This is a genomic window from Dellaglioa sp. BT-FLS60, from assembly GCF_054941065.1.
The window spans coordinates 1-57,671 of sequence record NZ_JBSOLI010000027.1; the positions used below are offsets into that span (position 1 = coordinate 1).

Genomic DNA, 57,671 nt, shown 5'->3' on the forward strand with positions numbered 1-57,671 from the left:
TATCAATCAGCTTTATTAATATACCATCTGGTATATCTCATGTCAATACTTTATTTATAATATTCATTGTCGCCTTAACAGCACTTATTTAATATATCAGCTTTCTTTTTCCTGGTCAAGCTTATTTCTTTTAATATCATCTAATTGCTGATCAATCCATAAGTCTATTTTGTCATCAATTGCTTTAAATCCAGTATCTACAGACCTATTTGTCCAATAATATTTATGTGCTATCTTAACCCCAAAGCTTTTAAAATCATTATTTATTCTGTCTAAGTCTCTAATTGAAAAACTCATTTTACCGTTATATTCATCAATATCAATAATTTTAACCGTAATTTGTTCATTGATTTTTAAATAATTTAATATGTTATCCACATAACCATTATGACATTCCGAAATATGAATCAATCCTTGGACACCTTCCGAAATAGTTACAAAAGCCCCATATGGTTGAATACCTGTTACAATTCCTGATATTTCTTGCCCAATTCTATATTTCATTAAAACTCCTTTCAATAAATCGTGACAAAATAAAAAAGGATTTTCATCCTCTTTATTTTGTTACTATCATATCTTTAATTACAATTGGTTCAATTGGTTTATCTTGCATAGCTGTTTTTGCATTTGCAATCTTGTCAACAACTTCCATTCCATTGATTACTTGTCCAAATACCGTATGATGAAAATCTAACCAAGGTGTTCCACCATTTCTATATTCTTCAATTGCTTCTTCGGGATACTTTGCATCCTTCAATTGAGTAATCATTTGTTCAGGAACATTTGAATTTTGAACAATGAAAAACTGACTACCATTTGTTGCTGGGCCCGAATTAGCCATTGATAAAGCTCCTCGTAAATTAAATAATTCTGGTGAGAACTCATCCTCAAACGAATTACCCCAAATACTTTCGCCACCCATTCCAGATCCAGTTGGATCTCCAGATTGAATCATAAAATCAGAAATCACTCGGTGAAAAATAACATCTTTATAGTAACCTTGTTCTGAAAGTCCCATAAAATTTTCTACCGTCTTAGGTGCTTGTTCAGGAAATAATTGAATTGTAATATCCCCATAATTTGTAACCATTTTAACTTTTGGTCCAACTACATGTTCTAAGTCTAATTGTGGATATGCCATAATTGTTGTTCCTCCTCTTCAAACTTTAATAATTTCATTGTACCCAACTTCACTCCATTTTACTATTACTTTATATTTTTTATGCGTTATACTACTATAATGTTATTAAGAAAGATTGTTAGGAGACAATTATGACAACAAATGAAATATTTGATATTACTATTATTGGTGCTGGTCCAATTGGGCTGTTCGCCTCAACCTATGCTCATATGCGGCAAGCTAAAACACAAATTATCGAAAGCCTCCCTACTGTTGGTGGACAAGTCGATACATTATATCCCGCAAAAAAAATCTATGATATTGCCGGATTTCCCAGTATATCTGGTGAACATTTAATTAAACAGCTCTCGGATCAAACAGCCGAATTCAATCCTGATATTAAATTAAATGAAACAGTCTTACATTTTGAAAAAGAAAACGATCTTTTCAAAATTAAAACTTCCAAACGAATTACATATAGTAGAACAATTATTATAACTGCTGGAATTGGGTCCTTTCAGCCCCGTAAATTAAAAGTTCCTACTGCATCCGCTTTGGAAAATGAATTTTTATTTTACAATATTAGTGACCTTTCAAAATTTGCTCATAAAACAATTGCAATTGCCGGTGGTGGTGACTCTGCTATCGACTGGGCAAATGAATTAGTTCCAATTACAAATCAGATTCATATGATTCATCGTCGGCCTAATTTTAGGGCATTGGAATATAGCGTCACAAAATTACAAAAAACTGATACTATTTTTGAAACGCCCTTTGTTATTGAATCACTTACTAAAAAAGATGGACGTCTTGCAATTTCATTGAAACATTCTAAAGATAATATTAATAAAACAATAACTGTTGATAATTTACTTGTGAATTATGGCTATTTATCCGATAATAAACTTATTCAAACATGGGGATTAGACATGGCTAAAAAACTAATTTCAGTAAATTCTGAAATGGCTACTTCAATTCCCGGTGTTTTTGCTGCAGGAGATATTGTCTCATATCCAGGCAAAGTAGCCCTGATTGCCGCGGGCTTTGGTGAAGCACCAACCGCTGTAACTAGTGCCTTAAGCTTCATTAATCCGAAGACCCATAGAACTATTCACAGTACTCAGCTAATAAAATAAAGAATTAAAGGGGTATTTATAATTATGTCTGTCATAAACTTCTTCATAGATTTTGTTTTACATATCGATACACACCTAATCAGCATTGTTCACAACTTTGGTAACTGGACCTATCTCATTTTATTCCTTATTATTTTTATTGAGACCGGTGCCGTCATTCTACCTTTCTTGCCAGGTGACTCACTTTTGTTTGCTGCCAGTGCCTTAGCCGCCAATCCAATTTATCATTTAAATATTTGGATATTCGTAGGACTTTTTATCATGGCTGCCTACACGGGCGACTCATTAAACTTTTTTATCGGTAAAAAAGTAGGAAGTTCCATTTCAGACCATCCCATGTTCAGTAAGTTAATTAGCCAGGATAGCCTTGATAGAACAGAACAATTCTTTAACAAACACGGTGGCCCAGCTATTATTTTAGCCAGATTTATGCCAATTATCCGTACGTTTGCCCCATTCATTGTTGGTGGTAGTGGGTTTAAATATTCTCGCTTCCTACATTTCAGTCTAATTGGTGGTTTCGCATGGGTATCCGTCTGTTGTGCTGCTGGATTTTTCTTTGGTAATATTGCAGTCGTTCAAGAACATTTTTCTTTTGTCGTACTAGGTATTATATTGATTTCATTAATTCCAGCTGTATTCAGTGGCCTAAAGGCAAAATTTAGTAAATAAAAATACGAGAATTGTGGGCTAACTCACAGTTCTCGTATTTTTATTTACTCTTCTTTATTTCTTTTTTTCCAATAAACATGCCTAAAAAGAAGCATAACTCAATTAGACAAAAAACTAATAAGAAACAAATCATAAAAAAATTTTCGGGTAATGCCAAAATAATAGGATCCAGTTGCGGATTAAATATCCAATCATTATTTCTAAACATCAGTTCATGAAACAATATAAAATAATATTCAAAATTAAAAAACAATAAAAAAACACTTAGAAAAGGAATAGTCGCCGCCATCTGAAATGGTCTAATCAATTTCCATAGTTCCTTTTGCTTGATCATTTGGCGAATAAACAGGATTGCGATAAATCCAAAGATTAAAAAGCAGGCATAATTAAACTGAAATAATTGTTTAACATCATGGTAATGCTCCATGCCATTGTATGATGATGGTAGCGTCATTTGTAATTTATTGACCCACGGATAATTAAAATAACTTAATAAACTTTTATAATCAGCTATTAATCCCGTCTGAGATAACCCAACCAATTTTTCTAGATGTGATGCTTTCACAAAAATTTTATAAATAAATGTGCTGTTAATCACAATTATAATAGAAAAAGAGACAATCGCCAGGTATAAACTTAGCCACTGTCCCGTTTTTTTAATGCGCTCTATCATTATCAAAGTCCCAATCATCAAGTGAATCTATTTGAATGGTTGGTTTAATTGGTTTTGATGCCACTAATGCTTTCGTTGAAACACCTGTATAAACTAACATTGTATCAACACCAAAATTAATTCCAGCCATAATATCTGTCATATAGTTATCACCAACCATCACAACTTCATTTTTCTCTAAGCCCAATCTTAATAATGCTTCTTTCATAATAATTGTTTCTGGTTTACCAATATACGTCGCCTTTTGTTGCGTTGTGCACTCAACCATCCGCACCAATGATCCAGCTCCAGGAAGAAGCCCACGTTCATTCGGAATATTAGTATCAGCATTCGTTCCGATAAATTTAGCACCACGCTTAATAGCCAATGTAGCCATTTCAAATTTGTGGTATGTGACATCAGAATCCAATCCCACGACCACGTAATCAGGTGTTGCTTCTTCAACCGTGAAATTTTTATCCATAATTGCTTGTTTTAAGCCATGTTCCCCAATAATATAGACACTTCTTTTATCGTGATCTAATGCTTCTAAATAGTCTGCAGTTGCAAGCGCCGCCGTATAAACTTCTTTTTCTGTCACGTGTATATCAAAATTATTGGCCAAATTAGCAACAACATCCACTGGCATTTTAGTCGTATTATTAGTCACGAACAAAAATGGTATTTTCCGAGCTTGCAAAGAATCAATGAATCTTTTTGCAGCTGCAATTTTTTCTTTGCCCCGATAGATTGTGCCATCTAAATCAATCATATAACCTTTATATGCCATTATTATTACCTTCTTTATTAAATTTAAGATTTATCTTTTTGTCTGATTACAAATTCATGTTTTTTTGTACGCTTTGGTACTGGTTTTACTACCGGTTTTGAAACAGATTTTTTTGATTTAACTGGTTTAGGTTTGTTTAATTGTACTTTTGGTTTCTTGTTTTTAATTTGATATTTTTTTTCAGCTGTATGTGCTTGTGCCGCTGGTTTTCTTCTTTTCTTAATTGGTTTAACTGTTTTTTTACGCTCTTTAGGATTAGAAATTGGTTCGGGCTTTTGAATTTCCAAATTATGTAAAACAAAATAAGAACATCCAAAATTACAGTATTCATACAAATAGTCTTCAAGTGTATCAATACATTGTGATCGATAGGCCTTTTTATTTTCAGTCTTATAAAACCCTCTTAATCGAAGTTGATCATATCCCCAATCCCCAACGATATAATCATATTTTGTTAAAATTTGACTGAATCTTTCAGTTAATTTCTCTATTTCAAAACCATCTCTATAATTGGTAACAAGATCATATGGACGGTTATCGATTAATACTCTAGTCTCGCTCTGACGAACAACGTCGCTTGCATAAGCTTTAATTTTTTCTGCTTTTATAGCAAGCTGTTGTTCTCTTTTTTCTTTTTGTGCTTGATTCAACTCTCAAACCTCCTTTTACTACTTTAGTCATACTTCATTATACAGAAAATTCCGCTTTTAAATAGTCCCCAACGTAATCTCTTAAAAATTTCTTGCCATTTATTGAGATTTCTCCCGTTATTTCTATAGTCGGAAAGAACGGAATATACATAAAATGATCAACCGTTACGATGGTATAATGCGCGTCAGGATTAATCTTTTGACCATGATAAATTAATTCACCGTCTACTTCTACTAGTCCATCAATGATAACAGCACCAAATAATTGCCCTCTAAAACCCATCCCTTTGATTGGAAATTTTTTGAGAAAGGGTCTATTTTTTTTAATTTCCTGAACCAACCGCCATAAATTATAGCCCGTTAATTTAACAGTAATAACCCGCATTGGATGTGGTAATGCCTGATGTAAATCATTTCTAGTCACAACACCTTTTTGTAAATCTTTCAAAAGTAGCCCACCGTTTAGCATTGCAATATCTGTTTTTGTAGCTGCTTCAATGGCTTTTAACGTTGTTTGCATCAGTGTTGAATTTTCAGTCCATGATGCCTTTAAATCTTCAGGTAATTTTGCGATAACTTCTGAACTTAAAATTTTCTCGCCGCGTGCTCTATAATCTATAATCTCAGATTGATCGCTAATAATTTCGGGCAGGCTTTCGGTTTTAATCACTTTAGCAGATTTTTTTACAATCTTATGATTCTCAAGTTCAATTGAAACTTCACCAGTGTACATCCCCCATTTACCTGCGGCGGCCAATAATGATTGGTTTACATTTTCGCCAAATTCTAATAAATGATGAGTATGGCTACCTAATATAATAGCTATCTGTGGGTATTTTTGAGCCACTTTTCTATCTACACCCAGTCCTAAATGTGACAATAAGACAATAACGTCCACATTGTTCGTCAATTTTTTTAAAAGTGCTGGCAGAACAGTATCTATCCGATTGGCTTCCCAACCATTCATTTCATATGACATTGGAAATGGTGCAGTTAGTGCAATGACGCCAATTTTAGTACCAGCCATCGTTTCAATAATCTTATATTCATTCGCCCATGAAGGTCGGCTGCTAATTTCTTCGTCCACCACATTATCAATAATGACATCAAATTTTGCATCATCATATAAATGTTGTAACTGTTCTCGAGAATTACCAATGCCTTCGTTGTTACCAATTGTGACCGCATCATAATCTACTGCGTTCATTAATTCAATATTTGCTTTACCATTTGTTGCTTCAGATAACGGATGAACACGATCAATGGCATCTCCAATATCAAAAGTTAAGACAGTTTGATTTTGTTTTTCAAGTTTTATTTTTTCTGCTTGTAAAAACCGTCTCATTTTAGGCCAATTTTCTAAATGTGAATGCATGTCATTTGTATGCAAAATCGTTATTTTTTCCATTAATTAATCCGCCTCATTCTGCTTTTTTAATGCATCTTTTTTACCATTAATCATAACTTCAATTTCATTCATCGTGAATGGTGCACCAAACTTTTTCTTATTTTTTAAATAACTACTTTCCGGCGAATCAATGCCAACATTAATGTTAGTCTCAGAATTCACACTATAATGATGGATATGACCGTGTAAATTAATACTGTTGTTTGTAATTCCCAACATCATAGGATAATGCGTCAAAAATAGTTGGTGATGATTCATTTTCAATAAAATACCAACATCATGAAATACAAATTTAGGCTCATCGTTGATTAAAATATTTTGTTTTTTTATATAATTAATAACTGAACGATTATCATGATTCCCTTTTATAAAGGTAATTCGACCATTCAATTGCATTAAAAGTTGAAAAATGGCATCATTTCCACCAGAATTAGCCATCAACACTGCAATATCTCCAAGATGATAAACTAAATCATTGTCGGTAACCACTTCATTCCAATTATTAATAATTGCTTGATCCATCTCATCAATATTTTTGAACGGTCTTGGTGCAAAATCACTGTTCCCAAGCAATTTTTCATGCATAAAATGTGTATCCGCTGTAAAAAATACCATAACCTTTCACCCTCTTCTTAACCATTTTATAATTTATATCCCAAATATACAAAAAAAGACCTTAACAAGTACTCGGTCTTCCAGTCAAACTTTAATTTGAAAATTTCATTTGAACACTTTTAATAACATATAACACGAATAACCAACCAATTGAAGCGATTAGTGCGATTAATGTGTCTGCTTTTAAACATAATACAATACCTACAAAAGCAAGAAATGCCAAAATCAAGTAATTTGTAATGGGAAAAAGAGGCATTTTAAATGTTAATGTTGCTTCCGCTTTTTCTAATTTAATTTTTCGTCGATATTTCAAATGTGCGATTACAATTGCGCCCCAAATGAACAAGAAACATGTCGTTGCAATACTTGAGATAAATGTAAACACAGATGCTGACATAAACATATTCAGCACAACTGAAATTGCAATCACAATTGTCGAAAATTTCAGTGCAAATGCCGGAACTTGATTATGTGATAATGTGCTAATTTTTTTAGAGAATTTATTTTTCTTATTGTAATTCAAGGAGAATAACATTCTACCCGTACTGAATAAAGAGCCATTACAAGCGGATGCAGCAGCCGTAATAACAACGACATTAATAATACTAGCAGCCGATTTTATACCAATATTTTCAAATACTTGAACAAATGGACTTTGAGATTCTGAAATCATATTCCAAGGATAAATGGCAATGATTGCCAGCAATGAACCCATATAAAATAAAATAATTCTTAATGGTATTTCATTAATTGCCTCAGGAATAACCTTCATTGGATTTTCAGTTTCTGCAGCTGTTAATCCCACCATCTCAATACCCACAAAACTAAATAACACCATCTGGAATGATAGAATAAAGCCTTTAATTCCTTGGGGGAAAAAGCCACCATGACTGACTAAATTCGTCAAACTAGCATGTCCAGCTGTCGTTTTAAAATTCACGGCAACCATATAAATACCCACACAAATCAATGCAATTATAGCAACAATTTTAATAAGGGCGAACCAAAATTCTGTTTCGCCGAACAATCCTACCGTAACTAAATTGATTCCCAAAAGAATGAGTAACATTATCATACCGGGAATCCATTGCGGTAAGTTAGGAAACCAAAACTTCATATACAAACCAACTGCGGTAATTTCTGACATTGCAATTGTTACCCAGCAAATCCAATAAGTCCAGCCAGCTATAAAGCCTACTTTTTCACCTAAATATTCATAAATAAAATCAATAAACGAATGTGAATTCACATTTGATAATAAAAGTTCACCCAGCGAACGCATTAAAAGAAAACATGCAATCCCTGTAATGAGATAGGCTAGCAAAATAGATGGCCCAGCCAAATGAATAGATTGACCTGCTCCCAAGAATAATCCAGTCCCTATTGTTCCACCAATTGCGATTAGTTGAACATGACGGCTTTTTAATCCTCTAGAATGGTACTCGTCTGAACTTTTTTCTGTCATTGTTATTCAACTCCCTCTATGTAATTAGACAAATTATACACGACGTTTACCCATATCCAAAGAAAAATTTTAATAACAAAAAAGTAACTCACAATATGAGTTACTTTATTTGTTGTTAAAATTTGTTTGAATCCACTTATCTAGTGTCTTAACAAAACCTTGAAACTGCTTTTCATCTTTTAATGATGGAAAATCACCTAATAATACTTCATCAACTTGTGCACTATTGTTCCCGTGCTTTTGCAAAATTAAAATTGATTTACGTGAATTAGCTGAACTAAATAATTCAACTGGCAGATTAAGCATCCCTTGAAGATAGGCATTAGCCTGAATATAAGTTAATAACTTTTTAGCTTCTTCTGTTTCAAATAAGCCTGTTGGTACTAGATAGACCCCAAAGCCACCTTCATTCAAATAATTAATTGATTGTTCAATTAATAAGTGGTGAACATATGAATGGCCTTCAGTCGCATGCGTAGCAAAATGAGTGACTCTTTCATCTAATGGATAATAACCAATCGGCAAGTCTGCTATAACGACGTCCGATTTTTTTACAATTAAATCATCAATTGCATCTTGGTGAAATAATTCAAGGTTCAGCCGTTGTAATTGACCGCTTAGTCCAGCAATTGATAGCATGGTGTCATCGTTATCAACACCGTATGCTTTAGAAATTTTAAAGTGATCTGCAGTCATTTGATTTAAAACAGTTGTCAATAAATTACCTGAACCAACTGTAATATCCAATAGACTAAACGTTTTCTTTGAATCCATTAATTTTTCTAAAACAAATGCAGCCAAAAAGCCAATCGTGTCTGGCGTCATTTGATGATTAGGCTGAATTCTTTCTTTTCTTGTTGCTTTTAGTAAAATTAATTGCACAACTTTGCGTACATCTTCTGATGATAGCGTATCTAAATTCATTTTTTTGTAAATTTGATTCAATAACTTTACATCTTGTTCGTTCGGTAACCCATCTTCTACATGCGTTGATTTATTGTCTAACAAATTATTGCTAGTCTCAATAAACGCATCCAAATAAGTGATTTCCAAACTTTTTTGTAAAATGTCAATTGTTTCGCTAATTTGATTAAAGTTCATTTCAATTTCTTCTAATGACATAAAATCACTCCTTGAATTTATTTGCTCGTTTCAGTTTAACGATTTTCAATTCTCAATTCAAGTTAAGTTGCTTTTTTATCATTTTTCAGAAAAAGAATATTGGTTGCCATTCCTTAAAGTCACTCGATAAGTTTCTTTTTGGCATTCAACCACACCTAAATTATAGTCGTACTTTTCATTTGATTTTTTAGATTTTTGATTTAAAATAGTCATATTTTTCATCGTTTCTGCTTGATTATAATGACATATCTTTTGATAACTAGCAATTTTAGTATGAAAATATAATAGCTGACCAAGTAATAAAATAATCATCATCATTAAACAAAATATGGCTGATACAACTAAATGTCCCTTCAATAATTTATTTTTGCGCATTTTGGTCCTTCTTTTCCATTGGAATTACCAATTTTAAAGTCCTATTTTGACGTTCTTGCTTAATTTTCAAGAATAAAATAGGCTCGTCATATTCAATTGAAAATGACTTTACATGATATAAAATGGGCACATGGCCTCCAGAAAAACCAACAAATTGAATCATTTCATCATGCTGACTCAGATAATAACGCGCCCCTGTTTTGTCATTTTTCATTGAAATTGTATATTTACCCACATCTATTATCTTTAGATTTAGCTGATCTGATTCTAATAATCCGATGCATTGCTGTAATGAAAACTCACTATTCCCAGTGTTTTCTTGACATTGGTTCGCGCATAACTTCCAGCATGTCATCATCAGACTAAGCGAAATGACAAAAATACCTAAAGCGACAATTGTTTCTAATAGTGAGAAACCTTTCAATTTAATTTAACACTGACTAATTCAGCCCCAGATTTAATTCGAATTTCAGATTTAGTCGCACTCTGTAACTCACCATCAACTATTTTGGCCAAATCGCCTGTTGGCTTAATTCTTAATAATTGACTAACTTCTCTTAAATTTCGCGTAGTCGTTACTTTATGATTCCAAGTATCCTCTTGTTTGCGTAATGTATGATTCGTTTGAACATATAGTCCAAACCCTGATGCCACAATTGTTAACGTCATAATAGCATCAGCTAGCACAATTCCTGACATTTTTCGCATTTTAATCCCCGTCCTTTCTAATAAATTGACCCCATCCAATTTGAAAAACCAATTTTTGATTTCTGTTTGGTAATGTTGATTTAAAATTAACTGTTTTCCCAGTAATTTGGCCACTTTTACTTATTTTTATGCTGACCCTTTTTTTAACGGTCACCGTCTCTGGATAATCTAATTTAATTTTTCCAGTTCCATTAATAATGGTCATTTTGTCATCATTAAAATTAATGACACTGGGTAACTTATTCATAGGTGCCTCGACTACTGCACTTTGCCAAAGCTGTTCAAAACTTTGCCAAAATTGTTTTTCTTTAGCTGTCGCCAATACTTGATCCATCGGCCCCATTAAAAGCAAACCGCATGCACTGGTAACTGCTAATGTTATAAGCATCTCAAATAAAGTAAATGCTTCAAATCTATTTTTCAGTTTTAACGACATTATTTGAAATAACAATATGATTTGATTGTGCTTCCTTTTCTTGCTTTTCAGTTAAATATTTTTCTGAAACTAAATCAGCAAAATTAATAGATTTATTGTGTGTTTCATTTTCATACAAATCAACTTGGGTTTGAACAACACTCACCAATGCTTCATCATTCACACGCTTGGCACTAGTTCTCTGATGCCCAATATTAGGTAATATAATTAACATTAAAAGTGAAATAATAAAAAGTACACATAACATTTCAACAAGCGTAAATGCCTTTAATTTTTTCTTATTTTTTTTCATTGAATTTCCTCCATAGTTTGATACATAGGTAACAGAATCGTTAAATATAAACCAACAATACAAGCCGCTACAATAATAAATGCGATTGGCTGAACATAAATCATGATTTTTTCAACAGATGACTCAAATTTTCGATAAGTTAATTCAGAATACATCAATAATTCCTGACTCATGACATCTAGCGTGTTGCCTTTTGCGATAAATATTGTTAATTCTTTTGGAAATAACGGATTTTTATCAATCAATTGTTTCGTATTACCACCATTTCCAAAATGGCGTGTTAATTGATTTCCCAACTGATACAGTAGCGATTTTTGATCGAATTGATTTAAGTAATCACATATTTCATTCAAGTTCAGTCCACTTGCTAAAAGTAGACCCAAATTAAAAGTTAAATAATAATGACAATAATCCCGATAAATTTTACCAATTATTGGCACTTGGCAATACCAAACATGTCGATTCATCGTACTTTGCTTTGAAACACGTACTGCAGTCTTAATCATGTAACAGACAATTAGACCCACAAAAATTGCGACGATACTTTTCAATAAAATTAGTTTAATACCAGAATTAGCTGGCGTACTTCCTAATTCACTATAATTAATTTCGGGTAAAATGAATCGTTGGATGCCAATATATAAAGCAACCAATAAACCCATCAAAATCATTGGATATTGCAGAAGCTGCTTTAATTGTCTCTTTTGTTTTACTCTGACTGCCATCAATTTACCCAGCTGTCCAATACTTTTATTTAATCCACCATATTTTTCAGAAATCATAATTTGATAATATGAACTTCTTGAAATATAGGGTTTAATCCCCGCTGAAAAAGGTTTTCCTTGCCTTAACTTTGCTTCAATTTTTTTAATATCTAACTGACCTGTCGAAAATAATCTTGTTGTCGTGGCTAAGGCTTGTCTCAGCGAAAATCCGGAATCTAGTAAATCTGCCAAAACTTCGAAAAATTCACTTTGTTTTTTAATTGCCCATTGTCGTCTATTGGTAACGATTTGCTGTTTCAGTCGTAATAATGTTGTTTTTAACACATTGATCAAGATTTTTATGCCACCTTTCCAAAGATGTTGCTTGATTAGATGTTTTTTCAAAAACTGTCTGCAGATGCTGACCCGCTAATATATCAAACAGAACTCCTTCTTTTCCTTGTGTTGTTTCAATTAGTCGTTGATAACTAACTGCCCGCAATGATTCAGTCAAATCCTTGCGACTAATACCGAGATTTTCAAGTCGCTTAATTGTTCCTTCCGCGTTTCTGGCATGCACCGTACTCAAAATTAAATGACCACTCATTGCTGCTTTAATGGCTGCATTAGCGGTTAACTCATCCCTAATTTCACCAATAATAAAAATGTCAGGATGATGTCTCAAGCCAACTTTCATTAATTCTGCATAAGTCATATTGGCTTTATCATTAACCTGCAACTGAATAAAATTAGGGTTGAGAATTTCAACAGGATCCTCAATGGTTAAAATGGTTCTTTGTTTCTGTATCATTTCGGCTAATTGATACATAGTTGTCGTTTTCCCTGAACCCATTGGACCTGAAAATAAAATTAACCCACTAGATTCGCATAAATCTGCTAACTGTTGAAATTGTTTGGGTAAAAGTCGGAATGCTGCCCCCTCAGTCTCTGAATAAATAAACCGAATAACAATTGATTCCCGACCTAAAAAATCGCCGACGCTTGAAATTCTACAATTTACTTGTTCGAGTCCTACTTGCCACTGAAAAGCACCAAACTGAGGTCGTCTTGTTTCACTCAAAATCATATTCGCCTTAAATTTAAGAAAATTATTCATTTGCATCATCTTTTTTTCTGAACATGCATCAAGATTATAATACTTATTTAACACTCGATACTTGACCCAACACCCTTTAGCATTTGGAATGATATATAAATCACTTGCCCTATTTTCGACGCAAATTTTAAAAATAGCATCCATTTCTGTTTCAATCATTTCACTATTCCTCCTCTCCTTATATTGAAATACGCAAAAAAAGCCAGAATATTTAAATTCTGGCTTTTTTTGCGTATTTTATTTTTGACCATTTAATCGTTATTTTTAATACACTTTATTCTTCGTTTGATAAATCACCAGCATGGAATACTTCTGAAACATCGTCATCGTCTTCCAATGCATCAATCATGTGATGGAATTGTTCAATTTTATCTTCAGGAACTGGTACAAGATTTTGAGGAACCATGACCAATTCGAATACAGCTAATTTGTATCCTTTACCTTCTAATGAAGCACGGACTTCTGGTAAATCTTTAGAATCTGTATAAATTTCAAATAATTCTTCTGATGTTTTTAAATCTTCAGCACCAGCATCAATAACGTCCTCGAACATTGTATCTTCATCAGTATCCAAGTCTTCACGAGAAATAACAATATATCCTTTACGATCAAACATGTAGTTAACTGAACCAGTTTCACCTAAGTTCCCACCATTACGAGTAAACGCAATACGAACTTCTGAAGCAGTTCGATTACGATTATCTGTCAATGTATGAACTAAAATAGCGACACCACCTGGTGCATAACCTTCATATGTGATTTCTTCATAATCTGCACCCTCTGAACCAGATGCTTTATCAATGGCACGTTTAATATTATCTTTAGGCATATTTGCAGCTTTAGCTTTATCAAGCATTAAGCGTAATGAGGGGTTCGAATCGGGATCAGGACCACCACTTTTTGCAGCCATGTAAATTTCTCTCGATAATTTTTGGAATATTTTACCACGCTTAGCATCTTGTGCATTTTTACGACCTTGGATGTTATTCCATTTTGAATGTCCTGACATAATTCCCTACCTCTTTCCGAAATGTTTCTGAATTTTTACTTTTAACCGTTTACTATAGTATCAAAATAACCATCTAATATCAACATGATTCGCGCGAAACAGCCTAATTTAGTTCTTCTGAGCCTTTCTACGTTGATAAAGTGTCAAAATTAATAGTGTCAATAAGACACCTATTGTTGCGCCTATCGTATCAAGCACAACATCTTGAACTAAAGGCGTTCTTCCACCTGTGAGACTCTGATGAAATTCATCAAGTGATGCATAAACTGCTGCACAGACAACTGCAATTAAGCCACTATAACGCCATTTTTTAATTTTATTTTTCAATCCTAAAAATAAAAAACTAGCCATAAGGAAATACGTTGTAAAGTGAGCACCCTTCCGAATAAAAAACTCCACTAATTTGAAGTAACCAACATTTTGAAAACTTTCATCTTCTCCCGCATAATTAAATGAAATATGCGATACCAAATTTTCAAACGGTTTATTAGCTAGATATTTTTCGAGGAAAGGAATCGATGTCTGCTGTTTATAAGTTTCTGATGAACTAATAAACAGAATGATAATAATTAGTATTGCTAAAATAAAGTAAATATTGTTTTTATTTTTCATGAAAATTCCCATCCAATTCTAATAAAAAAACTTGATTTACCCCAAATGAAATTTGGAAAATCAAGTTTTTATTAAATTATTTTGTTGAAGAACGTTTAATTAATCCATATGGTAATTGAATTGTTTTTTCACTAACTTCTTCTTTATCCATTAATTTTGTTAATAATCTCATTGATACAGCCCCTAAATCATATAAAGGTTGCGTGATTGAAGATAATTTTGGACGAACAATTTCCGTTAATTTTGAATCATTACTTGTAATAATTTCAAAATCTTCTGGTACTTGTAACCCAGCATCTCTGGCACCGTTCAAGACCCCAACAGCTAACTCATCGTCACCAACAAAAGCTGCAGTTGCATGACTTGAAGCAATTGCTGGCCATAATGTTTCACCAGCACGATAAGAATAATCCGTTTCAAAAATCAATTCTTTATCAAATTTTAGTCCTGCTTTTTCCAAAGCCATCTTGTAGCCTTTAAGACGATATTCACCATTAATCGGTTCATCCATTGAACCTGAAACGAAAGCAATACGTTTATTTCCATTATTAATCAAATCAGTCACTGATTCCATAACAGCTGCAACGTAATCAATATTTACACTACCTAATTCTCCAGTAGGATCAACTGATCCTGAAAGAACAACTGGTGTGCGACTTCTCTTAAGTTCAGCACGTAACTCATCCGTAATTTTATTACCCATGAAAATAATACCATCAACTTGTTTTGCTAATAATGTGTTTAAAACTTGCACTTCTTTTTGACCATTTTGATCAGAATTAGCTAAAATAATATTATATTTATACATTGTTGCAACATCATCAATTCCACGAGCTAATGATGAAAAGTAAATATTAGTCACATCAGGAATAATAACCCCAACTGTTGTCGTTTTCTTACTTGCCAATCCTCTGGCAACCGCATTAGGTCTGTAATCAAGACGATCAATGACTTCTAAAACTTTCTTTCTTGTTGCAGGTTTAACATTTGGGTTACCGTTAACCACACGTGAAACGGTAGCCATTGAAACAGCTGCTTCTCTTGCTACATCATAAATTGTAATTGTTTGTTTATCCATTAGTATTATTCCCTCTCATTACTTAAATATCAAGTTTTCATTCCGTTTTCAAGCACTAGAATAATTTAGCAAATTTTCAAGACAATTGCAAGCGTTTTTACCTTATTTTCATGAAAATAAATTTTATTTAATGAAAATTCCGATGTTTCTGCGTTATTCCTGACTTATGTTATAATGCAGTATACTATTGTAAAGGGAGAGATTTCATGTCACATATTGCATCTTTACAACAATGGCTTGCCAATAATGGTACAGACATTGCTTATATCAACGACCCTATGAGTATCCAATATTTTACCGGTTTTGAAAGTGATCCTATTGAGCGTGTTTTAGCACTCTTTGTATTCCCTGACCAAGACCCATTCTTATTTACACCCGCTCTTGAAGTTGAAGCTGCCAAAGATACCGGCTGGAAATATCCAGTCTATGGCTACCTTGACCATGAAGATGCCTTTGCAATCATTCAAGGTGAAATTAATAAACGTCAGAATTCACCAAAAAAATGGGCTATTGAAAAAGGTAGCTTAACTGTTGAACGTTATGACGCTATCCGTCGTATTTTCCCAAGTGCAGAATTCGTTGCTGATGCAACAGGCTTCATTGAAACCCTCAAAGTCATTAAAACACCCGACGAGATTGAAAAATTAAAAGTCGCCGGAAAATGGGCAGATGTTGCTTTTGAAGTTGGCTTCAAAGCCCTTCAAGAAAATAGAACTGAACAAGATATTGTTGCTGAAATTGAATACGCAATGATGAAACAAGGTGTCATGCACATGAGTTTTGATACAATTGTGCAAAGTGGCAAAAATGCTGCAGAACCTCATGGCTTTGCAAAAAAAGATTTGATTCAACCAAATGCCTTAACCTTGTTCGATTTAGGGGTTATCTCAGACGGTTATATTTCAGATGCTAGTCGTACCGTTGCTTTTGGTAAACCAAATGAAAAATCATTAGAAATTCATAAAGTTTGTCTTGAAGCTCAATTAACAGCACAAGCTGCCGCTAAACCCGGTATGATTGCTGAAGATCTAGATAAAATTGCTCGCGATATCATTGTTAAAGCTGGTTATGGTGACTACTTTATTCATCGACTAGGTCATGGTATGGGTCAAAGTGAACATGAATTCCCTTCAATTATGGAAGGAAATAAAATGGAACTTAAACCTGGTATGTGCTTCTCAATTGAACCAGGCATCTACATCCCAGGCGTTGCCGGTGTCCGTATTGAGGACTGTGTTCATATAACTGAAAATGGTAACGAAGCCTTCACATTTACACCAAAAACATTACAAACAATTGAACTTCATTAATTAAAAAAGACTCATTACAAATTGTAATGAGTCTTTTTCATCGCTATTTTCTATTTTTCGCCTGTCCATCCATCTGGATAGATTGTTTCAGCTTTTCCTTCTGCTTCATCGGCATCTTTAGCTTCACCAAATGCACTTTTACTATCAACATAAATATCTTCATCAGCTAAGTCTGAAAAATCATCTGTTAAATCAGTCATTTGTTCAAAAATACCGTCTGATTCCATAGCTAATTTATTTTTTAAATCATTTTTTGCTTTAATTAATGCCTCTTTAGCATTCACATAAGCATCTTGACTCATGATTAAATCACTTTTTTCAGAAATTTTATCACTCAGGTTATTTTTTATTTCATCCAAATTACTCAATCTACCTTTTAAATTATCGCTAGCATCTTCAGCGTAAGCTTTATACTCTAACACAAGATCGCGTGCATCCAAGGCTTTTTCTTCGATTTGATTTTTAATATCTTGTTTCGTTTTTTCAGAAACCAATTTAGAAGCCACGTATGCGGCAACCCCACCTGTAATTGCTAATCCTAATAAGAATTTTTTTGACATATTAAACCCTCCCTGACTTAAACTTTTCTATTTTTATAAAAATCAAATGCTTTTTTACCAACGTTAATGAAAGCTGATGAATTTCTGGCTTTTTTTGATGTCGATGAAACGTGCGATACCAAATCACGACTTGCATCATTCAAATCAGATACACTCTCACTTAAGTCAGCAACTGCTTGAAATAACGGATCAATCGTTGCCACTTTACCATTCACATCATCTAATAAAACATTTGATTTCACGAGTATACTTTCAACTTCTCCTGACAACCCATCAACATCATCAGTAATAGCTGAAATGCTTTTATTAACTTCTCCTAGTGTTCGCATCATTCGCATCAGAACGAATATAATAAATAGAACTAAAACCGCGAAAGCAATAGCGGCAATTAATCCTGCAATTTGTCCACCTGTCATAATAATTCCTCCTGTCTAAATCTAAAACTTATTTACTATATGTACAATAATACAAAATCTACTTATAGAATAGCATTCGAGCCTCTAAACTGCAATCGATAACATGCGCCTTTTCAGTATTTAAATTACACATTGCGTCATATGTTTGCTATGATAATACCAATAAATAAATTTAGGGGTGAGTAAAATTTTGAACAATCTTTTTTTAGAACACTTCTCAAAAAATAACTTGATTTTAGGTACCTTAACAAAGACTGTTACAAAACAAAGTAACTTTCTTTCGCGTTACATCGCTAGCATTAATTGGGATTCAATTATTAGCCATTTAGTTGAACTAGCATCCTCACTTATTTTTTTCTCTTTCTTATTTATTCTCATTAATTGGATTGGAAAAAAAATTATTCGTCGCACTTTTACTCGATATCGAGAATCCGATAAATACTCGACAAATAGAGTTAGAACGATCAATTCATTAACATCAAATCTGTTTCATTACGTGATGTTATTCTTCTATTTCTACGCTATTCTTTCCGTACTTGGCGTTCCCGTAGGCACCTTAATCGCCGGTGCTGGAATTTTAAGTGTGGCCTTAGGCCTTGGTGCACAGGGATTTGTAACAGATGTCGTAACTGGCTTCTTTATTCTTTTAGAACAACAATTTGATGTCGGTGATATCGTTAGAATTGATACTATCGAAGGCCCTATCGTAGCCGTTGGATTACGGACAACTCAAATTGAAGATTATGATGGTATTTTACATTTTGTTCCAAATCGAAATATCACAATTGTCAGCAATTTATCACGCAACAATATGCGAGCAGTCATTGATATCAGAATTGATGTCGCCGATGACGTTGATAAAATTACTCAAATCGTCCAAAGTGTTAATGAAAAATTAGTCCCACTTCATCCAGAAATTAAAGATGGTCCAAATATTTTGGGCTTGGTGGACCTTGGAAAAGGAAATTTAGTCTTTAGAGTCGTTGTGTTCACTCTGAATGGGGAACAAGCACCTATCCAACGAACATTCCTAGCTGGTTACCTGACAGCGCTAAATGAAGCTCATATGCACATTTTAAATTCACCTATTACACTTAACTAAAAATGACCCAATTATGAGACACTTCTGAAGTGTTCATAATTGAGTCATTTTTAGTTATTTAGCTATTTGTTGATCTCTATCCGTTAAAAAGTGAGTCATTGCAAGAACCCCTGCATCAATAGCAGATTCTTTTGGCGCCAAAAATTCAGAGTGAAGTGAATAAGGACTATCCACACCCAACCAAAACATAGTTCCAGGTATTTTTGACAATAAAAACCCAAAATCTTCGCCGGTCATTGCTGGCTGAGTTTCCACAAATGAAACTTCTGGGTCATTTTTCATAAAATTAATAAAGTTTTCAGTCTTGTTTTCATCATTTTCAACTGGTAAATAACCACCTTGAATTAAATTCAACTCTACTTCGCAACCGTACGTTAATGCAACACCTTCACAAATTGTTTTTACTCGTTTTTGGATTAATACATTCATTTCTTGTGTTAATGCACGAATTGTCCCGTTAATTTGTGCTTCACCAGCAATCACATTGCCGGTAGTTCCTGCTGTAAATTGGCCTAACGTAACGACTCCAGATTGAATGGGGTCAACATTTCGACTGACAATTGTTTGCAATTGAGTCACTAACTGTGCCCCCGCAACAACCATATCGTTAGCTTGATGCGGATAGGCAGCATGCCCACTTTTACCCGTTAAATGCGCATGAATTTCACATGTTCCTGCAAATAAAGTGCCTAATCGCGTTCCAATTGTCCCAGCAGGTAACTGCGGATTATCATGAAAAGCATAAATCTCATCAGGCATCCACTCATCTAATAAGCCACTCTCATAGAGGCGTTTACCGCCACTAGCATTTTCTTCAGCTGGTTGAAAAATAAACGTCATATTTGCTGCCGGTTGATTTTCTGAAAAGTAATTCAGAATTCCTAATGCAACTGTCATATGAATATCATGTCCACAGGCATGCATTCTGCCCTCATTTCGTGATGCAAATGGTAGCCCAGTCTTCTCAGCAACTGGCAGCCCATCAATATCAGTTCGATATCCAATCGTATAATGCCCCGTCGAACCCGATAATCGCACTAAAATACCAGTTTCAACCGTTTTAATTGTCATAAAATCTTGATTAAATTTTGAAATTAAGTTCAATAAATAGGCTTGAGTTTCAAATTCTTCTAATCCAATTTCTGGAATCTGATGTAAATCCCGTCTAATTTTAATTAGTTCTTCAGTTGTTAAACTCATTTCCATCTGTACCTCTCTAATTCGTCTCTAGATATTACGTAATTCTGCTAAAATTTCTGTTTTATCTTTTGTTTTATCATCAATATCTTTAATTTTTTTGGCGGGCATTCCGACAACTACTGTATAAGGCGCCACATCTTTAGTCACAACAGCGCCAGCACCAACAACGGCACCTTTACCAACACGAACACCTTCAAGAACAACAACATTACCACCGATTAAAACATCATCTTCAATAATAACGGGTGTCGCTGAAGGTGGTTCAACAACTCCGGCAAGGACTGTTCCGGCACCAATATGACAGTTATCCCCAACAATTGCACGGCCACCTAAAACAGCACCCATATCAATCATTGTACCTTTACCAATTTCTGCACCAATATTAATGATAGCACCCATCATAATAACAGCATTGTCCCCAATTAAAACTTGGTCACGAATCACTGCACCTGGTTCAATTCGAGCATTAAATTTTTTCAAATCCAATAATGGAACAGCTGAATTGCGTGTTTCATTTTCAATATGAGAACTTGTAATTTCTGATGTTGCTTTTAGGAAAGGTTCAACATCTGCCCAATCCCCAAATAAAACACCCGCTTTGTCATTTAAGTAGTCTTCAATTGTATCTGGTACTTTAATCCCTGTTAAATCACCTTTAACATAGACCTTCACTGGTGTTTTCTTTTTTGAATTACTAATAAAATTAATAATTTCGTGTGCATCTAAAGTTGCCATAATCATTCTCCTCTATATTTTAGTTTCTTTGTTTTCATTTTCTTGAACCGTATAATTTTTCTCAAATTCATGAGCAATATGATTCATACTTTTCATGAATTCACGTCGTGTCACGATTCCCGTAAAACTACCATCGCTAGCAACAACTGATAAAAAAGGATGATCAACAAGTAAATGTAAGACCATTTCAATATCATAAGGATCTTGGATAGTTGGGACATCCGTTTCCATAACATCTTTAACACAGATTTCATGTAACCGGCTGACGTCCAATTCATCCAGTCCTAACATTGTCTCAGTAATCATGGCTAAGGATAACAATCCCTTAAACTTATAGTCATTATCTAACACCGGAATTTTAGCATAACGCACTTTTGTTAAAACCAATAATGCATGATCCAGAAAATTATTTTCTTGCACATTTGCAACAATTTCGGCTGGAATTAAAAAGTGTTCCTGGTTTTCGGATAACATTTTTTCAATAGACTTAGCTATCATTCAATAGATCCTCCTTCCAATCTTTTAGTACACTCTCTATTTTATAATAGATTGAACTCAGACACTAATTTTTTTCCGAAATTACTGCAATTATTAATAAATATTTACATTTGCTAACAATATTGGTATCATAATAAATATTGTCATCAAAAAATAGGAGGATACGATGGATTATTCATTAGCAACAAGATTGGCAGCAGAATTTATTGGAACAGCCATTATGGTCATTTTAGGTAACGGTTCAGTTGCCAACGTTGAACTTGGACAAACAAAAGGACATGGTAGTGATTGGGCTTTAATCGCCTTTGGTTACGGATTTGGTGTTATGATTCCCGCCTTAATTTTCGGTAGTATCTCAGGAAATCATATTAACCCCGCTTTCACATTAGGTTTAGCCGCTTCTGGTTTATTCCCATGGAGTGAAGTACTTCCTTATATATCAGTACAATTGTTAGGTGCATTTGTTGGACAAGCCATTATCGTCGCAGCTTACAAACCTTACTATGATCAAACAACTGATCCTGATCGTATTTTAGGAACTTTCTCAACTATTGATGCCGCTCAAAGTAAATTAAATGGTTTCATTAATGAATTTATTGGTACTTTTATTTTAGTATTTGGTGCCGTTGGTATTACAAAAGCCCCATTCTTCGCTGATAACCTTGGAACAGCTAATATGGGTGTCGGATTCTTAGTTCTTGTATTAGTTGCCTCATTAGGTGGCGCAACTGGTCCAGCCTTGAACCCAGCACGTGATATTGCACCTCGTTTATTACATCAACTATTACCTCTTAAAAATAAAGGAACGTCACAATGGAGTTACAGTTGGGTGCCAGTTGTTGCCCCAATTACAGCCGGAATTTGCGCAGTCTTCTTATATAAAACAATTTTCATGTAAACCTAAAAAGGTAATCTCAAAATGACAATATCATTTGAGATTACCTTTTTTTATTTTAGTGTTTAAATTCAAAAGTTAATTCAGGTACCATTTTATGTTGTCGCGTAAAATATGAAACATGAATAACTTTCTTATTTGTTTCGACAATTGCGTAAGTTCCCCCAAGGTCACGATACTTTCCTCTAGGTAAACTAATGCTTCCAGGATTTAAAAGCAGCATTCCATCAGCCATTTCACACCCTAATTCATGCGTATGTCCAAAAAATGCAAATTTTGCGTGCTTAGCTTGTGCTTTTAATTTTAATGTCAACAAGCCTGTCTTCACACCTGTTAAATGCCCATGTGAGACATAAATTGTTTCATCGTTCACAACTTTAACTAATTCTTTAGGAAAATTCATATCAAAATCCATATTTCCAATAACGGCATTAAACTCATTAAAAAGAGTATCATCTGCCTCTAACTCTGAGTCGCCACAATGAAAAAAGGCATCAACTTGATTTTGATTATGGGCCAAAATAGACTCTAATATATCACGATCTCCGTGACTATCACTCACAACTAAACATTTCATCCTACTTTTCCCACCAATCATTAAATTCTGCCATTAAATTAACTGTTGCACGACCACGATGACTGATTTCATTTTTTTCATCTTCAGTTAATTCAGCCATTGATCTGTCCAATTCAGGGACATAAAAAAGGGGATCATAACCAAACCCGTTATCTCCACGTGGAATTCCCAGAATCAAACCAGACACTTCACCATCCACAACCAGTGACTCACTACCAGGTTTTGCAAAAACTAAGGTTGTATGAAAAGTTGCTGTTCGTTGGTCTCTGGGAACATCCGTCAACTCATGTAATAGTTTCGCATTATTAGCGGCATCATCATGATCTCCAGCAAATCGAGCAGAAAAAATACCTGGTCGTCCATCTAAAGCATCTACCATCAAGCCCGAATCATCAGCTAGGACAGGCAGCTGCGTCAAGTTTGAAATCGTCTCAGCTTTTAATCTAGCATTTTCTTCAAATGTTGTTCCCGTCTCTTCAACATCTGGTAATTCAGGATAATCTAATAACGTTGTAATTTTAAAACCTAATGGATTGAAAAAGCGTTTAAATTCAATTGCTTTTCCCTCATTTTTAGTTGCGATTAATATCACATCTTTTTGATTTTCAATATGCTCGTTTTGAATCATTATCGTCTGCTTTTGTGAAGAACCCATTAATTCTGATAATCCTTCCATTGCACCACCCAAGAGTTGTGTTAATTTATCACCAAGTAAATCAGCATTTGATTTCTCAAAACTTAGTTGTAAGAAAGCACCTGCTTCATTCTGGACAATGACTAAGTGACTGTCCGCTTTTAATTCTTCTTCATTAGTTAAATCAGCAAATAATTCAAAGCCAATAAAGCCCACATTAATCGCTGAAAATGGGCTTAACTTAGAGTCCTTACCACTCTGTAACATTAAATTTTGAATAGCAACGTAACTCGCATTAATCACTGCTGCAACAACATCCCCATCTGCTTGTATAAGCTGAACTTGTACCTCAAATCCGTTTTCCAACAATGGTTCTGCTAAGGCTATTTTAAGGGATGCGGATATTAAACCACTATTAATATCCGATTGGGTCCCTAACCATTGACTAATTTCCACTTTTAAAATCCCTACGTCAGATGTTTCGTTAACTAAAATTGCCACCTTAGTACGGCCAAGTTGGTAGTCAATCGCACTATCGACTTGTTTAAGATTTAATTTTTTAATTGAGACCGGTCTTACTTCTAAATTATCTCTATTCTCATATTTACGCATACTAGTCCCCTTGCCCTAAATGGATTGTTTTAGCGTTAATATTCTCTAAACCTAACCAGCCCGATGCAATTTCGTTAAAATCGCTCGAATCACCAGTTGTATAAAATTCATGTTCAGGTTTTCCGTCACGTTTCGCTGCAATATTAAAATAATCTAAGATTGTTGAAACATCATTAACCGTTTCAGCACCTGAATCAATCAACGTCACGTTATCCCCGACAGCCTTTTGAATAAACGGTCTGAGTAAGGGATAATGGGTACAACCCATAACCAAAGTATCAATATTTTTATCATCAAAGAAAGCCAATGTTTCATTAACAACTCGTTCAGCAATTTCTGATTCATATTGATCACTTTCGACAATTGGTACAAATTTGGGGCAAGGTAAACTGGTCACAAATAAATCAGGATTTTTTTCATGCAATGTATTTTTATAGGCACTACTTTTAATTGTTCCTTCTGTACCAATCACACCAACGCGCTGATTTTTAGATGATTTAATTGCAGCCCTACTCCCAGGCTTTATCACACCAATGACTGGAATCGCTAATTTTTCTCGTAAATCATCCAATGCAGCAGCCGTTGCTGTATTACAAGCAATCACTAACATTTTTATACCTTTACTCAACAAGAAAGAAGTCATCTCCCAAGTAAATTCTAAAACTTGTTCTGAAGGCCTAGGTCCGTATGGCATTCTAGCCGTATCACCTAAATAGTAAATTTTTTCATTGGGTAATTGTTTAAGCGCTTCTTTCACAACGGTTAGCCCACCAACCCCTGAATCGATAAATCCAATTGCTTGATTATTCATTATTATGACCTCTTTTTCAATTACTTATTACTCTTAATTATGACTTGTCTTTACTTAAAATTCAAGTCTAGTCGTTTATCTTTGATTTCTAAAAAATAATATCATCTAATCTCAAATAACGGTATAATGATTACATATAACATATTTAGAGGGAGATCCATATGAAGTCAAATCTAATCGAAAATCTATTATCTGCTGATACAAATGAACTGTTTGCATATGAACTTTTACGTGATAGTTTACTACCAGAAGTTATTGGCACAGATTCAACAATTTTATACTGGGCTGGTAAAAAAATGGCCCGTAATATTAATTTAGCCAACATTACGGATCTTGTGATCTTTTTTGAAAAAGCAAACTGGGGTAAGCTCGAAATTGTTAAAGGAAAAAAAGATAAACAAACATGGTTGCTCTCTGGTGATAGTGTTACTTTCAGACAGAATCAAGTGGAATCAGCAGATTTTAATCTTGAAGCTGGCTTCATTGCTGAAACGATTCAAATTCAAAGTGGCTTTACATCAGAAACGATTATTGAAAATCAAAATAATAAATCTGGTATCTCAATCATTGTTCAAACTGATTTAAAAGATCCTAACTCAGCTGAACCAACAAATCAATTTCATTTTGAATCACCAACTGAAAACGATTAAATTTTAACAATAACAATTAGCGAAAAACTAAATAAAGACCAAATACCGTTTTTTATGGGTATTTGGTCTTTATTTGTGTTTACATTATAAAACATTTCATTTCTTATCCACTTAGTCATAAAGCACCCTTTATATAATTTTGAAAAATTAATAGCCTTATTCAATGATCATTTGACAGCTATCAAAATAACTAAAAAGAAGACTGAAAAATTCAGTCTTCTTTACCTTAAATATATTGTGCTAAAACTTCTTTAACTTGATCTTTTGAGTGATAACCGACGATTGTATCAACAACTTCGCCATCTTTTTTTATCATTAACGTTGGAATACTCATGATACCAAAAGATTGTGCCGTTGCAGGATTTTTATCAATATCCATTTTTGAAAATTTGACCGTATCGCCCATTTCTTGCTCTAACTCTTCAATTGCTGGAGATTGCATCCGACAAGGACCACACCAGGTTGCCCAAAAATCAGTTAATGTAACACCAGAATCGGTCACTGTTTCAAATTCTTTATCTGTAATTGCTTGTACCATTTGAATTCCTCCTTTATTACTTCTATAAATAGCATATCAGAGAAGTCGATACTGTGCCACATATTTGCTTACGAAAAGTAAACTTTATTTAAAGTGGACAATTGTTGCGCCATTACCGCCTGCATTAGGTGCCGCAAATTCAAATGATTTAATGTGTCGATTAGATTTTAAATAATCTGTTATCCCGGTTCTCAGTGCGCCAGTCCCCTTACCATGAACAATCGTAACGGAAGCATACCCAGCAAGTAACACGGAATCAATATATTGATCAACTTGGCTCATTGCATCATCATAACGTTGACCACGAAGATCAAGTGATGCTGAAACACTGGTTGAAGCTGCATTTTTAAAGACAGTGCGATCTTTTTTATCACTTTCAACGTGAACTTTTTGAAGGTCATCTTCGCTAATTTTCATTTTTAAAATGCCAAGTTGAACTTCCCATTCAGTTTTACTCATCTTTTTAACCAAGACACCTTGTTGCCCATATGTTTTGACTAAAACATCATCATTTACATGAAATTCTTGCTTATTTTTAGCACGTCGTAATACTTTATTTTTCTTTAAGGCATCCGTTGGTTGATGCATTTGTGATAATTGTGATTTTGCATCAATTAATTCATGTTCCTTAATCGCCTGTCCTTGAACCATTTGCATTTGACGAATTTCTTTGATAATTTTATCCGCATTTGTTTCAGCATCTGATACAATTTCATTCGCTTTTTCTTTTGCTTTATTCGTCATTGATTCTCTTTGCGTCACAAACTCGCCATATTCTTTAGCAAGATCATCATGCAATTTTGTTGATTCTTCTAGTTGTGCCTTCAAAGCCAAAGCTTCATCTTCTGCTTCTTTGCGTTTACTCATTAAATCTGAAATCATTTCATTTAAATCTTGACTATCCTGATCTGTCAGGCTTTGCGCTTGATCAACAACAGCCGAATCTAATCCAATTTTACGAGAAATATCAAATGCATTACTACGACCAGGAATACCAATTAATAATCGATACGTTGGTTGTAGCGTTTCACTGTCAAATTCCATACTGGCATTGATTGTACCAGCACGGTTGAATCCATAGGCTTTCAACTCAGGATAATGCGTTGTCGCAACTGTATAACTCCCTTTTGCACCAACAGCATCTAAAATCGAAATAGCTAAAGCAGCACCTTCTTGCGGATCCGTCCCAGCACCCAATTCATCAAATAAAACTAATGAACGTTCATTGATATTGGCTAATATAGAGACAATATTCGTCATATGTGCAGAAAATGTACTTAAACTTTGTTCAATAGATTGTTCATCCCCAATATCTGCAAAGATATCTTCGAAAATACCAATCCGACTACCTCCATTTGTAGGAATATTCAACCCAGACTGACCCATCATTTGGATTAATCCCAATGTTTTCAAGGTAATTGTTTTACCACCAGTATTTGGCCCAGTTACAACAATCGCTTGATAGTCTTTACCTAACATAATATCATTGGCGACCACTTTTTTTTCATCTAATAAAGGATGACGTGCTTGTCTTAAAAAAATATCATTTTCGGCACTAATCGCTGGTTCTGTTGCCTTAATTGAGCTCGCATATTGTGCTTTTGCGTTGACGAAATCAAAATGGCCCAAAATATACGCATTTTCCAAAATTTCAGCCGTAAAAGGCGCCAGTAGTTCAGATAATTCTGCCAAAATACGACGTTCTTCATCTGCTTGCGCAAGTTGCTGTTCACGTAAATGGTTATTCATTTCAACAATTGCTTGCGGTTCAATAAACAATGTTTGTCCTGTTGCACTTTGATCATGAACAGCACCACCAAATTGGCCACGATATTCAGCCTTAACAGGAATGACATAACGTTCATTTCTAATGGTAATCAACGTCTCACTTAAATATTTAGCACTTTTTCCACGTGTAAATTCTTGTAATTTTGCTCTAATAGCACTCTCTGAACGCAAAATATTTTGTCGAATACTATGCAATACTGGCGACGCCTCATCAGTAATATGACCATCATTTTCAATAGCTTGATTCAAGCTACGACTAATTTCAGGTAAGCTTTCAAGTTTCTCTATCCAATCATATAATCGCGTTAATTCAATTTCAGAATCATCTAAATCTTTGAAAAACAGTTTTACTTCATTTGTTGTTCGCAACACACGACCAACTGCGGCTAATTCTTTACCATTCAAAGAAGCCCCCATATCAAGGCGTTTCATATGTGGTTTAACATTGACCAATTGTGGCAATGGAATACCACCACGTAACCGTAATATTTTTACGGCATCTTGCGTTTCATCTAACTCTTTTTGTATTTTTTCAATTTCAGCCATCGGCTTCAATGCATTAACCTCATCTTGACCAGACTCAGTTGATATAAATACTTGAATTTGTTGCTTAACTTTTTGATATTCTAATGTTTTTAACCCTTTTTCGTTCATCTCTTAATCCTCCCAACAATTAATCCTTGGATTCATTTGTCACAATCATTTTTTTGGCCATTGTTGGCGTATTCGTTAATATTTTTTGAGCAACAACCGATTCTGAAACAGCTGCATTAATTTTTTCATTCGGCCAAACGGATAGAATGGTTAACCCAATGAAAATAAAAATGAACATCAACACAATCGATAAAAGGCCACCAATTAATGAATTTACTTGATGAATAATCGGTAATTTTGTGATTGAATTGATGACTCTAATAATACTTCTAACGAGTATGCCACCTACAAAGAATAAAACAGCAAATACAATCATCGAATAGAAATTAGTTTGAAGATGATTCGTAATCGTTGTATTATCTGTTGTTGAAAATTTTGGAAAATACCCACCAAGCCAATTAGTAACAGGACTTGTTAAAATACGAGCAAATAAATAGATAGCCACAAAGCCAACTATTCTCAAAAGGGTCAACACTAATCCTTTTTTATAACCACTGAAAAAGGATACGATTAATAAAAAAATAACGACTAAAGAAACGATCATAATATTACTCCTTTACTTGTGCTTCACCATTAATGCTATTTAATTTTTCTTGTAATTTAATTTGATCAGAGACCGCATTAATTGCTACTAACATTGCAGCCTGCTCATCATCAATTTCAGGTAGCATATCTTTCACTGATTGAAATTCATTTTTTACTAATGTTGCTACGGCGTCCATATGCAAGTCTGATTCCGATCCAACAATTGTATACATTTTTTTACCAATTTTTGTTTTATATCTATTTTTTGGTTTTTCCAACGAACACCCTCCTCACATTTAATCATTTAAAAATAATTTTACCACGAATAACGCAAAAGAGATATGCGTATCACGGTACTAGCTGTATAATCTTAAGCAAAATAAAAAAGTTAAACCAATTGGTTCAACTTTTCAAATAACATCCTATTGCATACTTTCGTCTGAAAGGAAGGTATTTAAAACTTCTTCAACCATGTCCCATTCAGCATCATCTTCGATTGGTTCTAAATCACTTTCAGTTGCTTCACCGTTTTCATTAGGATTAAATGAGTAAGCTTGAATTTCAACTTCCTCATCAGCTTCTGAGCCAAGCGGATAAAGCATAATATATGATTTATTGTAATCTTCAGAATTAAATGTGAATAAAACTTCAAAAAGCGTTTCATTACCATCATCATCTACTAATGTAATTTGTTGATTTTCTTCTTCGTTATCCATGTTGTGACCTCACTTTATTCTTTAGTTAATTTGCCTTTACCATCTAAATAGTTCTGTAAAATCAGGCTTGCAGCAACTTTATCAATAACTTTTTTTCTTTTTTTTCTTGATGTATCAGCCTGTTCAACAAGCATACGTTCTGCCTCAACTGTTGTCAACCGTTCATCTTGAAAATCGATTGGTAGGTCAAAAGTTTCAACCAATAACTCACCATACTTCTGTGCAGCTTCAGCACGGGGACCTAATGAGTTGTTCATATTTTTAGGCAATCCAAGCACAAATCCAGTCACTTCATACTCTGCGACCAATTCTTTAACGCGCTCAATTCCAAACTCACTTCTGTCCTCATTGATCCGAATAATCTCAACGCCTTGGGCAGTCCATCCTAACAAATCACTCATTGAAACGCCAACCGTTCTTGAACCAACATCCAAGCCCATTAATCTCATTTAGTTGCCTACTTTTCTTCTGTATTTAAGTAATTTTTAACTAACTCTTCAACAATTTCATCACGTTCATATTTTCTAATTAAGTTACGTGCATCATTAAATCTAGGAATATATGCGGGATCGCCTGATAACAAATAGCCAACAATCTGGTTAATAGGATTATACCCTTTTTCTTCCAGTGCTTGGTACACAGTTACCAAAGTATCATGGACATCTTTTTTATTATTTTCGTCGAAATTGAAGAACATTGTTTTATCTAATGAACTCATAAAGCGACACCCCCGTCTATTTATTACGTTACCTCTATTCTACTAAAAAAAAGCCCATCAGACAATCAAAATAGGCTGATGTAATCAAGCCGTAATATAACAAAAAAGTATTTGTCTATTCAATATAGATAAATACTCCTTTAATTTTTATTTTGTTTGATTTTCTAACCAATTTGTTGCTTCTTTAATTGCAGCAGCTAGACCTGCTGGATTTTTACCACCAGCTTGGGCTAAATCTGGTCGGCCACCACCGCCACCACCAACTAATGGTGCAATTGTCTTAATTAAATCACCGGCTTTTAAGCCTGATTTAATTCCAGCAGCACTAACAGCTGTGATTAAATTAACTTTACCATCATCACTCGTCGTTCCGATAGCTAAAACATCTGATAATTCTTGCGTTTTCCATTGATCAGCAAGTTGACGCAATTGCGACATCCCTGAAACAGAGACTTGTGCCGCAATCAATGTTTTACCATTAATTTCTTGTTTATTCTTAAAAACATCCCCAGCTTGTTGGCTAGCAATTTTATCTTCAAAAGCCTGAATTTGTTGTTCACTTGCCTTCAAAGCACTTTGTAATTGTTTAATCTTTTTAGGCACTTCTACAACTTTGTTTGTTTTCACTTGTTGCGCAGCTGCTTCCAAAAGCTCACTACGTCCATTTAAGAAGTCAAATGCTTCTTTAGACGTTACTGCTTCAATACGACGAACACCGGCACCAACACCAGATTCAGAAATGATTTTAAATAAGCCAATTTCACTGGTATTTGAAACATGCGTTCCACCACAGAATTCAATTGAATAGTCGCCAATTTTAACAACACGCACTACTTTTCCATATTTTTCTGAGAATAACGCAATCGCGCCCATCTTCTTAGCAGATTCAATATCTGTTTCAACCGTTTCGACAGCTAATTCAGCCCAAATTTTGTCATTAACAATTTTTTCGACTTGTTCTAACTGTTTTTCAGAGACGGAACCAACATTTGTAAAATCAAAACGGAGATAAGTAGGTTCAACTAATGAGCCTGCTTGATGCGTATGTTCCCCCAAAACATCTCTTAATGCTTGATCAAGTAAATGCGTAGCGGTATGATTTTTTTCAACTTTTTTATGAAAATCTCGGTTAATTTCTAACTTAACCAATTGCTCTTTTTTCATTGGTGCAAGAACTTTAATTACATGTAAATTTTGGCCATTTGGTGCATGTTGTACATCTTCTACTTCAGCAATCACATGACCTTCAGCGTCTTTAACAGTTCCTTTATCTGCAACTTGTCCACCCATTTCAGCATAAAAAGGTGTTTTAGAGAAAATAACCTGTGCATTATCACCTGGTTTGATAGCATCAACTAACGCGTTATCCACAATTAAATCAACAATTTTGGCATCGTCAACACTAAATTGTGTATAACCAACGTATTCGCTAACTGTTTTAATGTCTGTTAACAGGCCATTTTGAACACCCATTGATTTAGCGTTACCACGCGCAGCACGTGCACGATCCTTCTGTTGTTTCATTTCAGCATCAAAGCCTGCTTGATCCACAGATAGCCCTTCATCTTCAGCGTATTCTTTTGTTAATTCAAATGGAAACCCATAAGTATCATATAACTTGAAGACACCGGCACCAGATAATTCTGATTTATGTTCTTCTTTCGTCGTTAAAATTAAGTTGTTCAATAACTGTAATCCGTCTTTTAATGTTTCATTGAAACGTTCTTCTTCAGAACGAACAATTTTAGAAATATACTCAGATTGTTCCAAAACTTCTGGATAATAATCTTTCATTATATTTCCAACAACGGGCACAAGTTGTGTCAAAAATGAGCCTTCTATCCCTAATTTTTGTCCATGCATAACTGCACGACGAATTAAGCGACGGATAACATAACCACGTCCTTCATTTGAAGGTAAGGCACCATCACCAATTGCGAATGCAATGGCACGAGCATGGTCTGCAATAACTTTAAATGAAATATCATCTTGTGCGTTATCATCATACTTTTTATTATCACTCATTTTTTCAGTCGCATCAATTAATGGCAAAAATAAATCTGTTTCAAAGTTAGTTTTGGCATTTTGGAAAATCGAGACAACACGTTCTAAGCCCATCCCCGTATCAATATTTTGATGAGGTAGTGGTTCATACGTATTTTCAGGGGTGTGGTTAAACTCAGAGAAGACAATATTCCAGACTTCTAAATAGCGTTCATTTTCACCACCAGGATAATTCTCAGGATCATCTTCAGCCAAATTGTTAAAACTTTGTCCACGATCATAAAAAATTTCTGTATCTGGGCCACTAGGTCCTTGACCAATATCCCAAAAATTATCTTCAACTTCTATAAGATGATCTTTTGGTAATTTAACTTCTTCTAACCAAATACGCTTTGCTTCTAAATCTTTTGGGTAAACGGTAACGTATAATTTTTCAGGATCAAATGCAAACCATTTATCACTTGTCAATAATTCCCAAGCCCAATTAATTGCTTCTGGTTTAAAGTAATCACCAATTGAAAAATTACCCAACATTTCAAATAAGGTATGATGACGTGCTGTTTTACCTACATTTTCGATATCATTTGTTCGAATACTTTTTTGAGCATTCGTTATTCTAGGATTTTCTGGTACAACTGATCCATCAAAATATTTTTTCAAAGTTGCAACACCGGAATTAATCCAAAGTAAGGTTGGATCATCTACGGGTAGCAATGAGGCGCTAGGTTCAATTGTATGGCCTTTTTCTTTAAAGAAATCTAAATACATTTGGCGAATTTCAGTACTTGTCATTTTTTTCATAAGTGTGACTTCCCTTCTATTTTTAAGCAAAAAACACCGCTGCGAGTAAGGACGCTTATAGCGCGGTACCACCTTACTTGCAACGATGTTTTAGTCGTTTACCTCTTAAGCTCGATAACGTTGAGTAGACGTCATTCTTTTCATTCACATCACAAGGTAGCTTTTTTAAATAATCATTTCTCTCAGCAAATGAAATGTTTCTGTTAGGCTATTTAAAATTATCCTTGTTTCTAATAAAAATTATATTGAAACCAACTCAAATTGTCAAATTTTGCTTACGATTCTTTACGATTTTGCTTTCTATTAACGCGACGATCCATTTGATCTTTACGTTTGATTGCTTTTTGGATCTTTTTCTTATATCCAGGTTTACGTTTTTTCTTCTCTTTTTTAACCATTCCTTTAATCACAGGAGCTAAAGGATTTTTTGCTTGTTTACGATTTTCACGACGATTACGATCATAAGAATCAACGATTTCGCCTTTTTTAATATCTTTAGGCGCAAATTTAATACCCATTGCTTCTAATTCAGCAATTTTATTTTCTTCATTTGGTCCATACAATGTCATGGCAATCCCACTTAGGCCATTACGGCCAGTACGACCAACACGGTGAATAAAGAATTCCAAATCGTTTGGAATATCATCATTGATAACATGTGAGACCCCTTCAATATCAATGCCTCGAGCAGCTAAATCAGTTGCTACAACGTATTGATAATCCAAGTTCTGAACTTCTTTCATCACACGTTTACGTTCACGAGCTGGCACGTCACCATGAATCTTGGCAACTTTTAAATCCTTACTACGTAAATAATCAACAATCTCATCCACTCGCGTTTTTGTATTCGCAAAAATAAGCGCAATATAAGGTTGACCCATCGTAATTAATTGATAAATAATTTCATTACGATCATGACTCTTTGTTGGAATTATCCAATTTTCAATGGTATCGCTAATCACTGACTTAGCCGCAATTTCTTCGACAACTGGATTCTTCATGTATTTCTTTAAGAATGGTTGTAATTTTTGCGGAATCGTTGCTGAAAAGACCATCATTTGAAGATCAGAAGGTAATGCAGATGCAATTTGATCTGTTTCTTTTAAGAAACCTAAATCAAGAGTCATATCTGCTTCATCCACAACTAAAGTTGATGCATTGTGAATATCTAAAGCATTACTACTCATTAAATCGGCAATACGTCCTGGTGTCCCAATAACGATTTGTGGCTGTCTTCTGCTTAATTTATCAATTTGACGTTGTTTATCCGTTCCACCAACATAATTTTGAATATGAATGGGTTCAGGACTAAATTCTGCCAATTGTTTAGCAGCTTCATAAATTTGGTAAGCAAGTTCACGACTTGGTGTTGTGATAACTGCTTGAACCGTGTTGTTTGATACATCAATTTGGTTAAAAATTGGTAATAAGAAAGTATGTGTTTTACCACTACCTGTTTGAGATTGTCCCACAACGCTTTTTCCCTTTAAAATAACGGGAATCAAACGTTGCTGAACTTCTGTTGGTACATCGAAATGAATGGCTTCAATCGCTTTTAAAAGATACGATTGCAGTCCAAAATTTTTAAAATTTTCTGGCATCTTATTCTCCCGTATATGTTCTAGCTAAATCATCAAGTGATTTAACTATTTCTTCGTACTCTGCTTGGTCTTTGGCTCTTGCACCACTGGCCATGGGATGTCCACCGCCATCATGTGCTTTTGCTAATTGGTTGATTACTGGCCCTTTTGAGCGTAATCGAACACGGTAGCTACCATCCTTTTGCTGTACAAAAATTGCCCAGCATTGAACTTCAATTATTTTACCTGGTAACGGTACAATTTGAGATGAACCAGCATCGCCCAACTCTATTGAATCAAGATAGTCATGCGTTAATATCACGTATGCAGCCTTATGCTCTGTAATCACTAAATTATCATAGACATATCCTGATAATTTAGCGACACCCGCCGTAATATTATCCATCTTTTGATTAATTTTAGTTGTTGAAAAATTATGTGTCATTAAATCAGAAACAACTTGCATCGTATGTGCTGTCGTTGCTGAATACATAAAACGACCCGTATCACCAACAATGCCAGCATATAACATTCTAGCTGCATCATCAGTAACCGTTAAGCCGCCATCAACTTGGTCAACTAAATCCATAACTAATTCGGAACTACTTGATGCATTGGTTTTTACCCAAACCAAGTCCCCATACACATCCTCATTTGGATGATGATCTAATTTAATCAGATAAGCACCTGATGTATAGCGATCATCTTCAATTCTTGGCCGATTAGCTGTATCGATGACAATTACAAGTGCCTCTTGATACGTTTCATCAGGAATTTCATCCTGATGACTAATCCATGCTAATCCAGCTGAAGGGGTTCCCACTTGATACACCTTTTTATCAGGAAAACTAGCACGAATAATTGCTGCTAGACCTGATTGAGAGCCAATTGCATCAGGGTCCGGACTTTGATGTCGATGAATAATAATCGTCTCAAACTGTTTGATTTTCTTTAAAATTTCTAGCTCAATTTTCACTTAAACGACTCCTTCTTAAAACTCGAATGGCACATCAATCTCGGGAATAATCCCAACACCATCATTCAATAATTGAACAAATTCAACAGGGTTTTGTTCAATTCTGGCAAACGTATTGTAATGTATTGGGACAACTTTTTTTGCTTGAACGAATTCAGCTGCAATTGCTGCATCCTCTATCCCCATTGTGTATGCGTCACCAATAGGTAAAAATGCTAAATCAACAGGTTGCATGTGATTAACTAATTTCATGTCTGAAAATAAAGCGGTATCTCCGGCATGGTAAAGAACCTTACCATCAACATGCAATTCAAATCCTGCAGCAACACCTAATGTTCTAGGCTTCCCGTTGATTACGAGTGCAGCAGTATGCCACGCAGGGACAAGCTTCACTGAACCAAATGGTAGTTTAAGTTGCCCACCAAAATTCAAAGGTTCAACAGTTAAGCCTTCTCCTTTAAAATAAGTCGCTAAATCAGTAATTGCAATTACCGTAGCGTTTGATTTTTTAGCCAATTCAATTGTATCACCAACGTGGTCCGCATGTGCATGCGTCACCAAAATATAGTCTGGATTTAATTCTTCAACAGTCGTTTTAACTAATGGATTATCTTTAATAAATGGATCAATTAAAATCGTTATCTTGTCATTAGTAAGAATTTGAACACTTGATTGTCCAAGCCATGTTATTTTCATAATTAATTAGTCTTCTTTCGTTTCCAAAGCTGCTCTTAAGTATAACGGTTATTGTGGGCAATTACAAAGACTGATTTGGCACTTTTTTTTCAAATAATGGTAGCTTCATATTCTCAAAACCTATCGGTGCTAAATTTGTCATTGTTAAGCCAAGTAATCGAATCCCTTTTTCTGCACCCAAAATTTCGTCAAAAATCTGTCGGCCATAAAAATAAATGGTTGGTGCATCATTACGGATAAATTCATCGAGCGTTAATCTTTTAGTGAGCGTCGTAAAATCTTGATAGCGAACTTTAATAACTAATGTCTTGCCATGCTTTTGCTGCTTGTTCAAGGTTTCAGAAACCAAATGTGCAATAGTTCTAAGTTGCGTTTCAACCTCATCAGTTGTCATTAAGAGCTTGCCATATGTTCGTTCACTACCAATTGATTTTCGCTCTCGTTGCCACTCAACGGGCCGGTCATCCACGCCACGTACCCTTTTATATAAGAAATAACCTAATTTACCAAATTGTTGAATTAATTCAACTTCGGATTTTTCTAGCAATTCTTTTCCAGTAAGAATCCCTTGATCAATCATTTTAGGTGCCGTTTTTTTCCCGACACCTCTAAATTTGCCAATTGGTAATTCAGATAAAAACGGAATGACATCTTCAGGCAGAATTAACGTCATACCTGCCGGTTTATTATAATCTGATGCTAATTTAGCCAAAAATTTATTGTATGAAACACCTGTTGAACAGGTTAAACGTAATTTTTGATAGATTTCTCTTTGAATCATGTGTGCTGCTTGGATAGCGCTTTTTAGGCCCTTTTTATTTTGTGTAATATCAAGGTAAGCTTCATCAAAAGCAATTGGCTCAATCATTTCGGTATATTCATGAAATATGGCATGGAGTTGACTTGAAACTTCTTTGTATAAAGTAAAATTAGGTGGTTGAAAAATGACCTTAGGACAAATCTCATAGGCTTCTTGAGCTGCCATTGCGGAATGAATTCCTAGTTTTCTTGCCTCATAGTTTGCCGTAGCTACGACGCCACGACCACCATTTTTTCTTGGATCATGGGCGATAACTAATGGCTTTCCAATAAATTCAGGGTGTTCACGTTCTTCAATTGAGGCATAAAAAGCATCCATATCAACATGGATAATTTTCCTTTTTAATAATTTTTCGTCTATTGTAATACCGTTTAATTCAGCCATCAGTCTCACCCCTTTCTTAGTCTATTTTACACGAACACACGTTCTTTTTCAATCTGATTATTTTTTATTATCTATCCACTCGTTTCAAACCCATCATATAAAAAAATAACGCCTCGATTAACATCGAAACGTTACCTCATTTTATTTTTTAGGATTATATATCCAGTAATTACCATCATCTGTCAACAATTTTTCTGATGCATCTGGTCCCATTGAACCACTCTTGTAATTAGGGAAAATAGATTTATCATCGTCATTATTGTGCCATGTATCTAAAATCACATCAGCAATATTCCATGCCTTAGCAACTTCATTCCAATGGGCAAAATTAATTGCGTTACCATTCAATGCATCCAAAATTAATTTTTCGTATGCTTCTGGTGTATTTGCTTTGGTTTCAGGTGAATTAACATAATCTAAATTAGTTTTATTTGTATTAAACCCTTGACCAATTTCTTTCGTATTAATCGTCAATCTAAAGCGTTCATCGGGTTCAACCGTAATGGTTAAGACATCTTTACCTAAATGTTCATGTTCAGCACCTGTTCCAAAAATATTTTTTTCAACATTTTTAAAGACAATATTGATTTCAGTATTTTTTTCAACAAGTCGTTTACCACTTCGAACATAAACGGGGACACCCGCCCAACGATCATTATCAATTGTCAAACGACCAGCAATAAATGTTTCAATCATTGAATCAGGGGCAATTTGTTCTTCATCACGATAAGCTTTTTCAGTTCCAGCTTCATCAGCATCGTATTGGCCACGTACAAAGTTTGCATCAACTTCATCGGGTTTTAAAATATGAATCGCTTTCAAAGCCTTCAATTTTTCTTTACGAATTTCTGACGCAATAAACTCTTTTGGCATGTCCATCGTTAACAATGAAACAACTTGCATAATATGATTTTGGAACATATCACGCATGGCACCACTCGTTTCATAGTAACCACCACGTTCTTCAACACCCAATGATTCACTCAATGTCAATTGAATATTATCGATATACTGGTTATTCCACAACGTTTGCGTAATAATATTACCAAAACGAATAGCTGGAATATTTTGAATCATTTCTTTACCTAAATAATGATCAATTCTAAATATTTGATCTTCTTTAAATGTGTTCCTAATTTCATCATTCAAGTCTTTGGCACTGTCAAAATCATGACCAAATGGTTTTTCAATAATTAAACGATTAAAGCCATTTTCAGTCACTAAATGTTGTGAGCCTAAATGAGTTGCAATCGTCCCGAAAAATTGAGGCGACATTGCTAAGTAAAACATCCGGTTACCTTCAATTTGATATTTAGCATCAAGTTTGTCAGCTAATTTTTTCAAAGTTACATAGTGCGCAACGTCAGTAACATCATGTGATTGATAATAAAAATGTGATGCAAAATCAGCGATTTTAGCTTTATCTTCACTAATATCAATCAATGATTCAGTGACAACATTTTGATAAAAATCATCAGTCCAAGGACGTCGTGCCGTTCCAATAACAGCAAAATTATCATCCAAAAAGCCTTTTTCAAATAACTTAAAAAGAGAGGGGTACAATTTACGTTTTGCTAAGTCACCAGTACCACCAAATATAATAAACAATGCTTTTTGTTGCGTTTCTATCATTTCACACCACTCTCATTTCTTGAGGTCTCAGTCCTCTTTATTAATATCTAATTTAATAGTTTAAGTTTACATTTTATTAGTAAAATAAACAAGAATCTTGGACTTAAAAGACCCAATAAAAAAAGTATTAACTCTGATTACCTCAAAGTTAATACTTGAAAATGATTATTTTTCATCTGAAGAAAATTTATCTTCTTCAACAGTTGCTTCAACAGCAGCATCACTAGTTGTTGTTTCTTCTTTAGCGATATGATCTACTTCAACTGTCTTTGGCATAACACGTGCAATTGCTGAACGTTCGAATGTTAAGAAAATACCATCACAATCAAGCGTAACAGTTTTTGCTTCTTCATCAAAACTATCAATAACACCATGTAAACGACCAATAGTGACAACAGCATCCCCAGGTTTTAATTGGTTCATCATTTCTTGTTGTTTTTGTTGTTGTTTTTTTTGTGGACGAATCATCATGAAATACATCAAGACGAATAAAGCCACAATCATCAAAATACTAGTATATTGCATTAATTAGCCACCTCTATTTTCTTTTTTCTTACTAGACAAGGGTATCAAACTTTTTGACCGAACGCCATACCTATTCAAAAGAATTTAAAAATTCTTAGGATTTTTATCGTAAAATCCATATTGTTCGAAAAATGCTTCACGAAATTCCAATAAATTATCATCCATAATAGCTTGACGAACATCTGCCATCAAATGTGTTAAGAAATATAAATTATGGTAACTCGTTAAACGAATTCCAAACGTTTCATTTGCTTTAATCAAATGACGTAAATAAGCACGCGTATAATTTTTACATGTATAACAATGACAGTTTTCATCTAATGGTCTAAAATCACGTTCATATTTAGCATTTTTAACAACCACACGACCCATTGAAGTCATGGTTGTCCCATTTCTAGCAATCCGTGTTGGCAATACACAATCGAACATATCAATGCCACGTAATACCCCATCAATCAAGGCATCAGCTGAGCCAACACCCATTAAATAACGTGGTTTGTCTTCTGGTAATAAAGGCGTCGTAAAATCTAAGACACGATTCATTTCAGCTTTTGATTCACCCACAGATAACCCACCAATTGAATAACCAGGAAAATCCATCGAAACTAAATCACGTGCACTACGTTCTCTTAAATTACGATGACCTCCACCTTGAACAATTCCAAACAAGGCTTGTTCTTTAGGATTTAAATGAGCTTTAAGACCACGTTCAGCCCAACGACTCGTCCGATCAACTGATTTACTAATATAATCGTAACTTTCCATAAATGGAGGACACTCATCAAAACTCATCATAATATCAGCACCCAAAGCATTTTCAATGTGAATTGCTTTTTCTGGTGATAAGAATAATTTTTCACCATTTAAATGGCTTCTAAACTTAACACCTTCTTCACTAATATCACGCATTTTAGCTAATGAAAAGACTTGAAAGCCACCTGAATCAGTCAAAATACCCTTGTCCCAATTCATGAATTTGTGTAATCCACCGGCTTCTTGCACAATGTCTTCGCCAGGTCGTAACCATAAATGATACGTATTAGATAAAATAATATTAGCCCCTAATTCATCTAATTCTTCAGGCGCCATTGATTTAACTGAAGCTAATGTCCCAACGGGCATAAACATGGGTGTCGGAAATGTGCCATGAGGGGTAATAATTTCACCAAGTCTGGCACCAGTTCGTTTATCTTTTTTAATTAAACGATACTTAATTGCTGGTTCTACCATTTATTAATTCTCCATTCTATTTAATGTACATTGCATCGCCAAAACTAAAGAATCGATATTTAGCCTCAACCGCATGCTTGTACGCATTTAAAATATTTTTTCGTCCTGTAAATGCTGCAACTAACATAACTAACGTTGATTTTGGTAAATGGAAATTAGTGATAAATCCTTCAACAACTTTAAAGTTATATCCAGGTTTAATGAAAATTTCAGTCCAACCACTATCAGCTTGAATAGCGCCATCAAATTTTGACCCAACGGTCTCAAGTGTTCGGATTGATGTTGTTCCGGTTGCGATAATTTTACCATCTGACTTGCGGACATCGTTCAACGTTTTAGCAGCATCTTCTGTTAACCGATAAAATTCACTATGCATTTTATGATCCATAATATTCGTTTCACTAACGGGTCTAAAGGTCCCTAATCCAACGTGCAAGGTTAAGTAGACGAGGTGGACACCTTTAGCTTCAATCTTCTCTAATAAATCTGTTGTAAAATGTAATCCAGCTGTTGGTGCAGCCGCTGAGCCAACTTCTTTTGAATAAACCGTCTGATACATCTCTTGGTCTTCAAGCGTTTCTTTAATGTACGGTGGTAACGGCATTTCACCAAGTTCATTCAGAATCTCCATAAAAATACCCTGATAAGTAAATTGAATCATACGACCACCATGTTCTAATTCTTTGGTAATCGTTGCCGTTAAGCGACCATCCCCAAAACTAATGATAGAACCGACTCTCATTTTCTTGGCAGGTTTCACCAATGTTTCCCAATTGTCGCCGTCAGTATTATTCAAAAGTAACACTTCAATATGACCACCCGTATCAGGTCTAATCCCATGAATTCTAGCTGGCATGACCCGTGAATCATTCATAACAAGCGCATCCCCAGCATGCAATTGATCAATCACATTATAGAAATAATCATCTTTCATTTCACCTGTCTCATGATCCAAAACTAACATCCGCGATGCATCCCGTTTTTCTAATGGCGTTTGCGCAATTAATTCTTGTGGTAACTCATAATCAAAATCTTCTGTACTTAATTGTTTAGTCAAAATAGCGTCACCCTTCTCTATTTATTCTCGTCAAAATCATAAGGTCGATTTAAATGTTCATAGGCTTCCATTGTTGCGACTCGACCTCTCGGTGTTCGTTTGATAAACCCAATTTGCATTAAATAAGGTTCAACCATCTCTGCAATCGTTTCTGTTTCTTCACCAATATTAGCTGCCAACGTGCTTAAGCCAACGGGACCTCCCTGATAGAAGTCAATCATGGTTTCTAACAATTTTCGATCCGTTTCATCTAGTCCACGATTGTCCACAGCTAATAAATTCAGCGCATGGTCAGCTGTTGCTTGATTAATTTCACTTTGGTCGGCAACTTCTGCAAAATCACGAACTCGTTTTAATAAACGGTTCGCAATTCGTGGCGTTCCACGTGAGCGACGAGCTAATTCATGCGCACCACTTTCTTCAATTTTGGTATTGAAGATATCCGCTGAACGAATCACAATTTCTTGTAAATCAGACTGATTATAATAAGCCATGTGTTCAACAATCCCAAAACGATCTCGTAAAGGCGCTGATAAAAGCCCTGCTCGAGTGGTTGCCCCAATCAAGGTAAATGGAGGTAATGGAAAATGGACGGGATGGGCAGTTGGTCCTTGCCCAACAACAATATCCACAAAAAAATCTTCCATCGCTGAGTACAACATTTCCTCAACCATTTTGGGTAGACGATGAATTTCATCAATAAATAAAACATCCCCGGGTTGCAATTCGTTTAAAAGTGCAACAAGATCCCCTGCTTTTTCAATCGCTGGTCCACTCGTTGTCTTAATTGTCACTTGCATTTCGTTAGCAATGACCATCGCAAGTGTTGTCTTTCCTAAACCAGGTGGGCCATAAAGCAACACATGATCAAGCGCTTCTTCACGTTGTCTAGCAGCCTGAATATAGACGCTTAGTTCATTTTTAACTTTATCTTGACCGATATATTGTGATAAAAATTGGGGGCGAAGCGACTTTTCAATGGATTCTTCTTGATTGTCTTCTGGTTCGTTTGAAACAATCCGTTGTTCTGTCATCTTATCGACCTCCTTTTATTTTTTCATTAATAATTTTAAACCTTCTCTAAGATAAGCATCTGTTGAGTCAGCCTCAAATGATTCCAAATTCTTACTAATCGCTTTAATCTCACGTTGAGAATACCCCAAAGCTGATAAAGCTTCAAGACTTTCTTTCAAGAATGGTGAAGCTTGTAATGGAATAAAGTCTAGCGATTGTTGCCCTGGCATTGTCGTTACCTGTCCTTCAATATCATCTAATTTCCCTTTTAAATCAAGTACAATTTGTTGTGCCGTTTTTTTACCAACGCCTGGAAATTTAATTAAATAACTGACATCTTCCGTATTAATCGCATTCACTAACCCACGATGATCATCATTTGCTAAAATTGCGAGCGCACTTTTAGGCCCAATTCCTGAAACATTTAGTAATTTTTCGAATAATTTTTTTTCATCCAAATCATAAAAACCAAATAGTGTCATATCATTTTCACGAATGGCCTGATAGACGAAAACTTTAACCGCTTTTTCGGCATCCTCTTGGTATCTAAATGGATTCGCAGCAAAAATTTGATAGCCAATTCCATTCACTTCTAAAACAAGATAAAAAGGCGTTACCGCCGTTATTTGACCTATAAAATATTCATACATTTCGTTTACCCACTTTTCCTAATCTACATGAATCTGCTCTTAGTATTGTACCATAGACCACCCATTTATACAGACGCATCTGTTCTCACAAAAAAATCAATTATCACCAAATATTTGGCAATAATTGACTCTAATTCTAACCTTCATGACCCGTTTGATGAGACTCTTGAATACGTTTAAAGAAGTGTTCCATATCTTGATTGGAAAAATGAACCAAAACAGGTCGTCCATGTGGACAGTTAAATGGATTTTCAACATTTTTCAGATTTTCAATCAACGCTTTAGCTTGTCGATCATCGAGATGATGATTGGCTTTAATTGCTCGCTTACAGCTCATCATAATAGCTGCTTTTTCTCTAAAGTCAGCAACCGATAACTTCCCATCAGCAAGTAAATAATCAACCATTTCTCTGATTGTACTTTCTTCTTGACCCTCTTTGAACCAAGTTGGATGTTGTCGAATAATAAAACTATTTTGCCCAAAAGGTTCAAGAATCAGACCCACTTTTTCCAATATCTCAGCATGTTCCGTAATAATCATGGCCTCACTTGTCGTATATTCTAGAACGATGGGCACCAATAAATTTTGTAAATCATTGGAAACTTCACCAATTTGTTTACGATAAAACTCATAATTAATCCGTTCTTGCGCAGCATGCTGATCTAAAATGTACAAGCCATCTTCTGATTCCGTAAATAAATAGGTCCCATGCATTTGTCCAATATACTTTAAATCAGGAAATCGCTGTTCACTTTTTTTCGTTATAAATGCTTCTTCATTAATTGTTGATTGTTCCGCCACTGAGTCTTCAATCTGCTCATCAGCTGAAAATGGCGCTACATTCGATTCGTTGGCATATCGCGTTTCAAAATCATTAACGCGTTTTGAATCCAATTGTTCAGCTACTTGAATTGAAATAGGTTCGACAGTTTCTGCCATCTGGTTCAAATCCTCGCTGACAGCAACATCAACCTTAGGACTAACTACTACTGCGACTGGCAAGCTAGATTTGGCTTGATATTTACTTGATGCTTCATTTAAGTCAAATTGTAATTGATCCGTGTCTATTTTTTCACGTTTCTTTGAACTTAAATTTTCCAATGCCTCTGGAATCAAGTTTTCTTTAGCAATTCGTTCATAAATAATTTTTGTAATAAGCTCCGTTAACTCTGGTTCTTTACTCAATCGAACTTCTTGTTTAGTTGGATGCACATTCACATCAACCAGCAAAGGGTCTAATTGAATATTCAAAACTGTAATGGGGTAGCGACCCACCATCAATTTTGACCCATAACCTTTGATAATGGCTTTATTCAAATTAACATTTTTAACATATCGACCATTAATTAAAATCGAAATAAAGTGACGTCCAGCACGAGTTAATTCTGGCAATGACGTATAGCCACTGACTTTAAAATCTAAATCATGCCCACTAAATGCAAGCATTTGGCGCGCACTTTTAACCCCATAAATAGCAGAAATGGTCTGTTGTAACTGTCCATTACCGGTTGTTTTCAGTAATTCTTTACCATCATGAGTTAAAGAAAATGAAATACTCGTGTGACTCATTGCCAACCGATTCATCATGTCACTAATAACTGACATTTCTGTTTGCAATGATTTAACATATTTTAACCGAGCAGGTGTATTAAAAAATAAGTCAGAGACGGTCATTTCCGTTCCTCTTCGACTAGCTGACGCTTTTTCATCAACTATCTCACCACCATTTACGGCAATCAAAGCACCAGACTGCCCTTCTACGGCTGTATTTAAGGTCACTTTAGCAACTGACGCAATACTAGGTAAAGCTTCACCACGGAAACCTAACGTCCTAATTTTAAATAAATCTTCCCTTGTCGTAATTTTACTGGTGGCATGTCGTTTGAATGCATTCTCAACCTGAGAGGCTTCGATGCCATCACCGTTATCAATTACCTTAATTGATTTAAGTCCAGCTTCCTCAACCATGACATCAATTTGCGTACTATTCGCATCAATCGCATTTTCAACTAATTCTTTCACAACAGATGCAGGTCTTTCAACCACTTCACCAGCCGCAATTTGGTCCGCTAAAATTGTAGGTAGTTCAATTATTTTCGCCATTTAATCACCTTCAGCTCTATTTGTTCAATTTTTCTTGCCAATCATATAAGACGTTCATGATATCTCTTGGCGTCATATTCATCAAGTTAAGTGCTTTAAGCTCATCCATAACCGCTGATTGCTCTTTTGAGAAGCCTTCAGCAGAAAACAAGGAGAGTTGCCCCTCATCTTCATTAATCGTCGATGGCGCCTCTGGTTCAACATCAACTTGCTGATTTTTCAATTCTAAATCAGCTAATATTAACGTTGCTCGACTCAATAATTCTGGTGGCATCCCCGCTAATTTAGCAACGTGAATCCCATAAGATTTATCTGCAGCGCCTTCTTGAATTTTGTGTAAGAAAACCAATTCGCCATTTTTCTCAATAGCACCGACATGGACATTTTTCAAAGAAGTAACTGTTTCTTCAAGCACTGTTAATTCATGATAATGCGTTGAAAAAAGGGTCTTAGCGTGAACATGTTTATCTACATACTCAATAATCGCTTGCGCAAGCGCCATCCCGTCATACGTTGCCGTCCCTCGACCGAGCTCATCGAATAAAATTAAACTATTTTCAGTCGCATTTTCGATTGCTTGATTGGCTTCTTTCATTTCAACCATAAACGTACTTTGTCCTGAAATTAAATCATCAGCTGCACCAATTCGTGTAAAAATTTGATCAAAGATTGGCATTTTAGCCGCTTCCGCAGGCACAAAACAGCCAATCTGAGCCATTACAACCGTTAAAGCTAACTGTCGCATGTACGTACTTTTACCGGACATATTAGGTCCCGTAATTAATAAGATATCCAGTGTTTCCGGCATCTTCACATCATTTGGAATGTAACTTTGTTTCCCCATCACTTTTTCGACAACCGGATGCCAGCCAGCCGTAATAGCCAGTTGATGACCTTCTTTTAATAATTGTGGTTTCACAAAATGAGACTCTTCACTGACAACAGCAAAACTTTGTAAGACATCTAAAGTCGCAATTCCTTGAGCTAATAGCTGTAAGCGCTCAATCGATTTTTTAACCGTTTCTCTAATTTCAACAAATAATTTATACTCTAAATCAACGGCTTTACTTTCAGCACCTAAAATAATACTTTCACGTTCTTTTAGTTCAGGAGTAATGTAGCGTTCAGCATTAGTTAACGTCTGTTTACGTTCATATCTATCCTTTGGCACTTGGGCAATATTAGACTTAGTCACTTCAATAAAATAACCAAAAACACGATTAAATCCAATTTTAAGATTTTTAATTCCTGTCAATTGACGTTCGTTAGCTTCCATTTCAGCTAGCCATTGTTTCCCATTTTTCATAGCATCTTGATAGACATCCAATTGATCATGATAGCCTGCTTTAATTAAATGCCCGTCGGTAACCGACAATGGCGGTTCATCAACAATGGCCCGTTCAATCAAATTAGCAACATCATCAACTGGATCTAATTTATCAATCACATCAGAAAAGGTACCATCATTAATTTCATCTAACACATATTTAATTTTTGGGACTTGTCTGAGCGATAATTTAAGTTGGACTAAGTCACGCCCATTAACGCTACCAAAAGCGACACGTCCTGCCAATCTTTCCAAATCATAAACTTTGACCAACTCTTCTTGTAACGTGCTTCGTTCAAAATAATGATTAATTAATAAATCAACTTTATTTTGACGATCCAAAATTTCAGCATAATTAATCAACGGTCTGTCAATCCACTGTTTAAGTAATCGACCACCCATCGCTGTTTTCGTCTCATCTAGCAACCATAATAAAGTCCCTTGTTTTTTACCCGTTCGAATATTTTGCATTAATTCTAAATTGTATTTTGAATAATGATCCATTTTCAAAAAGAACTCAGGTTCATAATGAACGGCTTTTTGTAAATGATCTAAACTTCTTTTTTGAGTCACCGAAAGATAGGTCAATAAATCAGTAACCACCGCAATTTCCAGAGAATCCGTTAGCTCTTGAACAGCATAACTTGATTCAGCACGGTTCTCACCAACTTCTTGCTTTGAAAGCATAATATTTAATTTCCCCAAAGTTTCAATTGTTTCATCAGATAAACTACTATTAATAACAATTTCTTTCGTTCTTAAACTCATTAATTCGTTAATTAAATTATCTAAATTACTCAAACGACTCGTTTTTAATTCACCTGTTGATAAATCAACGTAAGCAAAGCCAAAGACACCTGCTTCTTCAATTACAGCCGTTAAATAGTTATTTTCTTTAGACTCATTCACACCGTTATCCATCGTTGTTCCTGGTGTCACAAGCTGAACAACTTCACGTTTAACCATTCCTTGAGCTAATTTAGGATCTTCAACCTGTTCACAAATAGCGACTTTGTACCCTTTTTCAACCAAAATATCGATATAATTTTGAGCAGCATGATGGGGCACACCACACATTGGAATCGGATCGTCTGCTTTTTTATTCCGCGTTGTTAGCGTTAATTCAAGCAGTTGTGAGCCTTTAATGGCATCATCATAAAATAATTCATAAAAATCACCAAGACGGTAAAACAAAAAAGCATCAGGATACTGTGCTTTAATGTCAAAATATTGAATCATCATTGGTGTCTGTTTTGTTTTTTGCGGCATAGTTTGAGATGCCTCCTATATTCTAATTTAGTCCATGAAGGGATGATCATCATTAATTAAAACAGGGAAAATTTTCTTTGCATGTCCCGTTTTGTCATCAATATCAATCACACAAGCAGATAATGTTTGACGCCCTGTTTCATCTACTTCAAAACGTGTAGGCATTTGTGATAAGAAACGTCCAATAACATTTTCACGTTTCATCCCTAAAATACCATCATAAGGTCCTGTCATACCAACATCTGACATGAACGCAGTCCCTTTAGGTAACACACGTGCATCATTTGTTGGGACATGGGTATGCGTGCCAACCACAGCTGAAACTTGCCCATCTAAGAACCAAGCAATCGCTTCTTTTTCACTCGTTGTTTCTGCATGAAAATCGATGAAAATAAAATCAGTTTCTTTTTTTACGTCTTCCAAAATATCTTGGACAACCGCAAATGGATCATCTGAAGGTGTCATGAAAACACGTCCCTGTAGATCAATCACAGCCAATTTTTGTTGGTTAATATTAATAATTGTATGGCCAATTCCGGGAACTTGATTTGCTGAAAAGTTTGCCGGTCTAATGAGTTTTTTCGCACTACCAATAAAATCCTGAATATCTCGGTTATCCCAAGTATGATTACCCATTGTAACCACATCAGCACCTGATTGAAGAAAGGCTTTATAAACAGATTCATTAATACCGCGGCCTTTTGTTGCATTTTCACCATTTACAATAGTCGCTTGTGGATGAAATTTTCTTTTTAATTTTGGTAAATACTCTTTAATCATTTGTTGGCCTGAATCGCCAACCACATCTCCGACAAATAATAAACGCATGGTTGTCCTCTTTTCTTATATATAGACCTAGTTTACCATTTTTTCATTTTAATAGACATGCGATTAAAAGGGTTACTAGCCAAAAAGTGGTGATTTAAGAAATTAATCTTAAATCACCACCATTTTTATTTATTTTGCGTACTCAATTGCTCTTGTTTCTCGAACAACAGTCACCTTAATGTGTCCTGGATATTCGAGTTCATCTTCAATTCTATTTTTAATATCTCTAGCTAAAACAGTTGCTTGAATATCATTAACTTCATTTGGCGTGACAATAACACGTACTTCACGACCAGCTTGAATAGCATAACTCTTCTGAACACCCTTAAATTCATGGGTAATATCTTCGAGTTTTTCAAGTCTATGAATATAATTTTCTAATGATTCACTTCGTGCACCCGGTCTTGCGGCTGAAACAGCATCAGCTGCTGCCACAAGAATAGCAATCGTATATTTAGCTTCAACATCACCATGATGTGAGGCAATGGTGTTAATCACAACATCATTTTCTTTATACTTCTTAGCTAATTCAAGACCAATTTCCACATGTGAACCATCAACTTCATGATCAACTGCTTTTCCAATATCATGTAATAATCCTGCGCGTTTTGCTAATGTCACATCTTCACCCAATTCAGCGGCTAACACACCTGCTATCTTGGCAACTTCAATAGAATGGGTCAATACATTTTGCCCATAACTTGTTCGATAATTCAATCGACCAATTGTTTTAATTAAGTCTGGATGAATTGTATGAAGTCCGAGATCAAAGGTTGTTTGTTCACCCAATTCACGAATCTTCTCATCCATTTCTTTACGTGATTTTTCAACCATTTCTTCGATTCGTGCCGGATGAATCCGACCATCTTGAATTAATTTTTCAAGGGTCATTTTGGCAATTTCACGACGAACTGGATCAAACCCACTTAAAACGACTGCTTCAGGCGTATCATCGATAATTAAATCAATCCCCGTTAAGGTCTCTAATGTTCGAATATTACGTCCTTCACGGCCAATGATACGACCCTTCATTTCATCATTTGGCAAGGTAACTAATGAAACAGTTGTTTCAGAAACCATGTCAGCTGCACTTCTTTGAATAGCTTGAGCAACTAAATCTTTAGCATTACGATCAGCTTCTGATTTAGCTTGCTTGTCACTTTCCTTAATCATGACAGCTCGTTCATGACTCAATGATTCTTTGGTATCGTCCATAATAATAGTTTGTGCTTGTGTTTGTGTTAGAGAAGCAACTCTTTCAAGTTCTTCTTGTTGTGCCTGAATAAGTGAAGTAGCTTCTTGTTGTTTTGTGTCAATCAGTTTTTGGTCAGACGTTACTTTTTTCTCTTTATTCTCTAGCGTTTGTTCGCGTTTATCTAGTGCGCCATCTTTACGATCTAAAGTTTCTTCACGTTGAATCACTCGATTTTCTTGCTTTTGAATCTCTGAACGTCGTTCCTTTAACTCATTGTCTATTTTATCACGATAACTTTGACTTTCTTCTTTAGCTTCTAGAACAGCTTCTTTTTTTTGAGTCTCAGCATCTTTCTTTGCACTTTGTAAAATACCTTCAGCCGTATGTGTTGCGACATCAAGTGTTTTTTCGAAATTTGACTTTCTATATGCAATTCCAATAAAAATTCCAACAACTAAAGCGATAATAGCGATGATAGCGATGATTAATACGGTTATTATAACTCCCATACAATTCCACCTCCGCATCATCAAATAATGATTAATTTAGCTAATCATAAATTTTTAGATGTTTTTTATTTTGTTCATATACACTTTAGTATTTTACGGTTAATTGCCCCCCGCTGTCAACAACAATCCATTTTCATTTTTAATAATTCACTCATTAATTTGCCAGAATTTCATCGAATATCCATTTAAGCCCGCTTAAAACACTTCTTTGTCTAATTGTTTCTCGATTACCAGCAAAATGAAATTGTTTTGCCATAACAGGATTTCCTTTGACAGCTAGTCCAATCCAAACCGTTCCGACTTTTTGGCCTTCAAGCTCATCTGGACCTGCAACGCCAGTAAATGAAATTGCAATATCTGTTTTCATTTTACGTTGCGTTTGAGTCGCCATTTGCTTTGCAATTTCTTGGCTAACAACACCATCTTTTTCAATATCTGCAGCTTGAACACCTAAGAGTTCTGTTTTAGCTGCATCCGCATAAGTCACAAATCCACCAGGATAAATAGTTGAAACGCCTGGTATTTCTGCCAATGTACTTTGAAATAAGCCTGCTGTTAAACTCTCTGCCGCAGAAACCGATAGCTTCTTTTCAATTAATTTAGTGACGACCACATTTTGTAAAGAATTCTGATCCCCATAACCATAAAAATAGTCACCAACTCTGGATAAGACACGCTTTTCCATTTCGTTAATTAATTTTTCAGTCGATTGACCTTCCGCACCACTTGCCGTAATTCGTAAAGTGACTTCATTTGTTTTAGCATAAGGCGCAATTGTAGGATTTGTTTGTGATTCTATTATATCTTGCAATTCTGTCACTAATTTTGACTCACCTATTCCAAAGAAACGTAACACCTTTGATTCAAGATGACTATTCAAGTTGTATTCCCTCTCTAACAAAGGCACAACCTCTCTATTAAACATGGTTTTTAATTCCTTAGGTGGTCCGGGTAAAAGTAGAAAATCGCATGCAGCACCTTTATAAAAATCACCAACAGCCATACCAGCATGATTTTTAATTGGTTCTGATTTATCAATGTATAGCGCTTGTAATTTATTATTTTCAGTCATTTGTCGACCTGTTTGCGCAAAGTGTTCTTCAATTTTCGTCATGGCTTCAGTGTCTTCAATTAATGTTTCATTCAAAAACTTAGCGACCATTTGTTTCGTTAAATCATCTTCTGTTGGTCCAAGTCCTCCAGAAAGGATAACTAAATCATTACGTTTAGAAGCCATTTCAATGGCCTCTAGCATTCGTTCTTCATTATCACCAACAACTGTCTGGTAAAAGACATTAACGCCCAAATTAGCTAATTTTTCAGCCAAAAAAGCACTATTCGTATTCACAATTTGTCCTAATAATATTTCTGTTCCAACTGCAATTATCTCTGCATGCATGATGTTGCCTCCTAGTTTTAATTAAAAAAGACTAAAACCTTAATCGTTTTAGTCTAACTATTTTTATTTTTCAAATGAATCTGAGAAAATCGCTCTGTTTTGAACAAAGTAATCGATACCTGAATAAATGGTAAAGAATAAGCAAATATAGAGGAGAATCGCAGCCATTGGCACATTGATTGCTGCAAATAGAACATTATTTAAGAATAATAAAATAATGGCAAGCATTTGCGTTGTCGTTTTGATTTTACCTGGCATAGCAGCAGCCAGCACCTGTCCGTCGTTTTCAACAATAATCAAGCGTAAACCAGTCACAGCAAGTTCACGACATACAATAATTGCAGCAACCCATGAAGGCACTTGATTAAAGGCAACCAGGATAATAAATGCCGTCATCACAAGCATTTTATCTGCTAATGGATCAGCAAATTTACCAAAATTAGAAACTAAATGTTGACGACGTGCAATTTGACCGTCTAAAAAATCAGTTAATGAAGCGGCCGCAAAGATAATAGCGCCAACTAAATGTGTCACTTGAATCTGAGTGCCAACCCAAGTAACTGTTCCCCAATCAAGTGGGAGTAGTAACACCAACATAAAGATTGGAATAAGTATAATTCGCACAACCGTTAATTTATTTGGTAAATTCATCATTGATCCCCTTTTAAAAAATTGTCAACAACACGATATCTGTTGTTGACAATTTTGGCTTATTTAATATTTATAGTAACCGTTCTAACTTGTAAGGTTGCATTAGTTTTCATAAAATCAAGTGTTTTGCCATTAATTGTAATTTTCATGGCTGGTGCATTCCCAAAACTAAAGACAACTGCCTTTACCCCTGCTGGAATAGTTACATTAGCACTTGCGTCTGACACAAGTGTTGCTTGCCATAACTGTGTACCATCGGCTGTCACAGAACTCCATGCAGCACTACCAGAAGCCGTCAACTTAATTTTAGAAGTTGTTGGTGCATTTTCCATTGTATAAACACTGTTTGTACCAGAATCTGAAACATACGTTAATTTTTGTGTTTTCTTTACTTTCTTAGAAGAAGAACTTGAGCTTGTTTTTGCTGACTCAGAACTTGACTGTTTAGCTTTGGCCTTTGAATCTGTTGATACAGACACTTTAGAGCTTGAGCTTTCAATTTGAGTATCTGTGTTTTTATTGTTCAACGTCACGCCATAAATGGTTCCTAAAATACCTAATACAATTACAACAATAATAATGGTTGGTAAGTATGACATAAACTTGTCAATCTTGCCGTCCTTAGGCATTTTAGCAGATTTTTCAGACCGTGATGCCTGTTCCTTTGCAACCATTTTTTCTTGCGCATCAGGAAGTGTTTCATTGAATTCTTTTAGTAAGTCATCCGCATCCAAATCAACGGTTTCCGCATACTGTTTAACAAATGCACGCACATAAAAATCTCCTGGTAAATCAGAAAATTTTTCATCTTCAATTGCAATCAAATAACGTTTTTGAATTTTCGTCATTTGTTGTAAATCATCTATCGTATAGCCTTTATTTATTCTTGCTTCTTGTAATGTTTTTCCAATTTCACTCATGTCTAATTCTCCACTTGATTTAATAGTTAACCCTCTAAATATTAGTATAACATAGTCAGTATAAGCAATTTATTAAAATTTTATTATTTTATTTCAACCATCCGCCAGAGACATAGATTGTTTGACCGGTGAGGTATCCTGCCTCTTTAGCCAACAATTGTTTTACCCAAAATCCAATTTCTTCGGGGTGAGCAAAGCGTCCCATGGGAATGTCACTTGAAATGGCTTCCCTTGCCTCTTCAGAGAATTGCTGATTCATTTTTGTATCAACCGCACCTGGTGCCACAACATTAACTGTGATCCCTAATGAAGCAACTTCCTTACTATATGCACTTGAAAAAGACGACAGCGCACCTTTGACCGTACTGTATAACACTTCCATCGGACTACCAACGCCACCATAAATCGAACCAATAAAAACAATTCGACCAAAGTGATTTTGGGCTAACTTCGATTCCAATTGCTGAATAACTGCCAATGGTGTTTGTACTTGCATTTTCATCATTTTATCTAAATCAGCCATTGGGGCTTCATTAAATAAATGATACGAGGTTGTCCCCTCAGCAAATATTAAAGCATCAACGGAAAACAACTGCGAAGTAACGGTTTCAATATCATCCGCAGTCATGTCATATTGCAGCGTCAAAAAATCTTGCTTTGGATATTTTTGTGTGAGCTCTTGTGTCAATTTCGTCATGGCTTCTTCATTTCGATAATAATGCAACGTCAATGACCAACCAACATCAGCCAATTGTCGTGCAATCATTTGTCCAATATCACCAGACGCACCGAAAATAACTGCCCAACTCATTTATTTATCCTCTTTAGCCATAATTTGGTAAACACTCATGGCTTCAGAACGAATAAAGTCTTTAGCACCTTGTCGAACTTGATCCAACGTCATATTTTCAATAATTGGTGCTCTATCAAAGACAGTTGCATCAGCAAACAAGTCACCATCATATTGATTTGCAATACTTTCAAGCGAATTCATTGATTGAATTGATTGTCCTAACATCTCACGTTTAGCCAATTCAAACTGTTCATCAGCATCAGAAAGATAATCCGCTGCATTTTCTAAAATATGAATAATAGCATCTGATAATTTTTGTGGATCGTCAGTATCGCCACTAATGCTGGCAAAATGAAAGCCACGTTCAATTTCAAATTCATAACCAAATGAATCATCTAATATACCTTCATCATATAATTTCATATATTGCAGTGCCGTATCACCAAATAGAAGATAAAGAAGCATATGAATTGTTTCCTTATACTTCAAGCCATCACGACCTTCTGGTACGTCATCTAGCCCTTTAATCCCCACGATTGTTTTAGCACGTTGGATAGGCATTTCAGCTGCACGATATGGCATAATATCCGAACCGTCAACTTGAATTTCAGGAATTGCTCGTTTAATTGATTCTGCTGCTTCTGGGAAAGTTTTACGGCTTTGATTAGCTTTAATTAAGGCTAATGTCTCTTCGGGATCCACATTACCAACAATAAATAAGTTCATATTACTTGGATGATAAAAAGTTTCGTAACATTTATATAAATCATCTGCAGTAATCTTATTAATCGATTCAACGGTTCCTGCAATGTCACTGCTGACAGGATGATTAGGATAAAGGTTACCCAAAATACCAAAATATAAGCGCCAATTAGGATCATCATCGTACATTTGAATTTCTTGTCCAATAATGCCTTTTTCTTTTTCAACCGTTTCAGGTGTAAAGTAAGGATCTTGTACAAAATCTAGTAACGTTTCAATGTTTTCAGGAACATGATTAGCACTTGAGAATAAGTAGCTTGTACGTGTAAAACTCGTAAAGGCATTTGCACTAGCACCATATTCACCAAACAAATCAAAAGCATCATGATCCGCTTTTTCAAACATTTTATGTTCCAAGAAATGTGCAATACCGTCTGGCACATGCACCATGTCTTCTTCACCGATTGGGACGAAGACACTATCTACTGAACCATAATTAGTCGTAAAAATACCGTAAGTTTTATGAAATCCCTTACGAGGTAAAATATTTACTTTTAGCCCATTTTCTAACGTTTCTGTATACAATATTTCGTCAAACTGCGGATATTCTAATGATTGCATTACTTGATTTCTCCATTCAAAAAGAAGATTGCTTGTAACTTTACATCACGAGCGATGGCTTGAACGGCAGCTTTATCCACGCTATTAATGCCGTCTATCCATTCCGTTGTACTGACTTTTGTCTGTGTCAATTGATCAACCATCGATTGGTTGATTAATGCCATTTGTGAGTCAAGGCTACTTTGAAATTGATTAATCATCGTCATTTTTGTTTTATTTAATAACTCATCACTGATATCTCCAGCAATAATGTCATCTAACTGTTGTTGAACAATTTCGATAACTTTGTCTTTGTTTTGCGATTCAATCCCTGTTTGTACGGTTAAGATCCCTCTAAAAGTATCTAATGAGCTGCTTGCATAATAGGCCAAGCTAGCTTTTTCACGGACATTTACAAATAATTTAGCTAATGGTGACCCACCAAAAACGCCATTAAAAATAAGGCCTGCATAATAACTGTTTTCTCTATAATAAACTGGCAATTGGTACGCCATATTTAATTTACCTTGAGTTACTGCTTGCGTTTCCGTTTTAGACACAACTTCTTTGATTTCTTGGTGATAAAAAATAGGAATCATTTCAAATTCTCTAGGTGTAAATGGTAACAGGTTAACGGTCTCTTCAGTTTGCGCTTCATCCAATTCACCAAGCACAAAAATATCAATGCGGTTAGTTGCCAACATTTGTTTGTAATAATCAAATAAACTTGTTGCCGTTATCTTTTCGATAGCTTCAACAGTGCCATAACTTGGAACAGCTTGATCATTTTGGAAATAAAGTTTTTGTAATTCTAATCCAGCGTATGATTGTTTGTCATCACTAATACTTCTGATTGACATCATCAAATTTTCTTTTTGACGTTTAAATGTTTCTTCATCAAAATGACCATCTGTCACCATTGGATTAAAAATAATTTCTTTAATAAAATCAAAAATTTCTTTTAAACTATCTGTTTTATGTTCTAAAAATTTATCATTTACGCCGTTAAAAATTAAACTAATAACATGGTAGTTTCCTTTTTTGCTAACGGTAATACCAAAACTTGCACCATAAAGTTCTGATAATTTTTCTGATAATTTTTGTT

61 protein-coding genes (1 of these 61 running past the window's edge) are annotated in these 57,671 nt (G+C 35.0%); 6 read left to right on the forward strand and 55 right to left on the reverse strand.

Annotated elements, in window-relative coordinates; genetic code table 11:
* Positions 1-96 precede the first annotated feature (96 nt).
* Positions 97-504 (reverse strand): CvfD/Ygs/GSP13 family RNA-binding post-transcriptional regulator, encoded by a 408-nt coding sequence (locus ACVQ8P_RS01330; RefSeq protein WP_462297050.1) that lies wholly within the window; start codon positions 502-504, stop codon positions 97-99.
* Between the two features lie 52 nt (positions 505-556).
* Positions 557-1,141, reverse strand: coding sequence for a peptidylprolyl isomerase (locus tag ACVQ8P_RS01335; protein WP_462297051.1), 585 nt, complete (start codon positions 1,139-1,141; stop codon positions 557-559).
* Between the two features lie 131 nt (positions 1,142-1,272).
* On the opposite strand from ACVQ8P_RS01335, the gene ACVQ8P_RS01340 reads away from it, so the two are divergent.
* Together ACVQ8P_RS01340 and ACVQ8P_RS01345 are read left to right on the forward strand one after the other, a co-directional pair.
* Positions 1,273-2,256, forward strand: a complete 984-nt coding sequence (locus ACVQ8P_RS01340; protein ID WP_462297052.1) for an NAD(P)/FAD-dependent oxidoreductase — start codon at positions 1,273-1,275, stop codon at positions 2,254-2,256.
* Between the two features lie 33 nt (positions 2,257-2,289).
* Positions 2,290-2,928 (forward strand): VTT domain-containing protein, encoded by a 639-nt coding sequence (locus tag ACVQ8P_RS01345; protein WP_462297152.1) that lies wholly within the window; start codon positions 2,290-2,292, stop codon positions 2,926-2,928.
* A 40-nt stretch (positions 2,929-2,968) separates the two neighbouring features.
* Here the strand turns inward: ACVQ8P_RS01345 and ACVQ8P_RS01350 are convergent, their stop codons facing one another.
* The 17 genes from ACVQ8P_RS01350 to ccpA form a co-directional block, all read right to left on the reverse strand.
* On the reverse strand, positions 2,969-3,601 hold the full coding sequence (locus ACVQ8P_RS01350; protein WP_462297053.1) for a TIGR01906 family membrane protein: 633 nt from the start codon (positions 3,599-3,601) through the stop codon (positions 2,969-2,971).
* A complete protein-coding gene (locus ACVQ8P_RS01355) occupies positions 3,585-4,370 on the reverse strand; it encodes a TIGR01457 family HAD-type hydrolase (RefSeq protein ID WP_462297054.1) in 786 nt (261 codons plus the stop codon). The genes ACVQ8P_RS01350 and ACVQ8P_RS01355 overlap by 17 nt, the downstream gene beginning before the upstream one ends.
* 23 nt (positions 4,371-4,393) lie before the next feature.
* Positions 4,394-5,020, reverse strand: coding sequence for a YutD family protein (locus tag ACVQ8P_RS01360; protein WP_462297055.1), 627 nt, complete (start codon positions 5,018-5,020; stop codon positions 4,394-4,396).
* A gap of 37 nt (positions 5,021-5,057) precedes the next feature.
* A complete protein-coding gene (locus ACVQ8P_RS01365; RefSeq protein WP_462297056.1) occupies positions 5,058-6,428 on the reverse strand; it encodes a bifunctional metallophosphatase/5'-nucleotidase in 1,371 nt (456 codons plus the stop codon).
* A 3-nt stretch (positions 6,429-6,431) separates the two neighbouring features.
* The gene (locus ACVQ8P_RS01370; RefSeq protein WP_462297057.1) at positions 6,432-7,043 is read right to left on the reverse strand and encodes a metallophosphoesterase; all 612 of its coding nucleotides are present in this window, start codon (positions 7,041-7,043) and stop codon (positions 6,432-6,434) included.
* 91 nt (positions 7,044-7,134) lie between these two features.
* Positions 7,135-8,508, reverse strand: a complete 1,374-nt coding sequence (locus tag ACVQ8P_RS01375) for an amino acid permease (RefSeq protein ID WP_462297058.1) — start codon at positions 8,506-8,508, stop codon at positions 7,135-7,137.
* Positions 8,509-8,613: 105 nt separating this feature from the next.
* The gene (locus ACVQ8P_RS01380; protein ID WP_462297059.1) at positions 8,614-9,630 is read right to left on the reverse strand and encodes a class I SAM-dependent methyltransferase; all 1,017 of its coding nucleotides are present in this window, start codon (positions 9,628-9,630) and stop codon (positions 8,614-8,616) included.
* Positions 9,631-9,708: 78 nt separating this feature from the next.
* Positions 9,709-10,005 carry a hypothetical protein gene (locus tag ACVQ8P_RS01385; protein ID WP_462297060.1) on the reverse strand — a complete coding sequence of 99 codons (297 nt, stop codon included), beginning with the start codon at positions 10,003-10,005 and terminating at the stop codon, positions 9,709-9,711.
* Positions 9,992-10,363: a competence type IV pilus minor pilin ComGF gene (locus tag ACVQ8P_RS01390; protein WP_462297061.1), complete on the reverse strand. Its 372-nt coding sequence runs from the start codon at positions 10,361-10,363 to the stop codon at positions 9,992-9,994. The genes ACVQ8P_RS01385 and ACVQ8P_RS01390 overlap by 14 nt, the downstream gene beginning before the upstream one ends.
* 62 nt (positions 10,364-10,425) lie before the next feature.
* Entirely contained in the window at positions 10,426-10,713 is a 288-nt protein-coding gene (locus ACVQ8P_RS01395; RefSeq protein ID WP_462297062.1) for a hypothetical protein, read from the reverse strand.
* 1 nt (position 10,714) lies between these two features.
* The gene (locus ACVQ8P_RS01400; RefSeq protein WP_462297063.1) at positions 10,715-11,101 is read right to left on the reverse strand and encodes a hypothetical protein; all 387 of its coding nucleotides are present in this window, start codon (positions 11,099-11,101) and stop codon (positions 10,715-10,717) included.
* Positions 11,102-11,126: 25 nt separating this feature from the next.
* Complete coding sequence (gene comGC / locus ACVQ8P_RS01405) at positions 11,127-11,441, reverse strand: competence type IV pilus major pilin ComGC (protein WP_462297064.1); 315 nt, start codon at positions 11,439-11,441, stop codon at positions 11,127-11,129.
* A complete protein-coding gene (gene comGB, locus ACVQ8P_RS01410) occupies positions 11,438-12,490 on the reverse strand; it encodes a competence type IV pilus assembly protein ComGB (protein WP_462297065.1) in 1,053 nt (350 codons plus the stop codon). The genes comGC and comGB overlap by 4 nt, the downstream gene beginning before the upstream one ends.
* Entirely contained in the window at positions 12,441-13,421 is a 981-nt protein-coding gene (comGA, locus tag ACVQ8P_RS01415; protein ID WP_462297066.1) for a competence type IV pilus ATPase ComGA, read from the reverse strand. The genes comGB and comGA overlap by 50 nt, the downstream gene beginning before the upstream one ends.
* 115 nt (positions 13,422-13,536) lie before the next feature.
* Entirely contained in the window at positions 13,537-14,271 is a 735-nt protein-coding gene (locus tag ACVQ8P_RS01420) for a YebC/PmpR family DNA-binding transcriptional regulator (protein WP_462297067.1), read from the reverse strand.
* Positions 14,272-14,379: 108 nt separating this feature from the next.
* Positions 14,380-14,883, reverse strand: a complete 504-nt coding sequence (locus tag ACVQ8P_RS01425) for a VanZ family protein (protein WP_462297068.1) — start codon at positions 14,881-14,883, stop codon at positions 14,380-14,382.
* A gap of 76 nt (positions 14,884-14,959) precedes the next feature.
* The gene (ccpA, locus tag ACVQ8P_RS01430) at positions 14,960-15,961 is read right to left on the reverse strand and encodes a catabolite control protein A (RefSeq protein ID WP_462297069.1); all 1,002 of its coding nucleotides are present in this window, start codon (positions 15,959-15,961) and stop codon (positions 14,960-14,962) included.
* 206 nt (positions 15,962-16,167) lie between these two features.
* Here ccpA and ACVQ8P_RS01435 point away from each other — a divergent pair, with 206 nt between their 5' ends.
* Complete coding sequence (locus tag ACVQ8P_RS01435; protein ID WP_462297070.1) at positions 16,168-17,271, forward strand: M24 family metallopeptidase; 1,104 nt, start codon at positions 16,168-16,170, stop codon at positions 17,269-17,271.
* A gap of 50 nt (positions 17,272-17,321) precedes the next feature.
* Here ACVQ8P_RS01435 and ACVQ8P_RS01440 read toward each other — a convergent pair whose 3' ends face one another.
* Both ACVQ8P_RS01440 and ACVQ8P_RS01445 read right to left on the reverse strand, forming a co-directional pair.
* Positions 17,322-17,831, reverse strand: coding sequence for a hypothetical protein (locus ACVQ8P_RS01440; RefSeq protein WP_462297071.1), 510 nt, complete (start codon positions 17,829-17,831; stop codon positions 17,322-17,324).
* Positions 17,832-17,848: 17 nt separating this feature from the next.
* A complete protein-coding gene (locus ACVQ8P_RS01445) occupies positions 17,849-18,247 on the reverse strand; it encodes a DUF948 domain-containing protein (RefSeq protein WP_462297072.1) in 399 nt (132 codons plus the stop codon).
* Between the two features lie 190 nt (positions 18,248-18,437).
* On the opposite strand from ACVQ8P_RS01445, the gene ACVQ8P_RS01450 reads away from it, so the two are divergent.
* Positions 18,438-19,349, forward strand: a complete 912-nt coding sequence (locus ACVQ8P_RS01450; protein WP_462297073.1) for a mechanosensitive ion channel family protein — start codon at positions 18,438-18,440, stop codon at positions 19,347-19,349.
* Positions 19,350-19,403: 54 nt separating this feature from the next.
* Here ACVQ8P_RS01450 and ACVQ8P_RS01455 read toward each other — a convergent pair whose 3' ends face one another.
* Genes ACVQ8P_RS01455 through cbpB form a run of 3 tightly spaced genes read right to left on the reverse strand, consistent with a single transcriptional unit; the run spans position 19,404 to position 21,782 of the window.
* On the reverse strand, positions 19,404-20,549 hold the full coding sequence (locus ACVQ8P_RS01455; RefSeq protein ID WP_462297154.1) for an N-acetyldiaminopimelate deacetylase: 1,146 nt from the start codon (positions 20,547-20,549) through the stop codon (positions 19,404-19,406).
* A 27-nt stretch (positions 20,550-20,576) separates the two neighbouring features.
* The gene (gene dapD / locus ACVQ8P_RS01460) at positions 20,577-21,284 is read right to left on the reverse strand and encodes a 2,3,4,5-tetrahydropyridine-2,6-dicarboxylate N-acetyltransferase (RefSeq protein ID WP_462297074.1); all 708 of its coding nucleotides are present in this window, start codon (positions 21,282-21,284) and stop codon (positions 20,577-20,579) included.
* A 12-nt stretch (positions 21,285-21,296) separates the two neighbouring features.
* Complete coding sequence (gene cbpB / locus ACVQ8P_RS01465) at positions 21,297-21,782, reverse strand: cyclic-di-AMP-binding protein CbpB (protein ID WP_462297075.1); 486 nt, start codon at positions 21,780-21,782, stop codon at positions 21,297-21,299.
* Between the two features lie 166 nt (positions 21,783-21,948).
* Here cbpB and ACVQ8P_RS01470 point away from each other — a divergent pair, with 166 nt between their 5' ends.
* Positions 21,949-22,680, forward strand: coding sequence for an MIP/aquaporin family protein (locus tag ACVQ8P_RS01470; protein ID WP_462297076.1), 732 nt, complete (start codon positions 21,949-21,951; stop codon positions 22,678-22,680).
* A gap of 55 nt (positions 22,681-22,735) precedes the next feature.
* Here the strand turns inward: ACVQ8P_RS01470 and ACVQ8P_RS01475 are convergent, their stop codons facing one another.
* The 3 genes from ACVQ8P_RS01475 to racE are packed head-to-tail and all read right to left on the reverse strand — an operon-like array spanning position 22,736 to position 25,311.
* On the reverse strand, positions 22,736-23,254 hold the full coding sequence (locus tag ACVQ8P_RS01475) for a metallophosphoesterase (RefSeq protein WP_462297077.1): 519 nt from the start codon (positions 23,252-23,254) through the stop codon (positions 22,736-22,738).
* Between the two features lies 1 nt (position 23,255).
* Positions 23,256-24,500: an XTP/dITP diphosphatase gene (locus ACVQ8P_RS01480; protein WP_462297078.1), complete on the reverse strand. Its 1,245-nt coding sequence runs from the start codon at positions 24,498-24,500 to the stop codon at positions 23,256-23,258.
* Position 24,501: 1 nt separating this feature from the next.
* The gene (gene racE / locus ACVQ8P_RS01485) at positions 24,502-25,311 is read right to left on the reverse strand and encodes a glutamate racemase (RefSeq protein WP_462297079.1); all 810 of its coding nucleotides are present in this window, start codon (positions 25,309-25,311) and stop codon (positions 24,502-24,504) included.
* Between the two features lie 161 nt (positions 25,312-25,472).
* On the opposite strand from racE, the gene ACVQ8P_RS01490 reads away from it, so the two are divergent.
* A complete protein-coding gene (locus ACVQ8P_RS01490; RefSeq protein WP_462297080.1) occupies positions 25,473-25,961 on the forward strand; it encodes a YslB family protein in 489 nt (162 codons plus the stop codon).
* A gap of 226 nt (positions 25,962-26,187) precedes the next feature.
* On the opposite strand, the gene trxA is transcribed toward ACVQ8P_RS01490, so the two are convergent.
* The 28 genes from trxA to yfmF form a co-directional block, all read right to left on the reverse strand.
* Positions 26,188-26,499 carry a thioredoxin gene (gene trxA, locus ACVQ8P_RS01495; protein ID WP_462297081.1) on the reverse strand — a complete coding sequence of 104 codons (312 nt, stop codon included), beginning with the start codon at positions 26,497-26,499 and terminating at the stop codon, positions 26,188-26,190.
* An 84-nt stretch (positions 26,500-26,583) separates the two neighbouring features.
* Positions 26,584-28,941 (reverse strand): endonuclease MutS2, encoded by a 2,358-nt coding sequence (locus ACVQ8P_RS01500; RefSeq protein WP_462297082.1) that lies wholly within the window; start codon positions 28,939-28,941, stop codon positions 26,584-26,586.
* A gap of 19 nt (positions 28,942-28,960) precedes the next feature.
* Entirely contained in the window at positions 28,961-29,485 is a 525-nt protein-coding gene (locus ACVQ8P_RS01505; RefSeq protein WP_462297083.1) for a CvpA family protein, read from the reverse strand.
* 4 nt (positions 29,486-29,489) lie between these two features.
* A complete protein-coding gene (gene zapA / locus ACVQ8P_RS01510) occupies positions 29,490-29,744 on the reverse strand; it encodes a cell division protein ZapA (RefSeq protein ID WP_462297084.1) in 255 nt (84 codons plus the stop codon).
* 144 nt (positions 29,745-29,888) lie between these two features.
* On the reverse strand, positions 29,889-30,182 hold the full coding sequence (locus tag ACVQ8P_RS01515; protein ID WP_462297085.1) for a DUF1292 domain-containing protein: 294 nt from the start codon (positions 30,180-30,182) through the stop codon (positions 29,889-29,891).
* Between the two features lie 14 nt (positions 30,183-30,196).
* Entirely contained in the window at positions 30,197-30,631 is a 435-nt protein-coding gene (ruvX, locus tag ACVQ8P_RS01520; protein WP_462297086.1) for a Holliday junction resolvase RuvX, read from the reverse strand.
* Between the two features lie 8 nt (positions 30,632-30,639).
* The gene (locus ACVQ8P_RS01525; RefSeq protein WP_462297088.1) at positions 30,640-30,900 is read right to left on the reverse strand and encodes an IreB family regulatory phosphoprotein; all 261 of its coding nucleotides are present in this window, start codon (positions 30,898-30,900) and stop codon (positions 30,640-30,642) included.
* 147 nt (positions 30,901-31,047) lie between these two features.
* The gene (gene alaS / locus ACVQ8P_RS01530) at positions 31,048-33,705 is read right to left on the reverse strand and encodes an alanine--tRNA ligase (protein WP_462297089.1); all 2,658 of its coding nucleotides are present in this window, start codon (positions 33,703-33,705) and stop codon (positions 31,048-31,050) included.
* 275 nt (positions 33,706-33,980) lie between these two features.
* A complete protein-coding gene (locus ACVQ8P_RS01535) occupies positions 33,981-35,306 on the reverse strand; it encodes a DEAD/DEAH box helicase (RefSeq protein WP_462297091.1) in 1,326 nt (441 codons plus the stop codon).
* 1 nt (position 35,307) lies between these two features.
* Entirely contained in the window at positions 35,308-36,261 is a 954-nt protein-coding gene (locus ACVQ8P_RS01540) for a DHH family phosphoesterase (protein WP_462297092.1), read from the reverse strand.
* Positions 36,262-36,276: 15 nt separating this feature from the next.
* Positions 36,277-36,957, reverse strand: a complete 681-nt coding sequence (locus ACVQ8P_RS01545; protein WP_462297094.1) for a metal-dependent hydrolase — start codon at positions 36,955-36,957, stop codon at positions 36,277-36,279.
* 61 nt (positions 36,958-37,018) lie between these two features.
* On the reverse strand, positions 37,019-38,161 hold the full coding sequence (gene dinB / locus ACVQ8P_RS01550) for a DNA polymerase IV (protein WP_462297095.1): 1,143 nt from the start codon (positions 38,159-38,161) through the stop codon (positions 37,019-37,021).
* 141 nt (positions 38,162-38,302) lie between these two features.
* Positions 38,303-39,790: a glucose-6-phosphate dehydrogenase gene (zwf, locus tag ACVQ8P_RS01555; RefSeq protein ID WP_462297156.1), complete on the reverse strand. Its 1,488-nt coding sequence runs from the start codon at positions 39,788-39,790 to the stop codon at positions 38,303-38,305.
* A gap of 168 nt (positions 39,791-39,958) precedes the next feature.
* The gene (gene yajC, locus ACVQ8P_RS01560) at positions 39,959-40,318 is read right to left on the reverse strand and encodes a preprotein translocase subunit YajC (protein ID WP_462297097.1); all 360 of its coding nucleotides are present in this window, start codon (positions 40,316-40,318) and stop codon (positions 39,959-39,961) included.
* 84 nt (positions 40,319-40,402) lie between these two features.
* Positions 40,403-41,548, reverse strand: coding sequence for a tRNA guanosine(34) transglycosylase Tgt (tgt, locus tag ACVQ8P_RS01565; RefSeq protein ID WP_462297098.1), 1,146 nt, complete (start codon positions 41,546-41,548; stop codon positions 40,403-40,405).
* Between the two features lie 16 nt (positions 41,549-41,564).
* Positions 41,565-42,605: a tRNA preQ1(34) S-adenosylmethionine ribosyltransferase-isomerase QueA gene (gene queA / locus ACVQ8P_RS01570; RefSeq protein WP_462297100.1), complete on the reverse strand. Its 1,041-nt coding sequence runs from the start codon at positions 42,603-42,605 to the stop codon at positions 41,565-41,567.
* A gap of 17 nt (positions 42,606-42,622) precedes the next feature.
* The gene (gene ruvB / locus ACVQ8P_RS01575; protein ID WP_462297101.1) at positions 42,623-43,639 is read right to left on the reverse strand and encodes a Holliday junction branch migration DNA helicase RuvB; all 1,017 of its coding nucleotides are present in this window, start codon (positions 43,637-43,639) and stop codon (positions 42,623-42,625) included.
* Positions 43,640-43,654: 15 nt separating this feature from the next.
* Entirely contained in the window at positions 43,655-44,269 is a 615-nt protein-coding gene (ruvA, locus tag ACVQ8P_RS01580) for a Holliday junction branch migration protein RuvA (protein WP_462297102.1), read from the reverse strand.
* A 136-nt stretch (positions 44,270-44,405) separates the two neighbouring features.
* Entirely contained in the window at positions 44,406-46,373 is a 1,968-nt protein-coding gene (gene mutL / locus ACVQ8P_RS01585; protein ID WP_462297103.1) for a DNA mismatch repair endonuclease MutL, read from the reverse strand.
* A gap of 16 nt (positions 46,374-46,389) precedes the next feature.
* A complete protein-coding gene (gene mutS / locus ACVQ8P_RS01590; RefSeq protein WP_462297104.1) occupies positions 46,390-48,969 on the reverse strand; it encodes a DNA mismatch repair protein MutS in 2,580 nt (859 codons plus the stop codon).
* 27 nt (positions 48,970-48,996) lie between these two features.
* On the reverse strand, positions 48,997-49,797 hold the full coding sequence (locus tag ACVQ8P_RS01595) for a TIGR00282 family metallophosphoesterase (RefSeq protein WP_462297106.1): 801 nt from the start codon (positions 49,795-49,797) through the stop codon (positions 48,997-48,999).
* 129 nt (positions 49,798-49,926) lie between these two features.
* The gene (rny, locus tag ACVQ8P_RS01600; protein ID WP_462297108.1) at positions 49,927-51,501 is read right to left on the reverse strand and encodes a ribonuclease Y; all 1,575 of its coding nucleotides are present in this window, start codon (positions 51,499-51,501) and stop codon (positions 49,927-49,929) included.
* A 154-nt stretch (positions 51,502-51,655) separates the two neighbouring features.
* On the reverse strand, positions 51,656-52,900 hold the full coding sequence (locus tag ACVQ8P_RS01605) for a competence/damage-inducible protein A (protein ID WP_462297110.1): 1,245 nt from the start codon (positions 52,898-52,900) through the stop codon (positions 51,656-51,658).
* Between the two features lie 63 nt (positions 52,901-52,963).
* Complete coding sequence (gene pgsA / locus ACVQ8P_RS01610) at positions 52,964-53,551, reverse strand: CDP-diacylglycerol--glycerol-3-phosphate 3-phosphatidyltransferase (protein ID WP_462297111.1); 588 nt, start codon at positions 53,549-53,551, stop codon at positions 52,964-52,966.
* Between the two features lie 59 nt (positions 53,552-53,610).
* Entirely contained in the window at positions 53,611-54,471 is an 861-nt protein-coding gene (locus tag ACVQ8P_RS01615; RefSeq protein WP_462297113.1) for a helix-turn-helix domain-containing protein, read from the reverse strand.
* 88 nt (positions 54,472-54,559) lie between these two features.
* A complete protein-coding gene (gene ymfI / locus ACVQ8P_RS01620; protein ID WP_462297115.1) occupies positions 54,560-55,282 on the reverse strand; it encodes an elongation factor P 5-aminopentanone reductase in 723 nt (240 codons plus the stop codon).
* A complete protein-coding gene (yfmH, locus tag ACVQ8P_RS01625; protein ID WP_462297116.1) occupies positions 55,283-56,587 on the reverse strand; it encodes an EF-P 5-aminopentanol modification-associated protein YfmH in 1,305 nt (434 codons plus the stop codon).
* Positions 56,587-57,671: the 3' portion of an EF-P 5-aminopentanol modification-associated protein YfmF gene (yfmF, locus tag ACVQ8P_RS01630; RefSeq protein ID WP_462297117.1), read on the reverse strand. It continues 169 nt past the right edge of the window; 1,085 of the gene's 1,254 nt are visible here — the last part of the coding sequence; its start codon lies beyond the right edge, outside the window — the gene reads right to left on this strand; it ends in the stop codon at positions 56,587-56,589. Before yfmF ends, yfmH begins: the two co-directional genes overlap by 1 nt.

Coding starts and splice junctions, on each gene's coding strand:
- mutS (WP_462297104.1), bottom strand. CDS start 48,969: ATGCCGCAAAAAACAAAACAGACACCAATGATGATTCAATATTTTGAC.
- ACVQ8P_RS01615 (WP_462297113.1), bottom strand. CDS start 54,471: ATGAGTGAAATTGGAAAAACATTACAAGAAGCAAGAATAAATAAAGGC.
- dapD (WP_462297074.1), bottom strand. CDS start 21,284: ATGGCAACTTTAGATGCACACGAAATTATTAATTTTATTAGTAATTCA.
- comGA (WP_462297066.1), bottom strand. CDS start 13,421: ATGATTGAAACAGAAATGGATGCTATTTTTAAAATTTGCGTCGAAAAT.
- racE (WP_462297079.1), bottom strand. CDS start 25,311: ATGAATAATCAAGCAATTGGATTTATCGATTCAGGGGTTGGTGGGCTA.
- dinB (WP_462297095.1), bottom strand. CDS start 38,161: ATGGCTGAATTAAACGGTATTACAATAGACGAAAAATTATTAAAAAGG.
- ACVQ8P_RS01355 (WP_462297054.1), bottom strand. CDS start 4,370: ATGGCATATAAAGGTTATATGATTGATTTAGATGGCACAATCTATCGG.
- ACVQ8P_RS01330 (WP_462297050.1), bottom strand. CDS start 504: ATGAAATATAGAATTGGGCAAGAAATATCAGGAATTGTAACAGGTATT.
- ccpA (WP_462297069.1), bottom strand. CDS start 15,961: ATGGATAAACAAACAATTACAATTTATGATGTAGCAAGAGAAGCAGCT.
- ACVQ8P_RS01440 (WP_462297071.1), bottom strand. CDS start 17,831: ATGTCAAAAAAATTCTTATTAGGATTAGCAATTACAGGTGGGGTTGCC.
- ACVQ8P_RS01500 (WP_462297082.1), bottom strand. CDS start 28,941: ATGAACGAAAAAGGGTTAAAAACATTAGAATATCAAAAAGTTAAGCAA.
- ACVQ8P_RS01335 (WP_462297051.1), bottom strand. CDS start 1,141: ATGGCATATCCACAATTAGACTTAGAACATGTAGTTGGACCAAAAGTT.
- trxA (WP_462297081.1), bottom strand. CDS start 26,499: ATGGTACAAGCAATTACAGATAAAGAATTTGAAACAGTGACCGATTCT.
- ACVQ8P_RS01505 (WP_462297083.1), bottom strand. CDS start 29,485: ATGATCGTTTCTTTAGTCGTTATTTTTTTATTAATCGTATCCTTTTTC.
- ACVQ8P_RS01395 (WP_462297062.1), bottom strand. CDS start 10,713: ATGCGAAAAATGTCAGGAATTGTGCTAGCTGATGCTATTATGACGTTA.
- ACVQ8P_RS01370 (WP_462297057.1), bottom strand. CDS start 7,043: ATGGTATTTTTTACAGCGGATACACATTTTATGCATGAAAAATTGCTT.
- ACVQ8P_RS01445 (WP_462297072.1), bottom strand. CDS start 18,247: ATGACAGGTGGACAAATTGCAGGATTAATTGCCGCTATTGCTTTCGCG.
- ACVQ8P_RS01400 (WP_462297063.1), bottom strand. CDS start 11,101: ATGCTTATAACATTAGCAGTTACCAGTGCATGCGGTTTGCTTTTAATG.
- ACVQ8P_RS01515 (WP_462297085.1), bottom strand. CDS start 30,182: ATGGATAACGAAGAAGAAAATCAACAAATTACATTAGTAGATGATGAT.
- yajC (WP_462297097.1), bottom strand. CDS start 40,318: ATGCAATATACTAGTATTTTGATGATTGTGGCTTTATTCGTCTTGATG.
- ACVQ8P_RS01420 (WP_462297067.1), bottom strand. CDS start 14,271: ATGTCAGGACATTCAAAATGGAATAACATCCAAGGTCGTAAAAATGCA.
- ACVQ8P_RS01455 (WP_462297154.1), bottom strand. CDS start 20,549: ATGAGTTTAACAACTGAAGAACTAATTAAAATTAGACGGGATTTACAT.
- comGC (WP_462297064.1), bottom strand. CDS start 11,441: ATGAAAAAAAATAAGAAAAAATTAAAGGCATTTACGCTTGTTGAAATG.
- rny (WP_462297108.1), bottom strand. CDS start 51,501: ATGGGAGTTATAATAACCGTATTAATCATCGCTATCATCGCTATTATC.
- ACVQ8P_RS01435 (WP_462297070.1), top strand. CDS start 16,168: ATGTCACATATTGCATCTTTACAACAATGGCTTGCCAATAATGGTACA.
- ACVQ8P_RS01365 (WP_462297056.1), bottom strand. CDS start 6,428: ATGGAAAAAATAACGATTTTGCATACAAATGACATGCATTCACATTTA.
- alaS (WP_462297089.1), bottom strand. CDS start 33,705: ATGAAAAAAATGACAAGTACTGAAATTCGCCAAATGTATTTAGATTTC.
- ruvX (WP_462297086.1), bottom strand. CDS start 30,631: ATGAGATTAATGGGCTTGGATGTTGGTTCAAGAACGGTTGGCGTTTCA.
- ACVQ8P_RS01350 (WP_462297053.1), bottom strand. CDS start 3,601: ATGATAGAGCGCATTAAAAAAACGGGACAGTGGCTAAGTTTATACCTG.
- ACVQ8P_RS01475 (WP_462297077.1), bottom strand. CDS start 23,254: ATGAAATGTTTAGTTGTGAGTGATAGTCACGGAGATCGTGATATATTA.
- ruvB (WP_462297101.1), bottom strand. CDS start 43,639: ATGACAGAACAACGGATTGTTTCAAACGAACCAGAAGACAATCAAGAA.
- ACVQ8P_RS01605 (WP_462297110.1), bottom strand. CDS start 52,900: ATGCATGCAGAGATAATTGCAGTTGGAACAGAAATATTATTAGGACAA.
- ACVQ8P_RS01385 (WP_462297060.1), bottom strand. CDS start 10,005: ATGCGCAAAAATAAATTATTGAAGGGACATTTAGTTGTATCAGCCATA.
- yfmH (WP_462297116.1), bottom strand. CDS start 56,587: ATGCAATCATTAGAATATCCGCAGTTTGACGAAATATTGTATACAGAA.
- ACVQ8P_RS01545 (WP_462297094.1), bottom strand. CDS start 36,957: ATGAAAATAACATGGCTTGGACAATCAAGTGTTCAAATTCTTACTAAT.
- pgsA (WP_462297111.1), bottom strand. CDS start 53,551: ATGAATTTACCAAATAAATTAACGGTTGTGCGAATTATACTTATTCCA.
- ACVQ8P_RS01595 (WP_462297106.1), bottom strand. CDS start 49,797: ATGCGTTTATTATTTGTCGGAGATGTGGTTGGCGATTCAGGCCAACAA.
- ACVQ8P_RS01490 (WP_462297080.1), top strand. CDS start 25,473: ATGAAGTCAAATCTAATCGAAAATCTATTATCTGCTGATACAAATGAA.
- ACVQ8P_RS01390 (WP_462297061.1), bottom strand. CDS start 10,363: ATGATGACATGCTGGAAGTTATGCGCGAACCAATGTCAAGAAAACACT.
- tgt (WP_462297098.1), bottom strand. CDS start 41,548: ATGGTAGAACCAGCAATTAAGTATCGTTTAATTAAAAAAGATAAACGA.
- ACVQ8P_RS01375 (WP_462297058.1), bottom strand. CDS start 8,508: ATGACAGAAAAAAGTTCAGACGAGTACCATTCTAGAGGATTAAAAAGC.
- ACVQ8P_RS01525 (WP_462297088.1), bottom strand. CDS start 30,900: ATGAGTTCATTAGATAAAACAATGTTCTTCAATTTCGACGAAAATAAT.
- mutL (WP_462297103.1), bottom strand. CDS start 46,373: ATGGCGAAAATAATTGAACTACCTACAATTTTAGCGGACCAAATTGCG.
- ACVQ8P_RS01380 (WP_462297059.1), bottom strand. CDS start 9,630: ATGTCATTAGAAGAAATTGAAATGAACTTTAATCAAATTAGCGAAACA.
- ACVQ8P_RS01340 (WP_462297052.1), top strand. CDS start 1,273: ATGACAACAAATGAAATATTTGATATTACTATTATTGGTGCTGGTCCA.
- ACVQ8P_RS01470 (WP_462297076.1), top strand. CDS start 21,949: ATGGATTATTCATTAGCAACAAGATTGGCAGCAGAATTTATTGGAACA.
- ruvA (WP_462297102.1), bottom strand. CDS start 44,269: ATGTATGAATATTTTATAGGTCAAATAACGGCGGTAACGCCTTTTTAT.
- ymfI (WP_462297115.1), bottom strand. CDS start 55,282: ATGAGTTGGGCAGTTATTTTCGGTGCGTCTGGTGATATTGGACAAATG.
- cbpB (WP_462297075.1), bottom strand. CDS start 21,782: ATGATAGCTAAGTCTATTGAAAAAATGTTATCCGAAAACCAGGAACAC.
- ACVQ8P_RS01425 (WP_462297068.1), bottom strand. CDS start 14,883: ATGAAAAATAAAAACAATATTTACTTTATTTTAGCAATACTAATTATT.
- ACVQ8P_RS01535 (WP_462297091.1), bottom strand. CDS start 35,306: ATGCCAGAAAATTTTAAAAATTTTGGACTGCAATCGTATCTTTTAAAA.
- ACVQ8P_RS01480 (WP_462297078.1), bottom strand. CDS start 24,500: ATGCGTAAATATGAGAATAGAGATAATTTAGAAGTAAGACCGGTCTCA.